The organism is Saccharopolyspora elongata, from assembly GCF_004348985.1.
Lineage (GTDB): Bacteria > Actinomycetota > Actinomycetes > Mycobacteriales > Pseudonocardiaceae > Saccharopolyspora > Saccharopolyspora elongata.
This window is the reverse complement of record NZ_SMKW01000047.1, coordinates 1-56,328: the sequence shown is the minus strand read 5'-3', so window position 1 is coordinate 56,328 and position 56,328 is coordinate 1. Positions and strand designations below refer to the sequence as shown.

The following is a 56,328-nucleotide window of genomic DNA, read 5'->3' as shown; positions in this document are numbered from 1 at the left end:
CCGCCCGAGCCCTCGCCTTCGACACACTCATTCCCGCGCTGCGGAACGGATTCGTGCGAGGCGCGCACACCCCGGACCGCCACCATCACACCATTGATGCCACAACCGACTCCACCCTGCTGCTGATGCCGTCGTGGAGTGACGGAGAGTACCTCGGCGTCAAACTCGTGAACGTCTTTCCCGCCAACAGCACCTTCGGCCTGCCGGCCCTGTCCTCGGCGTTCGTCCTGGCCAGCGCCGCCACCGGCAAGCACCTCGCGGTGATCGACGGCAACGAGCTCACGCGCCGACGTACCGTGGCCACTTCGGCGCTGGCCGCGTCCTACCTCGCCCGCAAGGACAGCAGCGTCCAGCTGATCGTCGGCGCAGGCCACGTCGGTAGCCTCGCCGCCGCGGCCTACTCGGCCGTGCTCGACATTCAAACGGTCCTGGTGTACGACCAGAATCCCGCGGCAGTGGAGCGGTTAATCAACCAGCTGGCCAACGACGGGATCGACGCGCGCCCGGTCACCGACGTGCCCACCGCCGTCGCTCATGCCGACATCATCACGTGTGCCACCCTCGCCACGAGCCCGGTCATCCACGGCGATTGGCTCCGCCCCGGCACCCATCTGGACCTCATCGGGAGCTTCCGCCCCACCATGCGCGAAGCCGACGACGAGTGCGTCCGCCGCGGAACCGTCTACCTCGATTCCCTAGTCGCACTCGAGGAGTCCGGCGACCTCACCCAGCCCATCGCCGCAGGTGTCCTCGATCCTGCCTCGGTGGCCGGCACCCTGCCCGAGCTCTGTCGCGGCGAGCTGCCCGCCCGCGCTGACAACGAGCAAGTCACCGTGTTCAAAACCGTAGGCACAGCCTTGGCTGACCTCACCGCCGCAGCACTCGTCTACCGCGCTGCGGGCCAGCCCGTGCAGAGAATCCACCAGGAGTCGTGATGAGTGATACCGCTCCCACCTCACGCAGCAGCAAATCCGGATTGCTGGCCAGGATCGCCACCCACAGCGCCGCCTGGTCTGAACGATGGTTCCCCAACACCCTGGTATTCGCACTGCTCACGGTCGCGGTCGTGGCCATCGCGGCACTGTGCATTGGCGCGTCGCCCGCCACGGTCTCGTCTGTTTTCGGCAACGGGTTCTGGGACCTGATCCCATTCACGATGCAAATGGCCATGGTCGCCATCGGCGGGTACGTAGTGGCTACCTCGCGCCCGATCAGCCGCGTCATCACCAAATTCGCCCAGCTGCCGAAGACACCCCGCGGCGCCGTGGCCATGGTGGCCACCGTCAGCTTGCTCACGGCCCTGCTCAACTGGGGCTTCAGCCTGATCTTCAGTGCCCTGCTGGTGCGGCGGCTGGCCGAACGTGACTCGCTGCGCATGGACTACCGAGCCGCCTCCGCGGCGGCCTACCTCGGTCTCGGGGGCAGTTGGGCACTCGGTCTGAGCTCCTCGGCAGCCCAGCTCCAGGCCAACCCGGCGAGCATCCCCAAGTCACTACTGCCGATCACAGGCGTGATTCCCTTCCGGGAGACCATCTTCACCTGGCAGTCACTGCTGGTCGCCGCAGCGATCGTGGTCGTCTGTGTGATCATCGCGTTCTTCTCCGCACCGCGGGGCGAGCTTGCGCGCACCGCCACTGATCTCAGCATCGACCCGCATGACCCGATCGAGGACGACCCGCCACGGTCGCGGCCCGGCGAATGGCTCGAGTACAGCCCGATCCTCACCGTGGTCGTCGTCGCGCTCGTCGGCGGGTGGGCGGTGCAGCAATTCGCCGGCCAGGACCCGATCGTCGCGATCTCCGGCCTCAACACCTACAACCTGCTGTTCCTCGCCCTCGGCCTGCTGCTGCACTGGCGGCCCCGCCGGTTCCTCGCCGCGGTCACCAAAGCAGTACCCGCCACTGGCGGCGTCCTCATCCAGTTCCCCTTCTACGCCGGAATCGCCGCAATCATGACCAAGGCCGACGACGGCAGCGGTCACACGCTGTCCCACTACCTCGCGTCGGCCTTCACCAGCGTCGGCTCACCCGGCTTGTTCCCGCTCCTGATCGGCGGCTACTCGGTGATCCTCGGCTTCCTCATCCCATCCGGGGGTGGCAAGTGGATCATCGAAGCTCCCTACGTCATGCAGTCGGCCTCCGACGTGGGTGTGAACCTCGGCTGGACCGTGCAGATCTACAACGCCGCAGAAGCACTGCCCAACCTGATCAACCCGTTCTGGATGCTGCCGCTGCTCGGCGTGCTCTCACTCAAGGCCCGCGACATCGTCGGCTACACCTTCCTCTACCTGGTGGTCCTGCTCCCCGTCGTGCTCGGCCTGCTCACCCTGCTCTCACCCACCCTCGCGTACCACCCGCCCGTCCAGCCCTGAGTAGTCGTAGGCGCTGGCGCCAGCGGTACCTCGCGGGTTTTCGCGCTCGCTGGACTTCCGGTAGCGGATGCGTCCGCCGCAGGTGTGGACCGGGTGGAAGCTGGCGGAGCGATCGCGGGTCGCCCGGTGCAGTGTGCAGGGGAGGGTGACCAGCCCGAACTTTAATCAGTCGGCGCTCCGGCGCAGGCCACGCGCGTTCGTGCGGCGCGGAAGGGCGTCGTGGCTCACCCTGGAGGCGGTCTGCGGGCAGCGGTGAGCACGGCGACGCTTCGGCCGGTCCCACCAGTATCCGCCGGACGTAGGAGGTTCTCCGCGGAATGGGGCAGCACATGATCACGGCGCTCGCCGAGCAGGACGAGTTGGCGCTCGCGCCCGGCTTCCTCGAAGCCATCGGTCGCGGTGTCGGTGCGATCCTGCTCTACGCGCTCGTCGGCCTGGCCCTGATGATCATCGGCTTCTACGCCATAGACGTGACCACACCGGGTCGGTTGGGCCACTTGGTGCGGGAAGGAGCGCCGAACGCGGTCGTGGTGACCGCGCTGGGTCTGGTGAGCATGGCGCTGATCGTCGTGGTGGCGATCTACTCCACTTCCGACCGTCTGCTCGAAGGACTGCTCACGTCGGTGATCTTCGGCCTGGTGGGAATCGCAGTGCAGGTCCTGGCGGTCCGGCTGCTCGAGCGGATCATTGGCATCGACATCGGGCTTGTGCTGCAGGCCGATCGGTTCTCCCCGGTCAGCCTGATCGTCGGGGCCGGGCACTTCGCCCTGGGACTCGTGGTCGCCGTCGCGGTGAGCTGAACAAGCCAGCCGACTGCCTGACTCCACAACCAGCGAGCGCATCCTCAACACGCCGCCAGGCCCGCCAACGACCCGTTCTGGTTGCTGACCACCCATGCACAATGGACGGTGATCGCGTTGCCGACGACACGTAGCAGCGCGAGCCGTTCACGCTGTGCCGACTGAACCAAGAGCATAGTTTTCGCAGCTCAGAGGCGCTTTCTGCTATGTTCCCGACATGGTTGATCAACGCGGGCTCAGGCGTGATCTTGCATCGCTTGTGCTTGTGGGGCTCGGATATTGGATTTGGGTCGATAGGTTGCGGGCGGCTTGTACGGTCCATGCGCCGGTCGGGTTCGCGATTACTCCGGCGACGTGCACCCGGCGGGAGCGGTGCTCGATGACGTTCAGTACGTAGAGCCTCTTCAGGAACACGGTGTCCACATACATAAAGTCCACTGCGAGGATGCCCTTGGCCTGCGCCGTGAGGAACTGCTTCCACGTCGGACCGGACCGTCGTGGTGCGGGACTGACGCCGGCAGCGTTGAGGATTTGCCATACGGTGGAGGCGGCGATGCGATGCCCGAGCCGGACGAGCTCACCCTGGATTCGGCGGTGCCCCCATTGAGGATTGTCGGTTGCTATGCGGATCACGAGTTTCTTGATCGCCGTGGTGATCGGTGGCCGTCCGGGCCTGCTCCGTGCCGTGTAGTCCCATTTCCGCGAGACCAGTTTGCGGTCCCTGTGTTGGGCAAGGCCCAATGGGCGATCGGGAACATCAACGGTCAGCGGACAAGATTTGAGACCTCCATCCCGTTGCGCGATGCGGCATTTCATGGCCTGTGCGGGTGGAGTTGGCCCACTGTCGGCGCTGTGACCTGCGGTGGGCCACCTTCGGTGGTAGAACGAGTGCGCGACTTCGTCGGTGAAGGTGGCCCGTTCGGCCTCCCTGTTGCGCGAACCGGGATTTCGTGTCCTCTGTGGCAGGTCGATAGCTTCGGATTCATGGAGTGGAGCTTTCAGACGGCCGAAGAGCTCGTTGCCGCGTTGTGCGCCGGTGCGGTGACATCGGTGGAACTGACCGACGAGGCGATCGCCCGTATCGAGCGCGACGACAAGGTGATCAACGCGATCTGCGTGCCGGACTTCGACCGCGCGCGGGCCGCCGCACACCGTGCCGACCAGGCACGCGCGCGTGGTGAGGACCGGCCGCTGCTCGGCATTCCGGTGACGGTCAAGGAGTCCTACAACATCGCCGGGCTGCCCACGACCTGGGGCATGCCGCCGCACCGGAACTACATGCCGGCCGAGGACGCGGTACAGGTGTCGCGACTCAAGGCCGCGGGCGCGGTGGTGCTCGGCAAGACCAACGTGCCGTTGGGGCTGCAAGATATCCAGAGCTTCAACGAGATCTACGGCACCACCAACAACCCGTGGGATCACGGTCGCACGCCGGGCGGATCCTCCGGCGGATCAGCGGCGGCCCTGGCGTCCGGATTCGGCGCGCTGTCCATCGGCTCCGACCTCGCCGGCTCGCTGCGCACCCCCGCGCATTTCTGCGGCGTCTACGCGCACAAGCCGACGCTCGGACTGGCGGCTAACCGCGGTATGGTCCCGCCGTCCGAGCCGGCATTGCCGGCCGACCTCGACCTCGCCGTCGTCGGTCCGATGGCGCGCACCGCCCGCGACCTCACGCTCCTGCTCGACGTCATGGCCGGACCGGACCCGCTGACGCTCGGCGTGGCGCACCGTTTGGCACTGCCGCCCGCCCGCCACGAGCGGCTCTGCGATTTCCGGGTCTTGGTCCTCGACGAGCATCCGCTCATTCCGACCGGGTCCGCCGTGCGGGCGGGCGTGAACCGGGTGGCCGCCGCGCTCGTCGACGGCGGAGCCCGAGTCGAACGGCACAGTCCGCTGCTGCCCGACCTGGCCGAAGCCGCGACGCTCTACATGCAGTTGCTGATTTCGGGCTCCGTTGCGCGTTTTCCCATCGAATCGCACGAGCAGCTGCGGACCCGCGCCGCCGGACTGAGCGCGGACGACCAGAGTCTTGACGCCGTTCGGCTGCGCGCCATGGTGTTCAGCCACCGCGACTGGATTGAGGCGAACAACCGCCGCGAGGTCCACCGCCACGGCTGGCGGCAGCTGTTCGCCGAGTTCGACGCCGTGGTGTGCCCGATCACGCCGACGCCCGCGTTCCCGCACGACCACAACCCCAATCCGTTGGAACGGCGCATCGACATCGACGGCGTCGAGTACCCGTACTTCGACCAGCTCGTCTGGGCCGGCCTGGCCACCATGCCCGGCCTGCCCGCCACCGCCATACCCGCGGGCCGGTCCCCCGAGGGCCTGCCGGTCGGAGTGCAGCTCATCGGTCCGATGTTCGAGGACCGCACCCCGCTGCGGCTGGCCGAACTGCTCGAGCAGAAGACCGGCGGCTTCCAGGCACCGAAGTAGTGCGTACTGGCCAGCTGGCCGGGATACGGCAGGGACAGGCGTTGTCGAGAACTCCCATCCCTGCCAACGCGCGCTCGTCGGCAATAGCGGATGTTCTGAAGCGCCGTCGCTGCGCGCCCGCTGATAGACAGCGGGCGCGTCGAGTTCACCTACGAGAAGAGGCCCAGCGGGACAGCTTCCACTTCGGCCCAAGCCGCGTGCGCAGACTTTGACACCCGGTCCAAGATCAAGTTCGACAAGTGCGGAGAAACTTCGAGAAGCGCAAGGTGTCCATTGGCACCTGCGGCCGAACCTTCTCAACTCCTTGTGTTCATGAGCATGCATGTGTCAGGTGTTCGCTCCTGCGGCCGGACTCGGCCCAACGCGGCCGACTGGAGGATTGCATCAAACGCCCTTCAGAACACGATCAAGTGCCGCCCGGCCAGCAGGTCCCCAGTTCGGCTTACCGCCGGGGAGGCCCCGATCTCCGTTCTGCCCCATGAGCATCAGGAAGAGGCTCTTCATAGCGGCCAGCCCGCGGGCGCGCCGGATCGCCGCCTCATCTGCTTGCGCGTACACGTCGAAGAACCGTGAGGCCGTGCCCGCGGGTAGCACCACCCATGCGGCAGCGAGATCCCACGCCGGATCGCCGGCGAACATGTCACCGAAGTCGACGATGCCCGAGAGCGTTCCGTCCGAGACGACGACGTTCGCGGGATGGAGGTCGCCGTGCACCCACACCGGCGGGCCCTCCCACGCGTGGGCCGCAACGGCGTCGTCCCAGACGGTCCGGACGTCGGCAGCGATGTCGTCGGGAGCAACGGCCTGGAAGAAATTCTCGAAGCCGTCTGTGCAGTTCCTGGGATGGGCTCCGCGGTCTGTAGCGATCGGTGCCTCGGCGGGTGCCTCCACATGGAGCGCCTGGAGGAAGCCCGCCAGCGTGTCGGCCGCATGGGCGTCGCGGCTGATCGTGCCGTGGTCCAGCGGCTCGCCGGGAACCCACGTCATCACGGTCCAGTGCTTGGGGAAGCGCTCGGACGGTTCGCCGAACCGCACCGGGGTCGGCACCGGGAGCGGCAGGCGCGGGGCCAACACGGGTAGCCACCGCCGCTCCTTGAGCTGGAGCTCCGGGGTTGGGTCCATGCGCTGCATGCGCACGGCCAACTCGTCACCAAGGCGCCACATCTGGTTGCCCCAGCCGCCCGCCACCTCGCGGATGGTCAGCCCTGCAAGGTCTGGATGTTGCTCCTGCAGCAGGTCGCGGACCAGGTCGGCGGTGATCTCGATCTCGGTGTCGGTCATGCGAAGTCAGTGTACTGAGGCAGCAGACGGAGTGGCAGATCAGAGGCTTTGCGACGGAACGGCCCCAAAGTTCGCTGCGTTCCCGGCGCGGCAGCTCGGCCACATCGGGAAACAGCAACGCCCACAACGTGTTCCCGCCGACGACAGTGAGGTTCCGGTCGCTGACAAAAGCAGAAGCCAGATCCATCGACTCCAGCACCTGTCGCAGCGCCGGTCGTAGCTGTGACGAGTGCTCGGCCCGGTCCTTGCGCCCGGCTGTGGTGCCCGCGAGGGCGAACAGATGCCGCCGCTCGATGTCATCGAACCGCAGCGCGTCGCAGAGGGCATGCAGTACCTGTTCGGACGGCTGCCGGGCGCGGCCTTGTTCCAGACGGGTGTAGTACTCGGTACTCACCCCGGCCAGCTGCGCGACCTCACCGCGCCGCAGACCGGCGACCCGGCGACCGGCGCCGAACTCGACCGGCAGACCGATCTCATCCGGTGTGAGTCCAGCACGGCGGGCCCGCAGGAAGTCGCCCAAGTCGTTATTGCCCATGCCCTGAGTCTGCTTGTCACCCAGCCGATCACCAAGGGCATAGCTGGCCCTGCCAGTACTACACACACCAGGTCGTGCGAGACCGCGAGACTCGGCAAGGTCCGCCGAGAACGTGCATGGGTTGGCCAAGCCTATTGCAAAGTTGTTTGCAGCTCATTGCACGCCCCAGGTGCAAAGAAGACTGCAACATCGCAGAGATCGCTGCAATGTCACAAAGACTGCCTTGGCGGGTCGTCGCCAGTGGAAGAACCGTCAAGGTGAACCTGACGATCTTTGACCGAATTGACGATGACGAGGACAATACCGTCTATGACTGTGGTGACGAGGAACCCGATAATCGACCAGTGGTTCAGAGATGAACTCGGCGAAAAGAGCAGCATGTTCCTGTCAGTCGAACAATTGTCGGGGTTAACCCTGGCGTGCACCCAAGCGGAGCCGCCCCAGATTCCTGACCCGGTTCTCGCTGCCTGGCGTCGGGAACTGGTCCGACACCGCCGCGTAGTCAACCAGTCCGAGGTCGCCTACGTCGAGCGTGCCCTCGCACAGGGGTATTCCTGGCAGCGCATCGCCGAGGAACTCGGTCAACCGTCATCCGAAGCCGCACAACGCCATCACCAGTTCCTTGAAGAGGAGCTCGAACGCACCCATCCCAGCAACAACGAGAAGCCCTACCTTCCCTGACTATCGACGTCTCGCCGGCTCGCCAGAAGTTCCGATCAGCTGTTTCCACGGCCTGTCTCTTCGATACGGTGGCCGCAGATCACGATGCGGAGGCGCGGATGCCGGGTACGGGCAGCACGACGAGCCGGGAACGAGTGCGAGCAGCCAAGGCGGCATAGCAAGACCTTCACGAGCGGCGTCTCGATCACGCACGCCAGGTCGCCGACAAGTACTCGGCGCCGGGAGTGAAGCGATGACGTCGAGCAGGTCCTGCTGGAGCGCCGCGAATTGCAGGCTCGGCATGCGGTGATCGGAACAGGGAGGTGTCCTCCGGTGGTGACGCCCGAGCCGGAACAGCCCGATGACTCCGAGTTCGAGTCCACCGGTGGACGCGGCCCCGGTGTGCGACCATTTTGTCGGGCTGACTCAGTGGGACCGCCGTTCGGCGATCTCGGCAAGCCCGGCATCGTTGGTGTCGGCGTGGACTACCCTGGTCAGTTCTTCGGTGGACGCCACCTTTTGGGGCCGTACGACCTCGATCACAGGTAGCTCGGCGATCGTGGCCGACAAGTGCTCGGGGTCGCCGCGCATCCCGATGACGTCTATGGCGCTTCGGCATAGAAGGGCAGATCTCTCAGATCACTGACCGGGATCCTCGGCGTGCCGATGCTGCTGCGCTCGGCGGTGGGGATAGTGCTGGACAGCACGGGGAGCCATTGCGGCTATGCGGCCAGAGGCGCGAACTGCTCGTCGAGGTCCTTCTTCACGTGGCCGCCTTGGACAACGGCGCGAATTGAGTCCGGAACGGCGAGGTCGTGAATGTTGCGGAAGGGGTGCTTCGTCGTGACGACCAGATCGGCGAGCTTGCCCTGCTCGAGGGTGCCGAGGTCGGCGCTGAGCCGCATGAGTTCAGCAGCATTGGCTGTGCCGGCCTGCAGTGCCTGCCAGGGGCGGAGCCCCAGGTCGACCAGATGACCGAGCTCAGTGAGATTCTGGCCATGAGGGCAGACGCCCGCGTCCGTGCCTAGCGCGACCTTTACTCCCGCGGACAACGCCACCTCGAGATGATCCCTCGCGATCTGCGACCAGAGGGTCTTCTTCTGATACAGGTACGGTGGGACCTTCTCCGGAGAGGGGACGCGCAGGGCCGAGCTCAGCGTCGGGACGAGGAAGGTGCCGTGTTCCTTCATCAGAACGATGGTCTCGTCGTCGATCTCGTAACCGTGCTCAACGCTGGCTGCACCGCCGCGGACCGCTTCGAGGATGCCCTGGGTACCTTGGGCGTGCGCGGCGACCGGCTGCCCCGGCTCGTCGGGCGGTCTCTTCAAGGATGATCCGAACCTGGTGTTCAGATACACCAAGGTCGTGCGGTGTATCGGATGGGCTCGAGACCCCACCGGTGGTGCAGATCTTGATGACGTCTGCCTCGGAACGGATGAGCTCCCGCACTGCTCGCCGGATTTCATCGTCGGTGTCGGCGATCTTGGCGATGCTCGCGTCCTCCCTGCCCACTCTCGCCCCGTTCGGTAGATGCATGTCGACGTGACCTCCGGTCGGGGAGATCACACTCACGGCGAGGTGGAGGCGCGGGCCGTCGATGGTGCCTTCGGCGATGGCATTGCGATATCCGGCATCGAGCCCGCCGAGGTCGCGAGCGGTCGTGATACCCGCATTCAAAGTGTCCTTGATGGTCGTCGCAGCGCGGAGACTCATGTGAGAAGCGAACCGTGCGAGCAACGCCTGCGGCGCTTCTTCGTGAGGAATGCGGAGATGCACGTGCGTGTCGATGAACCCGGGCAGCACGTACGCACCATCGAGGTCGATCGTGGGGGCGGTATGCCACTCGAGATCGGCTCGTCGCGAACCGGCGTATTCGATTCTGCCGTCGTCGACAATGAGTTCGGCGTCGTCGAGGATGCCCTCCCCGGTGCCGTCCCAGAGCGAGCAGCCGATGATGCGGTAGCGGCCGTGGTGCGTGGGCACCTGTGGGAGCCGCGCTGCGCGTGACATCGGGTTCTCCTTCTTGTGGGGCATGGATTCGGTCGCGAGGTCAGGCGTCGACGGCTGAGATCTCGGTCGTGGTGGGGCGGTGCCGGCGCAGCACGGGCATGACGAGCAGGCCGACGATGAACATGGTCGCGCAGAACGAGCATGATGACGGGAAGCAGCAAGACAACGGTAAGGTTGGAGATGTGTCCGGCTTGACCTGCGGCGAGCGAACCGACGACGGCACCGAGCGTTAGGCACGCGACAAGCATGCCGATCGCCCGGCGGGAGGTGTCACCGACGAGGCGGCTGTGCGCGATGCCGATCTCCAGCGGCAACCAGACCGCGAGCGGGCCGCAGAGCACACGGCCGACAAGCGCGATCTCGAAGCTCGGCGATAGCGCCACAAGCGCGGCGCCGATGGCCACGGCGATGACGCTGATTCGCAGAATGCGGCGGTGCCCGTAGATGTCGCCGAGCTTCGCCAGCACGGGCACGCTGACGCCGGCGGCGAGAGTTTGCACTGTCACGAACCACGTGATGTTGGCGTCCGTGATGCCCCAGTGCGGGATCATCTCACCGAACAGAGGACCGTAGTAGCCCTGTAGGAATCCGCTGCTGAACTCGACGAACAGAAGGAAGCCGACCACGGTGGCGACCTTTGTCTTGAGCGGGGCGGCAGACGTCGCGCTGGTATCCGCCATTGGATGCTGCGACATAGATGAGTTCTCTTTCTCAGGAATCACGCCCAGCCAACGTCGGCTCTGGGCGCATTTCAGCCGGGGATGGCGTTTGGGCAGCACGATGGGGCCCATACGGGTGAATGTGTGACGAGCGAAAAGTGCGACTACTGGTGCACGCGCAAGGGCGGAGAGGCGGCGACCGATTCAGCGATCTGCCGCATGTCCGTCTCCGTGAGCTCCTGGTCTCGGATCGCTGACCGGTAGAACGAGAACCCGGCGATCATGTCGAGGATCATGTCGGCATCGGTCTCGGGTGGGATTTCGCCTCGTTGCACGGCGCGCGCGACGATGGTGCGGCCTTGCTCGCGGCGGTCCGAGAGGAATGCCGAGTCAACGATCCTGCGCACATCAGGCTCGACGAGCAAGGCCCAGAGATTCCGCGGACCGTCGACGGGGGTCTCGAAACGACGGTAGGTGCCACTCTGTCGCATGTGGATGGCGAGGTCGCCGGCGAGCGTTCCGGTGTCTGGAAGCGTGCCGAGATCCGCATCTTTGAGGAGTACTGCTGCTGCGAGTTCTTCCTTCGTGGCCCAGCGCCGGTAGATCGCAGTTTTGCTGCATCCGACGCTTGCAGCGACGTGCTCCACCTTCAATCCGGTGAACCCGTCGAATCGCAATGCGCGCTCCGCTGCGGCGAGGATCCGGTCCGTCAGCTCAGGGCTACGAGCGCGGCTCGCGTGACGCGTGGCGGCATCGGTCATGCGCACATACAACCATGCTCAAGGTCGATACGCAACGTTCCGTACCGTTTGGGGTCATGAGCCGCGCTAAACCATGCTCCTTGATGCGATACGCACCGTACCGTTCAAAGGCGCTCGGCCAGTCGTCGAGGCGGCACCACCTCGGTGTCGACCTCGGCGAACCTCAGTCCCGGGATCTCCGAAGCGGGCTGGAGTGCGTCGACCATCGCCGGACCCGACACCCGCGTCGGCGGCCGACGCAGCTGGTCCAGCTGCGAATTCCGGTTCCCCTCCGGGACTTCTAGCAGCTCGCCCAAGGCGGCGCCCTGGTCGTCGTCGAGCAGCCGGTGCAGCGTCCCCACAACCGCTGCCTCCTGGCACGAACCGACCAGCCGTGCCAGCCTGGTCACGCCTGGCAGCAGCACCTTCCGCTAGCGCAGCCCTCGCTGCGGTCGGAACCAGCCGCCAAAGCATCGATTGGCTCTGAAGAACGAGGATCGCTACGAGACGCTTTCTGCGACGTACCTGCCGAGGTTGTGCTCGTGCACTTGTGACGCTCCTTCGTAGATGCGGAGCGCGCGTACGTCGCGCCACATCCGGGGAATCGCGTGGTCGCCGACGATGCCCTCGCCGCCGAGGACCTGGACAGCGCGGTCGGCGATGCGGCCGGCCATCTCCGTGCAGAAGTACTTCGCCGCGGCGATCTGGTGGCGCGGGATGGGGCCGGTGTCAAAGGCGCGGGCGGTGTCGAGGACCAGGGCGCGGCCGGCCTGAAGTTCGGCGTAGCTGGTGCCGAGCATGGCTTCGACGGTGCCGATGTCGGCCAAGGGGCGGCCGAACTGGTGGCGGCGGGAGGCGTGGACCGCGGCGTCGTTCAGCAGCCGTGTGGCTTGGCCGACCGCGGTGGCGGCGACGTGGGTTCGGGCGTGGTTGATCCCTCGCAGCGCGAGGCGCAGACCGTTGCCGGGTTTCCCTCCGATGAGGTTCGCGACCGGCACCCGCACCTCGGCGAGGGTGATCTCGGCGACCGGTCCGGTCTCGTGGCCGTTCATCCGGGGCGGCACTCGGATGTCCACGCCGGGCGCGGACGGATCGACGAGGAACGCCGACAGCCCGGCTCCGCCGGGGGAGTCGGGGTCGGTTCGCGCGAAGACCATGAGGAGGTCGGCCCATGCGGCATTGGTGATGTACCGCTTCTCCCCGTCGAGCACGTAGTGTTCGCCGTCGCGGATCGCGCGGGTACCGACGGCGGCGGCGTCGGAACCGGCGTCGGGCTCGGTGAGCGCGAACGCGGTGACGCATTCGCCGGCGGCCATCGCCGCCAGGTAGCGATCGCGTTGTTCGGTGGTGCCGTGGTCGAGGATGATCTGGCTGGCCAGTCCGATGGTCGTGGAGAACCGCGATCGGTAGACGCAGGATGCGCGGGTGAATTCCAGGGTCAGCCGGACCTGCTGTTCGACGTTCCAGCCGAGCCCGCCGTGCTCGCGGGGCAGCGTGATACCGAACAGGCCGAGCTCGGCCATGCGTCCGACCACGTCGGGTGGTACCTCGCCGCGCGTGACCATCTCCTGCTCCCGCGGGATCAGCTCCTCGTCGGTGAAGCGCGCGATGAGATTCAAGTATCCGTTGAAGTCCAGTGCGCGGACCTCGGATGCGATCATGTTCTTCGTCCTTGTGTCGATGGAGATGTCGAGCTCGGCCAGGGGCGGCCTGCTCTCATTCGGGAAGGTCTCTGACGGCGGTCGCAGCGGGTCCGCGACGTGAAACGTAAGTAGAGGATCAGCTGTAGATCGATCACCGATCGGTGAAATGTGATCAACACGGCAAGAGGAACGTGGTCTTAGGATACTAAGTAAACGACGGATAAGGTAGATGTATGACTTCTGATCTTGATGCTGCGGCGCCGTTCACCAAGCTGATCGAGCTGGAACGGGTTGAGGAGAACCTGTACCGGGGCACTTGTCACCCGGGCGCCCCGTTGACGGCGTTCGGTGGACACGTGGCGGCGCAGTCGCTGATCGCAGCGGGGTCGACGGTGCCGGTCGAGCGCGCAGTGCATTCCCTGCACGGGTATTTCATCCGTCCTGGAAGGACTGATCGGCCGATCGTCTACCAAGTGGATCGCACTCGTGAAGGCGCTTCCTTCACCACCCGCCGGGTCGTCGCCGTGCAGGACGGCGAGACGATCTTCAGCCTGTCCGCTTCGTTCCAGCGGTCCGAGGACAGCGAGGAGCACCAGGTCGACATGCCCGAGGTGCCGCAGCCGGGCAGTCCGGCCGCCGGAAGGAGCGCCGAGGACGAGGCGGAGCGGCAGATCTTCCAGGGAGCGTTGGAGACCCGGCGGATTGCCGACTCGCGCCAGGACTTCGATACCGGGCAGGGGCCGCAGCAGAAGATGTGGGTGCGCGTGGTCGGTGAACTTCCCGACGACCCGCTGGTGCACGCCTGCGCGCTGACCTACACCTCGGACGTGCGATTGGCGTCCACCGCGTACCTGCCCTTCCGCGACGCGCCTGTCGCGCCCAGGATGGCGTCGTTGGACCATGCCGTGTGGTTTCACCGTCCCTTCCGAGCCGATACCTGGTTGTTGTTCACAATGGACAGTCCGAGCTACGCGTCTTCCCGCGGTCTGACACGCGGTCAGTTCTTCACCCAGAACGGCGAGCTGGTCGCATCGGTCGTCCAGGAGGTGCTGATCCGCAAGCGGAAGAGCTGACCGGCAGCCTCGAACCTGTCCCGGCGGGGGCCATCTCACGGCGCGTTGCAAGCCGTCTCGCGCGCCGAGCAGAGCCGGCCCCCGCTCGGAGGGTGGACTGCAGGCCGAGGGATTTGGCGATCACGGTCTTCTGGACTTCGTTGGTGCCGCCGTAGATCCGCGAGACGCGGGTGTCCGCGTAGAGCCGGGCGATCGGGTAATCCCGCATGTAGCCGTAGTCGCCGTGCAGTTGGAGGCACTTGTCGATGACGCGGCCGGCCATCTCGGTGCCGAAGAGCTTCAGCTTGGCGGCGTCGGCGGCGGTCAGCTCGTCCTTGTCGTGGAGGTTCATGGCCCGGTCGACCATCGCTTGGGCTGCCTCGATCTCGCTGGCGCAGGCGCCGATGGCGATGATCAGGCGTTCTTGCACCAGGTTGTCGGACAGGTAGTAGAAGGCATTGCCTTCCTCGCCGAGGAGGTTCTCCACGGGCACCTCGACGTCGGTGAACGAGAGTTCGGCGGTGTCGGAGGCGAGCATGCCGATCTTGTCGAGCTTGCGCCCGACCGCGTGCCCGGATGGTCTCCCGGACCGCTTCGTGGTCCTCGGTGAACACGTCGCGTTGCATGTGCGCTGCTCTCCTCCCGCTGTGGAACTTTGGGTGAACGCCGGTTCAGGCTAGACCAGGAGACGCACCTTGGCGAGGCCCTGAAGTGAACGTGAAGTCAGTCTGATGGCGAACTAAAGTGTTGACTTGCCCATGGTTCCTGGGTAGAAGTAAATGTCAAGACATCAGAGCTCCCGGCGCGGAGGTCGAGCCCTGCACGTCGCTCCGCTGTTCCACTTGGCCGCGTTGGCCGCCTGGAACAACCAGTGCGTGATGGGCGGATCGCACGTCTTCCTGCGAAACGTCGCCGATGTGATCAATCTTTTATTTGAGATTTACAAAAATGGCAAGCGAGTTCATGTCTCGTCGTCGCTTGCGCGGATCAGCCGCTGACGTGCCCTTCCGGAGGTTGCCCACCTGGAACTGCGTGTCTGGTTAATTTACATTTACTTAGAGTGTAGAGTGGCTAAGGTGACGACGGCCGTCGTCACCTTAGTCATGCGCACGTGGAGGATTGACCTGTGGGGCAGGACGCGGTGGCTGTGGAGCGGGATGGCTCGCACGGTGGTGCTCGCCAGCGCCCGCGGGACCGGAAGCAGCAGATCTTGTGGACCGCCGGTCTGCTCTTCGCCGAGCACGGGTTCCACAACGTGACCATGAACCGGATCGCGAGCGAGGTGGGTATCACCGCCGGCGCTCTGTACCGGCACTTCAAGGGCAAGGACGAGCTGCTCAACGCGACCCTGCTGAACTTCTTCGACCGGCTCGACGCGGCGAGCGGCGACTCTGGTTCGCTGGACGGAATCCTGCAGGAGCGGGCGAGGACCGCGGCTGAAATGCCGACCATCGGTGTGCTGTGGTCCAGGGAAGCTCGGCACCTCTCCGAGTCGGACCGCAAGCAGCTGGCCGTTCGGTCGCGCCGGGTGAACCGGATCTACCGCGATGCTCTCCGGAAGGACAGGCCGGAACTCACCGAGGACGACGCGGTGCTGCTGGCCTGTGCGATGCAGTCGGTTCTGGCCAGCACCAGCGGTCACATCAGAGGCCTGTCGACCAAGGATTACGGCAATTGCCTGCTGGCCGGGTGCCGCGCCGCCGCCGGTGTGGAACTCCGACCCGGTTCGGCCGCGGAGAAGTCGCCCGCGCGCGGGTTCAAGCCGGCGTCCAAACGGGAGAAGCTGCTAGCGGCAGCCGTGCGGTTGTTCGGTGAGCGCGGGTTCCAGAACACCAGCCTGGCCGACATCGGGGCTGCGGCGGACGTCAGCGGTCCCAGCCTCTACACCCACTTCGCCAACAAGGCCGACATCCTCGTGGCGGTGCTGGCGCGAGCGAGCCACGCGCTCTGGCTGGATCTGCACGCCGCGTTGAGTTCGAGCGCGACCGAGGCCGCAGCGCTCGACCGCGTTGTGGAGTCCTACATCGCCCTCTGCAGGTCGCAGCCGTACCTGGTCTCGGTCCTGGTCACCGAGGTGGGCACGTTGCCGGAGAGCCGGCGCAACCAGCTCGAGTACGTGCAGGAATGGGTTTCGCTGCTGATGGCCAGCCGGCCGGAACTCTCCTCCGCCACCGCACGTGCACTGGTCAGAGCGGCGATCAACGTGATCAACCACCTGAACTCGAACCAGAGCCTCGTCCGCCGTCCGGGGTTCTACGCCAACCTCACGGCCGTCGCCAGCGCGATCTTGCGCGCGGAGATCTGAACTCCGGCGCCAGCGCTGTGCGCGCGGTTCAGCCGCGGGGCTCGACGCGCCCGGGGCGACCCCGGCGATTCGCATTCGGCTGCGGGAACCGGCCAGGTGATCTGGCGACCGGGACGGGTGCGCGAGCACGGTTCGCCGCACTCGCGCACCCCGCCGTCATGGTCGCGGGCCTCAAACCTCGGTCGCCACGCCGGTGTTGATCAGGTTTTCGATCTCGTGGTCGGGGAGTCCCGCATCGGCGAGCACCTTGCGGGTGTTCTGGCCGGGTTGCGGTGCCGGGCGAGGCACGGCGGATGGTGTGGTGCCGAAGCGAGGTGCGGGCATGGGCTGCACGATGCCGTCGGCGGTTCGGTAGGTGCTGCGGACGGCGTTGTGCGGATGTTCGGGGGCTTCGTGCAGGGACAGCACCGGTGTGGTGCAGGCGTCGGTCCCGGTGAACAGTTCCGCCCACTCGTCACGGGGCTTGGCGGTGAAGATCTCCTCCAACCGGCGATGCATGGTCGGCCAGGCTGCTTCGTCGTTCTGGGCGGCGAAGTCCGGGTCGTCGCTGAGTCCGAGGATCTGCAGGAACGCGGCGAAGAACTGGGGTTCGACGCAGCCGACGGCCATGTGCTTGCCATCGGCGCAGCGGTAGACGCGGTAGTACGGTGCGCCGCCGTCGAGCCGGTTCACGGCTCGGCGGTCTTGCCAGGCGCCGGCGCCGAGGAACCCGTAGGTCATGGCTAGCAGGGCGGCGGTGCCGTCCACCATGGCGGCGTCGACGACCTGACCGGTTCCGCTGATCTTCGCCCGCAGCATCGCGCAGGCCAGCCCGTAGGCCAACAGCATTCCGCCGCCGCCGAAGTCTCCGATGAGGTTCAGCGGCGGCACCGGGTCCTCGGGCCCGCCGATGGCGTGCAAGGCTCCGGCGATGGCGATGTAGTTGATGTCGTGCCCGGGCATCTGGGCCAGCGGCCCGTCCTGGCCCCAGCCGGTCATGCGCCCGTAGACCAGCGCCGGGTTGACCGCCAGCAGGTCGTCGGGGCCGAGTCCGAGGCGTTCGGCCACGCCGGGGCGGAAGCCTTCCAGCACGGCGTCGCAGGTCGCGGCCAGTTTTCGCACCGCCGCAGCACCCTGCGGGTCTTTGAGGTTGATCGCCAGCGAACGGCGGTTGCGCTGCAGCACGGGGTGGGCCGGGCTGCCGGGGCGGTCGATGCGGATGACGTCGGCGCCCATGTCGCCGAGCATCATGCCGCAGAACGGGCCCGGCCCGATCCCGCCGAGTTCCAGGACCCGGATACCCGCGAGCGGTCCTCGTGCTTCGGTCACGTCAGTTCACCTTCCAGTCCAGATCGGTGCCCGCTTCTCGGCGAAGGGACGGGCACCTTCCTTGGCGTCTTCGGATTCGAACACCGGTTTCGCGATTTCGGTCACGAGTCCGGCGGGGTCGCGGTGGACCCGGCGGCATTGGCCAGGTACGCCTCGCGCAGGCGGGATCGGCTGAGCTTGCCGGTGGGAGTGCGCGGCAGCGGGGCGAATTCGATGCGGCCGGGGTTCTTGAAGCCCGCCAGGTGCTTCCTGCAGTGATCAACCAACTCCGCCGCGAGCCGCGTTCGTCCCGCGTCGTCCTTGGGCTCGACGACCGCCACCACGCGATGCCCCCATTCGGGATCCGGGATGCCGATCACCCCGGCATCGGCGACCGCGGGGTGGCTGAGCAGGACGGCTTCGATCTCGGCGGGGTAGATGTTGACGCCGCCGGAGATGATCAGGTCGGTGCGCCGGTCGCACATGTACAGCCAACCGGCGTCGTCGAAATATCCCACGTCGCCGGGTGCGAAATGCTCGCCCCGCCATTGGTGCGCGGTCTCGGCCTCCTTGCCGCGGTAGGCGAACGAGGGACCGCCCTTGATGTAGATCTCGCCAGCGGCCCCGGGAGGTTGCTCTTCGCCGTGTTCGTCGAGGATCTTCACGTCGTACCCCGGAACCACACGTCCGACCGTCCCGGGGTGTTCGCGCCATTCTTGAGGTGTGCAGAGAACGGCTGCACCGGTCTCGGTGGCGCCGTAGTACTCGTAGAGGACCGGGCCGAGCCAGTCCAGCACGGCCTGTTTGACCTCGATCGGGCAGGACGCTCCGGAATGGGTGAGGACGCGCAGGGACGAAAGGTCGTACGAGCGCCGGACCTCCTCCGGAAGCGCGAGCATGCGGTGGAACATGGTCGGCACCACGAACCCGGTGGTGACCCCGTGCTTCTCGATGAGCTGCAGCGTCTTCTCGGCGTCGAACCGTTCGGCCAGCACGACCACGTGTCCCATGTGGAGCGAGGAGATCGCGGTCATGTTCGGGGCCGAGTGGTACAGCGGGGCGACGGCCAGGGAAACTTCGTCCCCGACGCGCAGTCCGAACTGCTCGCTCCGGTTGCGCACGATCTGCGCGTAGACGTTCTCCGGGGCTCCATCCGGCAGAGGCCGCTTGATCCCCTTGGGTTTGCCGGTGGTGCCCGAGCTGTAGAACTGGACAGCACCCGCGCTGCGTTCCTCGGGTGCGGTGGGCGGACTGGCCGAAGCCCGTGCGTCGAGGTCGATGAACCCCGTGGCGGGGCCGAAGCACAGACGAGTTTCCCCTGCCATTCCGGCGAGATCGGCCGCTTCTGCCGTTACCCCGGCGAACCTCGGGGCCGTGACCACGACGGCGGCGCCGGAGTCGCTCAGGACGTAGCCGACCTTCCCTGCCGTCAGGTGCCGGTTGACCGGTGTGAAGTAGAGGCCGAGCTGGTCGGCGGCCAATTGGAGTGCGAGGTAGTCGGGAACGTTGGGCAGCACGGCGGCCACGCCGTCGCCACGCCGCAGGCCCTCCTGCCGGAGGACGCGAGAGATCCGGTGCACCCGATCGAGCAGTGCGCCATAGCTGATCTCGGTGTCATCGGAGAGGATCAAGGCTGTGCGGTGGCGGTGTGAGTCGGCATGGCGGAAGAACCCGGTCGAATCGGGTTTTGGGGTCATCGCGCTACCTTTCGGGACGGCTGTCCGCCAGAGGCGTGGCGGACTTCGTGGTCTGCCGAAGCAACGACGTGCTTCCGGTGTGACTTGCCGGAGGCGGGATGCTCGTAGCGTCCAACGGGAAATCGGCGTCAGACGCCGTATGTTCCGGACCTCTCGGTGATCGGAGGGGTGATCAGTCCCAGCCGTCACCCGCAATCGCCACTCTCTCCATGACCCTGCGGCTCGGGTAGTAGTCGTTGATCGCGTAGTGCTGGACGGCCCAGTTGTCCCAGATCGCAACCGAACCAGGTGCCCACCGGAACCTCACCTGGTACTCGGGTACTCGCGCCTGGAGGCGCAGGTACTCCAGGAGGGCTTGCCCCTCGGCCTCGGGTATTCCCAGGATGCTGACGGTGAACGGCTCGTTCACGTAGAGGGTGCGGCGACCTGTTTCGGGATGGACCTTGACCACCGGGTGCACGACCGTCGGAAGCTCCTCGCGGAGCGCATCCCGCTTGTCGTCCGGGAGGATCCGGCCCCAGGTGGAGATCCAGTCGTGCTCTGCTTCCAGCCCGTGGATGAGGGTCCGCACGTCTTCCGGGAGGTTGTCGTACGCGGCCGCCATGTCGGCCCACATCGTGTCCCCCGCGTTGGCGGGCACTTCCGCTGCGCGCAAGACGGCGCCGCGGGCCGGCTTGGCCAGGAACGAGTGGTCTGAATGCCAGACGTTCTCCATTCCGAACATCTGGCCGTCCTTGGCCAGCCGGGAGATGTTGACCTCGTCGCCGGTGGGGAAGAACGGGTTCGCCTCCGGCTCGCCCCAGATGCGGGCGATCTCGAGTTGGCGCGTCGAGGTGATCTCCTGGTCGCGGAAGAAGATCACCTTGAACTCCAGCAAGGCTCGCCGCAGTTCGGCGCGTAGTTCGCCATCGAGCTCGGCAGCGAGATCAACTCCTCGGAGTTCTGCGCCGATCACCGGTGTGGAGGGACGCACCTCGAACCGCGTGTACGGCTTGCCGGTTCTTGTCCTGTTCAGTTCGCGGACGCCACCTCGGATGAGTTCGAGTTCCACGGCGGTTCTCCTCTTCTCGTCGGTGCTGTTGTCGATCTCCGACCGGGTCATCAGCTGCTAGCCGGTGAGCAGCTGATCCGCCGACCACTGCCGGTGGCGGCTGGGGTGCCGGCCCACATCGCCGATGCACGGGCGCGCCGGTAGTGCAGACGGCAGTTCTCTTCCCAGCAGTGCGACCACCAGCCCAGGCGCGGCGTTGCTGCCGCGCGCGGGTGCCTCCGGTGGTGGTGACATGCGGGTTGTGCTGAACGGCCAATGCCGGGTCCTCCTGAACGACACCGTGGAAACGGCGATCCTCGGGTTGGCTGATCTCGATGCCGCGCCCACGACGAGTTGGATCGACGCGAGGGTCGATCGGGCTCCGGTCCTGCCTGAAGTAAAGCAGCGTTCGACTAAGACGGCAACAGTCGTTTTGTTCTGGTTGACAACTAAGAACATTGGCGGATATGTAAATCCGAATTCGGAGCTAGGTGACGGGCGCCGGGATGGCTGTGACGCGTGGCAGCCTCAGCGCGCGGGTCCGCCGGTGCGCCGCGATCGGCGTTCTGGCAGCCCTCCGCAGCGGGCACGGAGTGGCGCCTCATCCAGGCCTCAACAACCGACCGGCCTGGTCGGCGTGGCGCTCGCCGCGATCGTGGCCTACCCGTTGAGCATGAACTTCGCCCGTGCGGCAAGCCTGTGGGTCATGCGGAAAGTCAGCCACGAAGCGCTGATCGGTGCCTTCGCCGGCCTGATCGTGGTGATCTCCTGGTATGAAGGCGGCGCCTTCGGCGTAGTGGCCACGCTGCTGATCGCGATGGTCGCCGGCGTTGCCAACCGCCTGTACGGAATGCACGCGGGCGTGCAGTTCATGGCCTACTACGTCGCGATCCTCTTCGTTCCCAAGGTGATCGGCTTGGCTTGACCGGATCAGCGCCGCGGGCGGGCATCTCGGGGCCTTCGCTGCGTCGACTGACGAAGACGCAGGGTGGGGGAGAGGACGGCGGCTTCGGCAGGTGTCTCGGCGCCGGCGAGCCTGGCGAGCATGAGCTCGACGGCGCGCTTCGCGAGTCCTTCGTGCTTGAGGTCCATCGCGGTGATCGGCGGAGCGGAGACCCGCGAATGCTCGGAGTCGGTCAGGGAGGCGATCATCAGGTCGTGCGGCACCCGGAGTTTCTGGGCCGCGGCGACCTCTGCGGCGATCGCGGCGAAGTCGCTGGTGGCGACTACCACCGCGTCGGGCCGTTCGGAACTCGCGAGGAGCGGGCGGAACACCGCCGCCGCGTCATCGGTGTTGAGACCTTCGCTGAGCAGGTCGGTGCGCGCTGCACGGCCGTTCCGTTGGCTCCAGGCGAGGTAGGTCTCCCGGGTGCGCCGGTTCCACGCGTTGTCCTCGGTTCCGGTGAGCAGCACGACATCGCGTGCGCCTTGATCGCGGAGGTGGTCCAGCAGGGCTGAGACCGCGGTGGTGTAGTCGAGCCGGACCGCCCAGGTGAACTCGGGCCGTTCCGGGTCCTCCTCGATGGTGACCACCGGGATTCCCCGGTGCAGCAGCTCGGTCAGCACCTCGTCGGAACCGTACGGGTGGGCGATGATGCAGCCGTCCATCGGCACGCTGGCTACCGACGGGTCGTGCAGATCGGGTACGTGGATCAGACCGGTACCACCGGTCGATCTCGGCGCCTTTGACGCTGGTGGCAGGTAGGCCGGTCGCAGCAGCACGGGTCGATCATCATGCCCCCAAGATCACCAGCCGCGCGGAAGCGTCGGCTCGACCGGCCGCGCTCGACATCCCATGCACCGGACCCCACCAAGCCGGATGAGGTATTCGGCAAGGGCAGCGTTCCGGCCTCCAACGGGGTAGCGAATGCGGAAGCGGGATCTGATTGCTGTACGCCTTCACTTGCCATCTCCGTGGAGAGCACCTCGGATACCCGGATGGTGCCACCGCACGGTGAGCAGATCGCCGACGGTGGGGTGGATGCCGGAGGGCGCAAGCACCAGGTCTCCATCGTGCAGGACGGTCGCCGCTGCGGTGGCACCTGTGAGGCGGTCTTGCACCAGCCTGCGCAGGCGTGCGCCGCACTGGCGGTAGAAGCGCAGCTGGGTGCGGCGGCCGAACAGCGACCAGCCCAGCCGGGTGATCGGGCCCAGGGCGGGCGAGCGTTGCGAGAAGCCGGTGATCACGAACTCGACCTTGCCGGACTCCAGGTCCTTGACGAGTTCGTAGCTCATCCTGCCGCGCTCGAGGTGGCCTTCGAGCGTCGCGTAAGCCCAGCCCCACACCTGCTGCGAGCCGCCACGCGTCTCGTCGACCACATGGGTCACACGCACGCCCATGTAGAAGCGCAACCCGTGGAAGCGCCCTTCGAGGAGCAGGTCCCGCCCCAGCAGGGGGTCGCGGCCGTCGTAGACGGCACGGACGATCGCAGGCACCGAGAACTCGTAGTCCCGGACGAGTCGGCAGGCGATCTCCCAGGCGCCGCCGGGCTCCGGCGGGCCTGGTCGTTCGCGCGCGAGGTATTGGCGGTAGGTGTCGAAGTGCCATTCCGGCGGTTGGACTTGCTCAGCGGTGAAATTCACCTGGCGGTGCCGCAAGTTCCCCAGAGCTGAGACGTAGTCAACGCCGCGGAGCAGTCGAGCGCGCATCGCGACTTCGTTCGAGTTCGTGCAGTGAAGCACCAATCAACCACAGCGTTGGTGGCCACAAACCGGTGAACAGGGCTCGGCGCTCGGCGTTGCCGCGCTGTTCCTCGTCGACGGTCTTGGCCCTGACCCACAGGCCCAAGCACAGCAGAACCGACCCCAGCGACAGCACCTGCAGATGGGTGCTGCGCAGCCCGACCTGGTGCAGTGTCCGAACGACCACTGGTCCTCCCCGTGTCATCGCTGGCGTTTCGGGGCATGACACGAGCATGCCCGGCCCGGGCAATCCACGCGAAAGGAGTGCCGTTGTGGCGTCCAAGGGTTCTTTCGTCCGCCGCGCGCTCGCGGTGGCGCGTTTGCTGCTTGGCATGGCCTTGATCTCGTGGCGCTACCTGTGGCAGATCACGCCGCTGCACCGGAGCGAGGAGTGCGGAGATGAGTCGGACCTGCCCCCTGCGTTGTCCGATGACCTCATCGACGAGCGCTGCCAGCTGGTCGGTGATGGGACCGGCCAGCTGTTCCACCGCACCTTCAGCGTGCGGATCGAGGCCGGCGACCTCGACGCCCCCACGTTGATGGCGGTGGTCATGACTGATCTCAACCGAGCCTTCCCGCGCGAGGTCGCGACGGTGCAACGAACCCGAGGTAGGGAAGGTGGCCTGCGGGTCGGTGACGAGCTCGTGGTCCGGATGCCGGGGCCGTGGAACGCGCCGGTCCGGGTTGTGGCCTGCGAGAACACTTCGTTTCGGATGGTGACGCTGCGGGGGCACCTCGAAGCCGGGCAGATCGAGTTCCGCGCCTGGCCGGAGGAAGAGGCGGTTCGATTCGAGATCGAAGCCTGGGCGCGCCCCAGCACCCGGCTGGTGAATCTGCTCTACGCACGAGCGCGGCTGGCCAAGGAAATGCAACTCAACATGTGGGTGCGCTGCTGTCTGCGCGCCGCCGACCTCGCCCACGGCCGAGCACGCGGAGGCGTCCATATCCACACGCGCCGCACGACCACATGCGCCCAGGAACCGAGAGCGGGTCCGGATTCAACGTCGACATGCCCCTGAGCCAGGGCTGCAGCACAAATAGGGGCGGTTCAGCCGCACCAACCCTGGATCCGCGGTGGCGAAACGGGCCGTGAGTCGTGTGGCAGCGATGGCGGCCCAGCCGACTCACGGTCGGCTACCGGCAGATTTCCGGTCGCTCGTTGCCCGGTGCCCGCGACGTTGCGGGTTTACCTTGGCGGCACGGCGTCACGAACCTCCAGGACATTTCAGGGGTGTGGGAGACATGTCCGAGGGTGCATCGGAAGAAGCCGGCGCGGACCGGTTCGAGGTCGAGCCGGAGGATGGCGACACCGACGAACAGCAGAGCTACGACGAACTCGAGCTGGGCGGCGAGGCGAACGAGCCGCCGGATGTTTTCCTGGACGTCCCTGTCCTGAAAGTGGACGAGATCAGCCTCGAGGTCGAGGATCTCCGCGCCCGGGTGTCCCTGCAAGCCGAGGTCCTGGACCTGCTCAAGCTCAATGTCGGGGTGGACGCGGCACTGGGGCGCGTAGCGCTCGAGATCAAGGGCGTCGAGGCGCAGGCGCTGTTGAAGGTTCGCCTCGACAACGTCGCCGCGATCCTGGACCGAGTGCTGAAGACGATCGACCGCAACCCGCAAATCCTCGAACACGTGACCCGGGGCGTGGAGTCGGCGGCCAAGGGTATCGGTGCGGGAGCTGGTGAGGCGGTCAAGCAGGTCGGGCGCGGTGCGGGTGAGGCGGTCGAAGAGGTCGGGGGAGGTACAGGTGAGGCCGTCAAGGACGTCGGGCGCGGTGCGGGTGAAGCGGTAGAAGACGTCGGCGAGACCGTCGAAGAGGTGGGTGAAACCACCAGAGGCGCCGTCGAACAGGTCGGACGAACTGTGGACCAAGCGGTCGAAGATGTCGGGGAAGCCGTCGGTGACGAGGACACGAGCCGTCCCACCAAGGGCGGTCAACGCCCACGGGAGCGAGCAGGGGGAAAAGCCAGACGTGGCGCCCAGGCCAGCACACCCACCGAACGCTGGGCGTCAGGCGGGCCACGGCGGGAGCCTCCCAAGCGGCCCAGGCCGACTGGACGGGATGTGAACCAGTGACAGTCGATGGAGCAGCGGAGGTGACGTTCACCAGCATGGTGTACGCGCGGGAGATGCGCTTTCACGAAGTGCCGGACACCCAGGTCGAGTTCACAGGCCATCCCGGCGAGGAGTCGGTGTCCGGCAGCGAGCGCACCCACCTCCCAGACCCCGTTCTCGCGGGCGTCACATACCGCGAGGTTCACGTCGACTACCGGATCGTGTCCAGGCTGCGGATGGAGCCTGGTTGCGGCAGCGACGGCTCATCCTGAACGCCCCTGCCTTGAGCTCGCGCCGGCACGTTTGTACCCATCTCTCCATAATCGAGTTCACCCGCCGCAGATGATCCGTCCGCGTCTTCGCCCGCCGCCCGTAGATCCGGGTCGACCTGCAGGTGCTCGGCCAGCCGTGCCACCGCCGCTCGCGGTGCCGACGCCACGTCATCGGGGACGAACCCGAGCCACGGCAACGTGCAAAGCGAACCTAGCGAGACTGGTGGGGCCGCCCGATTTTCGTCGAGACGGCGACCCCCAGTGCTCTTCCCGCAGTACGCGCGCTCACGTCGCTACTTCATGCGCGTCCTCAACAGGGCCGCGTAGGCGTTGACCGAGCCGTAGCCGACCTGATTCGGTCCGAAGGGCAGCGGCTCCGAGGTGTCCTCGAGCAGCTTCTTGATCATCCTGGGCAGAAGGGCCGGGTCCGCCTCGCTGATCAGAGCTGCGACTCCGGCCACGTGCGGGCTGGCCATCGACGTGCCGCTCAGGGGTGCGAACGTGCCATTCAGGATGGCGGACGTGATCGACACCCCGGGAGCGGCCAGGTCCGGTTTGGTAAGCCGGATCCCCGATCCAGGACTGAGCCGGCCGCTCGAGGGACCCGTACTCGAGAAGTCGGCCAGCATCTTGGCCTTGTCGATCGCGCCCACCGTGATGACGTTGCGCGCCGCCCCGGGGTGTCGAATGTTGGACTGCCCGTCCGAAGCAAAGCTGTCTTCGTTCCCGGCCGCGACCACCACCGTTACGCCCAGCCTCGACGCGTTGTCGGCGGCGCGGCACAGGATGCAATCGGCGTCGTCGCACACCCAGCTGTGAAAGGGCTCGCTCCATCCGAGGCTGAGGTTCGCGACGTGTGCCCCGCGCCGCACCGCCTGCTCGAGGCCATCGATGACGAACTGGGGTTCGCCGAAGCCCGTCGAGGTAAGCACCTTGATATTGATGATCTCGCTATGGAAGGCCACCCCGCGGAACACGGGGTCATTGCTCGCGATCGTCCCGGCGACGTGCGTCCCGTGTTCGCCGGGGATGTCGGTGCCCTCCCCGGCGGTGCTCACGTTGTCCACAACCTTGCCGGCGAGCGCCGGGTGGTTCGCGTCGACTCCCGAGTCGAGGACCGCGACCTTGATGCCCCGCCCCTGGGCGTCGAAGTCCTCCCAGGCTTGCGGCACCTCGATCGTGAGGGGACTCTCGTTCATGCAGGTGACCTGGTCGGGTGCCTCGAGGGTCAGGCGCTTTACTTCGTCTAACTCAGCGACCCTTTCCATCTGCTGTGGGGTTAGGCGCGCCGTCACCGCGTTGGCCAGGGTGTGGACCGTGCGCACCTCTACGCCTATTTCCCGCAGCAACGAGATCACCGGCTGTTCGCTCGCCTCGGCGCGCCGCTTGAGGTCCTCCAGTCCGCCCAAACGGTCGTTGGGTGCCTCGGTGGCGAGCACACTCTCTTGGTGCAACACGGTGACGGTGAACGCCTCGTGCTGGTTCACCCGCTCGGCCGACTGTCCCAACGCCACGGCGCGGGAACGGCTCTGCTCGATTGCCGCCTGCAGACGAGGCTCCAGTTTTGACATCGCATTATCCCTCCGTGATCTTTGGTCCGGTTACGGTGGCCGGACCAGGCATCCAGGTGGGGCGCCGCTAGTTCGATCAGTCGGCACCTTGCCAGGGATTCTGCTGCTCGCGCCGCGCGATTCGTTCTCGTCGCTCACCAGGTCGTTTCCTCGCCTGTGCGCCGAGAATGCCTAGTTGCCGAACACTCGGCCGATGAAGCTCAGAGCCGCGGGCTCGTTCTCTTCCCAGGTCGGCCGAATTTGGTCCGGCGGAAGGATAAACCCACCTTCCGCGTGTGTCTGCGGACGGAGCTCGACGGTCAGAGAGGGCACGTAGAATTCTCCGTAGGTCCAATCGGTCGTGTCTCCCGCGGTGGGATAGAGGCCGGACGATTGAGTGACGGTGTACTTTTCTCCGTGGACCCCGTTAATCGCGTTTTGCATGTCGCCGGCGACGTCCTCCATGAGCTGCCGGCTCGCCGTGTCGTTGATGGGGTCGGTGGTGTAGCCCCATGGGAAGAGGATCAGCTGTGAGTAGCTGTGGTAGGTAAGTACGCCGGAGAACAATTCGCGTCCGACCAGGTTACGGACCGCCCGCACCTCCGGCTCGGAAAACGCTCTCGTGCCGACGTAGGTCTCGTCTCCCGGTACATGACTGGAAGTGTCGATGTCTAGCGTGCCCCACATGTAGCCGTAGTTCCGGTTCGGGTCGACCCCGACGGTTCCGTCTCGATTCCGGGCGCGGTTCTTCCGCCACAACCGGTTGCTCGTACGCGTGTGCTCGTGGCCGTCCGGGTTCACCATCGGAACGACCCAGACTTCCCCCTTTCGGAGCCACGATTGCACGGCCGAGGAGGATGAGGCGTTCTCCAACAGGTGCTCGGCGAGCAGGTACGGGATCTCAACGGCGATCCACTCCCGAGCGTGGTGACAGCCGAGGAAAAGCATCTTCAGCGTGCTGTCGCTCCGCTCGCCGATCCGAAGCGCCAGGATCGGGCGGTTCTCCACGCTGCGGCCGATCTCGTGCACCTCCGCGATCTCAGGGTGACGTTCGGCGAGCTGGCGCATGTCCGTCTCGAGCGACTCCGCGGAGTGGTAGCCGGTAGTCAGCTGTGCACCGAACGACGACAGATAGCGCTCCGTTGTCTGCAGTTGCTCGACGACGTAACCCATCTGCTGGATCCGGTCCGCTTGTGCCTCAGTGGCCTGGACAACGAGGTGGTCCGGCTTCACTTCCCAGACGTCCAGGCCGGCCGAGCTGGCTAAAAGTCGGTGCAGCGACGCGATCCCGTCGCGCGCCCGGATACTCGCGATGATACTCATGTCGAGCCTTCTCCTTCCGCGCCCTCCGCTCGGTGTCGGGCACGCTCCTCGAACTCGGCTAGCGGGAGCAATCGCTCGACGTGACCGATCCCACGACGCTCCAACTCGGCCAGCACCAGCTCGTCAGCCGCCACGATCAGCATGTCGGCGCGCCGCTCCCACACGTCAAGCCCCCGGGCACGCGCGAGCAGTTCCCTCATTTCACCGTTCTCCGGGGGCGTGACCCGCGCGATCCACAATTCTCCGGTGACCATCCTCGCGTCACCTCCTGCGGCGCAGCGCGACGCGAACCGAGCCTTAGATGATCTCACGTCGAACACCCAGTTGCCTCGCGGCGAGTAGAGACTCCGCCAACAATTCTCGAAGGCTTCCTCGCTGACAGCAACCCGATCGAGTGGCCGTGCACCCCCGTGTCGGGCCGAGACGAGGTAAAGGCCCTCATGGCCGACAGTCATGACCGCACACTCGTGGGACACAGCCTCGACCTGTCCCTGTTCGACTCTCCCTTCAGCGTGGTAAGGGGCTTCTTCCGGAAAAGATATTCCTTCCTCCTTGAGTTCAGCGGTGCCGTCCTGGATCTCTGCATCGCCCGCCACAATGGCCGAGATAAGATCCATCGCCTTACTGGTTCCCGGCTTGTCGGTCATAACTGCCCCAGGTACATCGCGGTCGGCGCTCTGTCCGCAGTGCTGGCAATTACCAGCACGCCATTTTCCGGCGCGGTACGCAATAGATAGAGGGGTACGATGCCGATTCAAATTGGGTTCACCAACGATTCAGATCGAAGCGGAAGGTTCGGACCCCCGGAACCGACGTCTGGTCCAGCTCGCGGAGGACGACCACACCGAAGGACCCACATGCGGCGGCTGGCTGGGACGAGAACGCGGCCCGGTTGGTGGACCATCGGGTCCGGGCCAGCCTCGCCACCGCCACACCCAACCGGACGGAACCCGCACCCGTTGTGCCACTGGGCGAGCTCGGCCTCGTCGGCGATGGTGCGGATCTCGGGCATGACGGAAGACAAGGTGGTTCCTCGATAGTTCGCCCACCCTCTTCCGAGGCGAGCACGAAAGGGGGTGGGCGAGTAGTAGGTGCCGGGGCGGGGGCATCCGCCCCGGCACTACATGGTTCGCGGTCGCGGTGTCACAGTGCGGCGAGCAGGGTGCTGGCCGTGGCACGGCTGTCCTGAAGCGGCCTGAGAGCCAGGCGTATCAGGGCGAGCGCGTTGTCGTCACCGGCGATGCGGTTGGCACTGAGCTCGGCGCAGGACAGGCACTCGTGGATGATCATCCATTCGCCGTCCGCGCGGACGGTCAGGCTCAGGGCCTCCATGCGCCCGCGGCAGTCGGCCGCGCGATCGCCCGGAATGCGGTGGTCGACGTGCTGGCTGACCAGGCAGTGCGGGCAATGGTTGCGGTGCGCGGTACCGGGCGCGACGAGGGATACGTCGAGCCGGCAGCCCACGCACCGGAAGTCATGCGCCCGGTGACCGCCATTGCTGTGCAGCACGTCCTTGTGCCGCTGCGGACGGCTTCGCTGCCCGCGACCGCTCGGTTGTGTGCGGCGTGGCATGGCTGAACTCTCCTTTCCGTAGCGAGCGTTCAGAGCGTGCCGAACGCTTCGAGTGGGAACGGAGGCTGCGCCAGCGGGCGCACGGCCATGCGCATCAGGATGAGCTGGTTGTCGTCCGCGCACACCGGGTTCGAGGTGAGCTCGTCGCAGCGCACGCAGCGGTGGATGAGCATCCAGTCGCCGGTGCGCAGCACCGCGATGGAGATCGGGCTCATCCGCGAGCCGCAGTCGGACGGGCCGCCCTCGACCTGGTCGATGACGTGCCGTGAGTGCAGGCAGGCCGGACAGTGATTGCGCCGGCCGCCGTCAGGGACCAGGGCCGATACGGTCAGTCCGCACCGTACGCAGGTGAAGGTGTTGATGGTGCTCTGGTGGTGAGAGATGTCGTTGCCGGACACCCGGATGCTCCTTGCTGAGAGGTACGAGATGACAGCAAGAGCAGGCCGAGCGGCCTCGGAACACCCGCATTCCGTTGCGGAGCCTACGGGTTGGAGTAAGGCACCGGGATTCCGTCCCGGTAGGACGCCGTGGCGTCACTGCATCGGGGACGGCTACGCGGTGCGGCGAGGCGCGCTCGGCGCGGTCCGGGGCACAAAAACACCTCTTCCAGGGCAAGGCGGAACAAAGAGAATCAGCTGGACTTCCGCAACGTAACACGCGGCCACCGGTCGAGGTCCAGTTCTTTTAAGCAACGCTAAAAAACGGTACTGACCGCGACACCTGCGCACCCAGCGGTCTACGGACGGTGGTGCCCGTGGGGTACCGCCCGCAGGAGCGTTACTTGCACCGTCCCACCGTTGGGAACGCTGTACGTCCGTTGCTCGCCCTGTCTGGCCCCAGACAGGGCGGCCCCGAGGGGTGACTCGGGCGAGTAGACCGCAAGCCCGTCGAGGTCGGCTCCATCACGCGCACCGAGCAGGAACGTTTCGGTCTCGCCGTCGTCGAAGCGGACGGTGAGGACCATGCCGGGCTCGGCGATCCCGTCGTCCGGTGGTGCTTGACCGACCACCGCGTTGTACAGCAACCCCTGGATCTGGCGGATGCGGGCGCGCCGACGCCCCTCATCCACGAACTGGTCGGACTCGCTGTCGACCGTGCCATCGCCACGTTCAGAACCAGCGGAACGGTGGGCGAGCAGTTCTACGAGCTCGTCCCTCAGCCGGTCGTAAGCATCCTGGGTCAACCAGCGGCGTTGAGTAGCGGTCATGGTATTCCTCTGTGTCGATCGATTGGTTTGGTCGCGGATCTCTAACCGCCGAAATACGTTCGGCGGTTAGAGGGGTGGCGGTAGCTTGCCCGAGCGAGGCCGGTGTTGATCAGCGATGTCCCGGGTGCGTGGCGGCGCGTGCATCGCAGCCCGTGTCCGCTTCGTTGATCAACCTTCCGCGACGCGGATGAAGCCGAAAACTCTCGGTGCGGGAGCGCGTGCAGGCGCGCAGTGCCGGAGCCGGCGGTCCGTTCAGGGCTCGCTGATCTTGGTAATACGCAGACTGCGTATTACCGAAGAGCCGCAGTGCTGTATCGGCCGAGAGGGGCGGTCACCGCCGGTTGCGCGCCTGTTTGAACCAGGTGGTCGCATGGTTGGCCGGGCGTGCGCCGGTCACGAACGCGATCCGCGGACCGCGACGGGTGTTTTCGATATCGTCGACCATGACCAGCCCTCCCGGATTCGACGCAACCGCTCCATACCGAGGATGGCCGAGGCTTGGGCCGTGCCCATTGTCGTGAGCGAACAAATATCCAATCGATCTTGTCTGCTTTCTCCAGTCGTCAGAGCCGGGGGATGTGCTCTTCGTACGCCTTGCGCACCCCGCCACGCTGGAGAGGCCCAGGCATCAGCTCGAGCGCTGGGAACTTGGTCGAGCCGACACCTGCCGTCGCAGCCGGCATTCACGCCGAACTCAGGACCGGAGCGGACAGCGTCTCCGACGTCGCCCACCGTTGGGGATTCACCCACCTCGGACGGTTCGCTTCGTCTTACCGCAAGCGCTTTGGCGTCCACCCCTCCCAGACCCTCCGGAACGGCGGTGTTTGAAGGGGACCGCAGCGAGGTTCGGCGTGTGCGACGGGTGTCGTGCACAGCAGCGCTGGCACGGTTGCTTATGCGGTCCGACCTCGAGGAAGGGCTTCTGAACCTGTACGCCTCGTGGCAGCTCTACGACGTGAAGGCCGGAGACCGCCGTCTGGGTGATGTGCTCGCTCCGGGACAACAACATTTTCGATCTGGACGTTTGTGCGGGAGGGGCCCGGAACGGGCCGGGCACCAATCGGACGCGAGGGCAAATGCTGATGAGATTCACCCGACGGGTAGGGCGAGGCGGGGTCGCCGTCGCTGCGGCAGTGACGCTGGCGACCACCGGCGTCGTGGCCGCACCGCAGGCCTCGGCTGCTGAGGCCTGCCGACCGAATGGCTTGTGCCTGTACTACAACACCGGATTCAACGACATGAGGTTCGTGACCGAGCGAACCGGAGTCGGCTGTTGGACCCTCCTCGTCTACGGGCTGCGCGATCACGTCAACTCTTACCGCAACAACCTGCCCGTCTACGTGGATTTCTTCGACGCCAACGGAAATCTCGCTTGGAGAATCCGTCCTGGCGGCAGCAGCTCTGACAGCAGGCCGTTCGGGGGCGAGTACTCGGTCTGCACCTAGCGAGAAGCATCTTCAGTCGGCAATTGCTGGGGTGATGTTCGCCCGTTTTCCGGCGAGTACTACGAGGACCCCGGGTCACCGCGACCGCGGTTGAGCCAGGCCATGAGGGCGCGGTTCGTGCTGCTGGTCGATGTGGTGGTGGATCAGCAGCACGCCGTGCCCGCCGGCCGCAGCCGCTCGGACACAGCTTCGGCCACACTGACGCTGCGGTGCCGACCGTTCTTGCATGACACGTCTACCCGCACGTCGCAGCCAACGTCCACGAAACCCAGCGGGTGGTAGCGGACCTCATCGAGTGCCGATGGTCGTTTGCCTCGTCCGCCGCGGCCATGCTGACCCGCCTTCTCTCAAAAAGCGCCGCACTGGCCGGATCCTCGGCAACCCGATCGCCAGTTGAAGGAAGCACCACGAGAGTGCCCTGCCCTGGCGCGGATGACGAAGACGTGGTCCGCCTGGCGTCTCTCGTAGCTGTGGAACGCCAGACTATCCAATGCCCTCTAGGCGCTTCCCTGCCACTGCACTGCCTCATAGGGGAGTTCAGATCACAGCGCTTCGCCGCCGTGGAGGGCGCCGCCGGAGCCGCGCTTTCCGCGTCTCAAAATCCCCAACCCCGGGGTAACGGCCGAGCCTGCTTTCCGATATGCGGGTGGCCGGGATACACGGGAGGCGAACGATGGTCACTGTGCGGTGGCGACTCGACGACGACCTGCGCAAAGTTGAAGCGCTGATCGTTGAGGCGGGATGGGCGACCATGGCAGGGAGTTTCCGGCGTTCCAAGCGCCCGTGCCTCGTTGCGGAGGGGACCGACGGCGACATTGTCGGCTTCATTCAGGGGCTGGTTGACGGGTATCCGCCAGACGGGCGGATCTTTAATGAGTGCTTCGGGCCGTTCGAGCACGTCGACCCTCCACACTGCAAGATCGATTGGATCTGCGTGTCCAAGCGGGCTCGCCGAACGGGCGTCGGCCGTCGCCTACTGCACCATTTCGCGGTGGAAGCCTCCGAGCGTGGATGTTCGCATGTCGCGTTGAAAGCTGACGAGTCCTCAGATGCCGGTGGGCGCTTGGCGTTCTTCGAAAAGTTCGGTTTTTACCCCTTGGACCCACAGCAGCCGGAACACCTCCAAGGCGTCGACTTGGCGACACTGATCAAGCTCACCGCCTAGGCGGTAAACGGCGGGCGCAGGCGCGTTCGAGATCACCAGTGGCACAGGTGGCTGCGAAGCTGCTGGTAGCGGTGGGCTTCGCTCATTTGTGGTCCTGATCGGACCAAGGTGCATAGACGTTGCGCTAGGAAAGTGAGACTCCTAGTTCGTTTTCCATCGCGGAAGTGAGGATGCCTTCGACGCTTTGGCCTGGGAACTGGGCAGTGCGTACGGAGCGTTGGATGAGGGTTCCGTCCATGACGACCAGGATTCTCCACGCCGCGAGTTTCGGTTCGGGTGCGTTGAAGACGCCGGCGTGGTAGCCCCTTTGGATCAGGTCTGCGAGTTTGCTGACGCCGTCGGCCATGCGGATCTCGACCTCCCGCGCGAGCGGTTCGCGTCGCGGTGCGGTCACCCACGCACTGAGCCACAACGCCAGTGTTGGCGTTCGTTGGTTGGACATTGACCGCGCGAGGAAGTCCTTTGCGGCGTCTAGAGGTTCCATGTCGTCGAGTCCTGCGTGCAGCTCGTCGAGGTCGTGGCCGACCACGGTGGTGAAGACTTCTGCGATGAGGTCGTCGATCTGCGGGAAGTAGTGGTGCAGCAGTCCGGGAGTCACGCCGACGTCGGAGGCTACGTCGCGGACGGTCAGCCGGTCCAGCCCGTGGAGGTGCGCGAGTTGTGTCGCGGCGTTGATGATCTCCGCGCGCCGTTCCGCCGGCGTTTTGCGGATCCTCTTGGCTGTGGGCCTTGACGTCATGCGCCCCATCATATTAACTTCCTGTCCAATAGTCTACTGAACACTTGACCAATAGATGGGTCGGGCATGAGTTCATCAGGCAGAACACCGCCTCGCGGCACGTGGAGATCAGCCGGCGTCAGGCTGGAGCGCATCCCGTCGCCGCCGTGGACACCAGGAACGGAACACGGCCGTGCAGCCGTGTGGCATGCGGCCAGGAGGGCGCGATGAGGACATCGGGTGGGTCTCGTCAGCACCGCAGGGCTGGGCTCGCGGCCTTCGTCGGCACGACGGTCGAGTGGTACGACTTCTACGTCTTCTCGACAGCGGCCGCCCTTGTGTTCGGTCCCGTGTTCTTTCCGTCGAGCAATGCGATCACAGGACTTGCGGCCTCGTTCGCCACCTACGCCGTCGGGTTCATCGCCCGCCCTCTGGGGGCGATCATCTTCGGTCATGTCGGCGACCGGATCGGGCGGCGCCCTGCGCTGGTCGCGACGCTGATCCTGATGGGCGCGGCGACGTTCCTCACTGGACTGTTGCCCACGTACGCGACCGTCGGTCCTTGGGCGCCCGTCCTGCTGGTCGCGCTCCGCATCGTGCAGGGAGTCGCGGTGGGTGGCGAGTGGGGCGGGGCCGTGCTCCTCGCCGTTGAGCACGCCCCCGAGAAGTCCAAGACCTTCTACGGAGGCTTTCCCCAGCTGGGCAATCCCGCCGGGGGACTGCTGGCCACCGGTGTCTTCAGCATCTTCTCCAGTCTCGGCCAGGACAGTCTTGAGGAGTGGGGATGGCGCGGCCCATTCCTCATCTCCGCCGCACTGATCGCGGTGGGGATCTACGTCCGGGCGAAAGTGGAGGAGTCTCCCGTCTTCGACGACGCCAAGGCACAGAGCCAGGCAGCGACGGTCCTTCCGCTCAAGTTCGCTGTGGTCCACAACTGGAAACCCATTCTGCTGGCCATCGGCATGGTCGCCGTGCCGTCTGGGGGTTACTACATCGTCACGACCTATGCCACCGCCTACGCCACCGGCGATGCGGTTGGCCTGTCAGCAACGTTCATTCTGAACGTCCTCACCGTCGGCTCGTTCTTCGAACTGCTCGCGACCCTGCCCAGCGCGTGGCTCGGTGACCGCCTCGGCAGGGTGCGCGTCTTCATCGCCGGGGTTGTCGCGATGGGGCTGCTGGGACTCGCGGAGTTCGTCGTGCTCTCGGGCTCTTCCCACATCCTGATCTTCGTCGTCTTCTCGGCGATGCGGTTCGCCAGCAGCGGCGCTTACGCCGCCCTCGCCACCCTATTGGCGCAGATGTTTCCGACCGAGTCCCGCTACACGAGCATGTCGCTTGCATACCAAGGCTCCGCGGCGATCTTCGGTGGGCTGTCCCCTCTCGCGGCCACGCTGCTCTACAGTGCCACCGGATCCGTCTGGTCGGTCATTGGGTTGCTGCTCGCGCTATGCGTTCTGGCAGTCTGCTGCGCGCTGTTCGCGCCTCAGCTGCGTGACGCGCCGATCGCCAACCCGGCAAACGCCCAACCGATGCCAGGCGCGAATGCAACGGAGTAAACCCATGACGTTGGATGTGGCACCCGCGTGGTTCGTCCAGACCAAATACCGGGCCGGGATCACACGAATCACAGAGCCGTACGTGCATCCCTTGTTGCGGGCCAGTATCTGGCACCTTCAGGGATCTGACCGCGATGTGTTCATCGACGCCGGCCTCGGTATCGCATCGCTGCGCAACAGCTTTCCGCACCTCTTCGCGCGGTCGCCGCTCCTGCTGCTCACACACGCGCACCTCGACCACGCAGGAGGAGCCTACGAGTTCGACGACATAGGCGTTCATGAGTCCGAGGCCGACGAGGTGCGCCAGCCGCGCGCGGCGAGCCTCTACGCCGATGCGCTGTGCAAGCATCTCGGGACGACTCTCAATGTCCTTGGCAGTCGGCTACCGCCAGTTCTGCTCGACGCCGTGCCCGAGGAACACTTCGACATCGACAGTTTCCACGTCCGTGCGGCAGCCGCAACGCAGACGCTCGTCGAAAACGACAGCATCGACCTCGGTTCGCGGCGGCTGACCGTCCTGGAGCTGCCGGGGCATTCTCCCGGCAGTCTCGGGTTTCTCGACAGCGAATCCGGGGCGCTGTTCACCGGCGACGCACTGTACGACGGCACGCTCCTGGACGATTTGGCCCACTCCAGTGCGACGGACTACCGCGCGACGATGACGCATCTTCTCTCGTTGGAGTTCGCCGTCGCGTATCCGGGCCACGGTCCTCCGCTCTCGCCTCGCAAAGCCCGCGCGATCTGCCGGAAATACCTAGCAAGAACCCAGGAAGAGCCCACAACCTCGGAGCACGCTTGACCATGAAATTTCTCGATATCCAAGACACGGTCCTGCTCGTCATCGACATGCAACCCGGCTTCTACCCTCCCGGGCGACGCGATGTCGACCGCAGCGCCCTCAACGTCGTATTTGAAAACGCCGCATGGGTCGTCGAAGTCGCACGAGGTCTCAGCATCCCGGTCGTCGTGGCGGAAGAGGACCCGGAGAAGAACGGGCCAACTCACCATGCCATCGTGGAATCTCTTCCCGCATCAAGCAAAATCTATCCGAAGACGTCCTTCGGTGTTGCCGGCGACCCGCGGATCATGGAGGCACTCGACTCCCTCGATCGGTCGACCACCGTTCTCGTTGGGACGGAGACCGACATCTGCGTCTGCCACTCGGCCTTGGGTCTGCAAGAGGCCGGTAAACGCGTCGCCGTCGTCCATGACTGCGTGTACTCACCGAAGGCCGCGCACGATTACGGCTTGCAACGGATGCAGGCGGCAGGAGTGGAATTGATGTCGGCCAAGCAGCTCCTCTACGACTGGCTGCCCACGCTCGGGCAGATCCGGGAGTTTCGGAAGGAGCGGCCCCAACTCTCGTACCCAACCCACTTCAGCCTCTAACGTCAGTCGGCGGTGGACTCGGCAGTGGTCGGGAGCGTCGGCCTGAACATGAAGAAGGCCTCCCGTTGCTCACCGTTTCCGCATGATCTGAGCCACACGGCGATTCTGTGGAGGCAGTTGAGCATTGTGGACGGTTCTGGGGCATGTGCGTGGAACGGGTGCTCATCCCGAGAAAAGCAAGCAGTGAGGGAAGATTGATGCGTCGCTGACTGTTACGGGTTCGGATCGCCGAGCTTGTAGGAGAACGAGTACGCGCACAGGCGGTCGGTCAGCTCGTCGAGGCGATCCGCTCCTGGATCAACGGATAACCGGATTCCGGCGTGAGCCCGGCCGCCGCGATCAGTCACCGTCACCTCTGCGGCGAGACCGGCACTCCGGAGTTCTTCGCGCACAACTCGACCGACCGCATCGTGAATCAACGCCACCTTGTTCACCTTGCCTACCACGGTGACCGGTAGCGCCTGGACCGTGTGCACGAACTTGGGGACGGCCGCACGTTCCGGTGCGTGTCGGCGCGCCCATTCCTCGAGCTCTCCGGGAGCAGGATTCGCCCCGTTGCGCAGGACGAGGTAGGCGGCGGGCACCTCACCGGCGTGCGGATCCGGCCGTGGCACCACGGCCGCCGCCGCAACATCAGGGTGCGCCAGCATCGCCTCCTCGACCAGGCGCGGGTCGATGTTGTGGCCGCCGCGGATGATGACGTCTTTGGCACGCCCGGTGAGATGGACGAAGCCGTCGCCATCCACGCGACCGAGATCGCCGGTGAGCAACCAGCCGTCGATGACCACGCCGGTCGGATCCGGCGCTGGTCCGTTCGGCCCCGGCCGGAGATAGCCCGGAAAAACGCTGGGCCCCTTGATGGCCAGTTCTCCGGTCTCACCGACGGCGCAGTCGGTGAACGAAAGACCGTCTGGCCCCCGTCGAATCGCCTTGACATCCTGATAGGGCAGCGGAAGACCGACGGTTCCTGGTGGTCCGCCAGTGAGCGGTGTGAAGGTATTCGCGCAGGTGCCCTCGGTCAGACCGTAGCCCTCGACCATCGGTACCCCGGTGTTGGATTCGAATTCGGTGCGGACGCGATTCGGCAGGGGCGCCGCGCCGACGATGCCCGCCCGCAAACTGGAGATGTCGACGCCGTCCGGGACCGGCGGCAATGCGGCGTACACCGTCGGCACGGCCGAGAACGTCGTGATCCGATACCGCTCTACGATCCGCCAGAAGTCCGTCATCGCCTCCCGGTCCCGGAACCCGAGTGCGCCCATCGAAACGGCAGCGCCGCCTTTCAACAGCGGGGCGAGCGTGGAGACCAGGATGGCATTGACGTGGAACAGCGGCAGACCGGAGAGCACCACGGCATCCCCATCGAACACTGCGTGCTCGCTCAGCGCCCAGGCGACATACACCTCATTCGCATGCGTATGTGGCGCGACCTTCGGCACACCGGTGGTGCCCCCGGTATGGAAGTAAGCGGCGATATCCGTTGCCGTCGAACGATATTCGTCGATGAGGTGTTCGCTGGGCTGAGCATCGGCGAAGAGATCGAAATCGCCCACCCAGGCTGGGGACGCGGCTCTTGTCGCCCCTCCCACGGAGATCAGTGCCCGCAGGCGTGGCAGGGCCTCGGCGACCGAGCACGCCTTGTACCAGCCGGCGGGATCGAGTTCGGGCGCCGGCGCGACCAGTATCCGGACGTCCGTTAGCCGCATGATCTCGATGATGTGTTCGGTGGCGAGCATCGGATTGACGGGATTGGCGATGCCGATGACCTGTGCGCCCAGGAGCGCCGCATAGGTGGTACCGGTATTCGGCAGCAGCAGCCCGACAACACCGCCGGGTTCGAGTCCCAGGGCCGAGTAGAGGTTCGCGGCCTGGTTGACCCGTGCCAGCAGATCGCCATACGTCCAGGTTTGCGGTTCGTCCCAGCGGTTGCCACCGGGCAGCAGGTGCAGGGCGGGCGCACCGGGGCGGCGCCGCGCGGATCGGGTGAGCAGTTCGTATGTGGTTGCGGGCAAACGTCTTTCGGCCAGCGGCACGGGAATTGCTGGCGGGGTCATGCCGCCACCACCCGATTGCTCAGCACACCGATGCGTTCCACATCGATCTCGATGACGTCGCCCGCGCGCAGGAACCGACCGGAGAAGGAGCCGGCGCCACTCGGGGTGCCGGTGCAGATCACATCACCGGGTTGCAACGTGTGGAACCGGGACAGGTGGGAGACGAGCTCGGGGATGGAGTGGATGAAGCTGCTCGTCCGATCGTCCTGGCGCAGTTCACCGTTCACGCGCGTCCGGATCGCCAGGTCGACGTCCGCGGCGAATTCGTCGGCGCTGACCAGACATGGTCCGAGTGGTTTGAAGGTGTCGAAGCTCTTGGCCACAGCGATCGATGCGACAGCGTCGCCGGTCATCGCGCGACGCTGAATATCGCGCGCGCCGACATCATTAGCGACCGTCAGGCCGGCCACGTGATCCCAGGCATCCGCGACGGGGACATTCGTCGCCGCACTGCCGATGATGACGGCGAGTTCACCTTCATAATCCACCTCGTCGGAGGCAACCGGAGGCAGCACGATCGGGCTTCCCGGGTCGGCGACCGCGGAGCCCGCGGTGATCTGCATATTGGGTTCTGTCGGCAGCTCGATGTCGGCGCGACCGATCGCCGCGAAGGCGGCGAGGGCTTCTTCGGCATGACTGGGGTAGTTGAGCCCGACGATGACCACCTTGCCGGGCCTGCGGACCGGGGCGTGCAGCGTTGCCTCCCCGAGCGGGAGCTCGCGAATGGTCGCCGCATCCCGTGCGGCGGCTAGCCCCGGTCCGTCGAGTAGCTGACCGATATCCCGATACGGCAGGTCGAGAACCGAAAGCAGGCCCGGCCGATCCTCTCGAGCGATGCCGACCGTGGTGCTGTAGAGACGCATTCCACTACCTCCGCGATCATCGGCGCGGCACCATCGCCGCTCTTGGCTCCGAGTTAAGAGCATTTCATGACTCACAGTCAAGAGGCCGTCGTCGAGGGGTAAGCTCGCGTTATGCCCAGGAACCGACAGCACATCCCGAAGGCCGAGCGCGAGGCTGCCGTGGTGGGGCAGGCGGTGGAGTTGTTCGTGACGAACGGATATCGCGGCACGAGCATCACCTCGGTCGGGCGCGCGGCGGGAATCGCCGCGGCTGCGGTGCACTGGTACTTCCCGACCAAGGACGATCTCTTCGCGGCGGCCTTGAGCTCGATCTTCGAGACCGCGCGCGACCAGGTCGAGGCTGATCCGGCCATCGGCGGCGACCCGCGTGACGAACTGGTCGCACTGCTGGCCGAGGTGCAGCCGTACCGGGCGCTGCACCGGGAGGCATACGAGCGGATGGCGGAGTCCGAATCGGTGTGCGCCGCGTATCAGCACGTTCACCAGTGGATGGAGCAGCGGCTTTTCGCCGCGATCGCGAGTCGGTTGCCCGAGGGGGCTGATATCGACTTGGTCGCCGACGTGGCACACGTGCTGTTCGAGGGCATCTTGGTCAGTACCCGTCGGCTCGATCGCCCGTTGGGTGATCTCATTGATCTCATCATCGATTCGCTGGTCGCTGCCGCGATCGCGAAGGTGCCACGTTGACCGGTCGCTGATCGACGTTGCCTGCCGCGGTTCCGGTTCGGAGCCGCAGTGCAGTCACCCGTGCTCGCCAGTGACGACCTTGGTCTTACCGGTGGACGGTGATGCGGAACGCCCCATCTCTTGACTCTCATTCATGAGCATGGCTACGGTCTCTTGTGTTGCATTCAAGAGAATTTGATCTCTCTACCGGAGGTGTCAACGATGGCGTCACCCGTCAAGCTCGCGCACATCGTGCTGCGGACGAATCGGCTTCAGCAGATGAAGGACTGGTACGTGCGGGTCCTCGAGGGACGTGTGGCGTTCGCCAACGACCAGCTCGCGTTCATGACCTACGACGACGAGCACCACCGGGTCGCCTTCATTGCAACCGGCGCGTCGCAGCGGCCCGAGGACATGCACACCGGCCTGCATCACGTGGCCTTCACTTACGATTCGCTCGGTGATCTGCTCGGCACCTATCGCAGGCTGAAGTCCGAAGGGGTGCAGCCGTTCTGGTGCGTCAACCACGGCCCGACCATGTCGATGTACTACCAGGACCCCGACGGCAACCAGATCGAGTTGCAGATCGACAGCTTCGACACCGAGGAGGAGACCCAGGCGTTCTTCGAATCCGATGCGTTCGTGACCAATCCGATTGGTGTCGACTTCGATCCGGAAGAGCTGATCGCGCGGTTCGAATCGGGGGAGCCGTTCGCGGAACTGGTGAGGCGTCCGTGAGCGCGGATGAACGAACTCCGGTGCTGATCGTCGGGGCAGGTCCGGTCGGGCTGGCCACCGCGTACGTGCTAGGCAGGCACGGGATTCGAAGCATCGTGTGTGATCAGTACGACGGGATCAACCCGCACCCGCGCGCCCATGTGGTCAACACCAGGTCGATGGAGCTGCTGCGCAGCTGGGGTATCTACGACGGCATCATCGAGGATGCCGTCGACCTCAACTGCGGGCTGAGTTTCGTCTGGAAGCACACGGTCGCGGGTGAGGAATTCGGCCGGATCGACCTCGCCGACTCGCCGCCCGAGCATGTGGCGCGACGCCTGGGGGCCTCGCCGGTCACCATCGGATCGTGCGCGCAAGATCGGGTGCAGCAACGGCTGCTGGATGCGGTGTACGAGCAGGGCATGGCCACAGTCCGATTCGGGACGCGAGTCGCCGGTGTCGAAGATCTCGGCGCGTCGGTGGCCGTTGCCGTCGAGATCTGCGGTGAGACCGAGCGGTTGAGCGCGGATTATGTCGTCGCGGCGGAGGGTGCCGCTGGGTCGATTCGGCACGGCCTCGGGATCGAAGTCGAGGGCATCCCGGAGTTCGGGCGCCAGATCAACGTCTACTTCCATGCCGATCTCAGCGAGTGGGCCGATAAGGACCCGGCCCTGCTGTTCTGGGTGCTCAACACCGCCTGTCCCGGTGTGATCATTCGGATGGGCGGGAACCGCTGGACTTTCAACTTCGGCTTCGACCCCGCGCGGGAAACGGTGGCGGACTACACTCCGGCGCGCTGCGTAGAACTGATCCGCAGCGCGGTTGGAGCACCGGACCTGGAGGTCGACGTCCGCACCATCGGCACCTGGATTCTGGGTGCGAGCACGGCACGGCAGTACCGGAAGGGCCGCATCTTCTTGGCGGGCGATGCGGCGCACCAGTTTCCGCCGACTGGCGGTCTCGGCATGAACACCGGCCTCGTCGATGCCGACAACCTCGGGTGGAAGCTGGCCGCGGTAATCCAAGAGTGGGCTGCGGAAGACCTGTTGGACACCTATGAATCCGAGCGACGCCCGGTCGCCGTGGCCAATGCGCAGAGCAGTATCGACAACGCCGTCAAGTTGGCCGGCAGCGGGATCGGGATCGGGTCCAACACCCTCGAAGTGGCGGCCCGGTTGGAGAGCTCGGATCCGGCGATTGCCGCCGCCGAGCGGATGCGACTGGGTGCCTCGGTACCCGAGCAACGCCCGCACTTCGACCATCTCGAGTTGGAAATCGGCTATGTGTACGGCGCTTCGGACGAGACGAAGCCGTCGGACGACCCCATCACCGTGGCGGTGCCCGGTGGCCGGCTACCGCACGGCTGGGTCACCAGGAACGGGGTGCGAATGTCGATCCTCGATCTGATCATCCCGGGGTTCACCCTCCTCGCCGGGCGCGACGGCGCGGCTTGGGCCGACGCCTGGGCCCGGGTGGCGGCTGGAGTGCCGTCCCAGGCGCTCGTCGTGGGCAGGGACTTCATGTTCGAGGGACCGGAATTGTGTGGAATTCCGGATACCGGCGCCGTGCTGGTTCGCCCCGACGGTCATATTGCCTGGCGCTCGGCGAAATTGTCTGCTACCGCTGCCGTCGAACTTGCAACGGCGCTGCGAACCGCCTGCGGGGCAGCAGAATTCGCTTCCTGACGTCAGCTCCGTAGCCTGGATCCACCCGCTACCGGTGGATCCAGGCTACGGACATCTCTGCTGTGGCGAGACAAACAGCAACCGTGGCCGCAGTTGAAATTGCCGACGTGCCGGGCACGGTGCGCGGGCCACGAGTCGATCAAGCTGGAGAACATCGCCTTCTACCGAGCCAGGATGGTGTTCTTCCACCGCGCTTCGCCGGTCGCGAACTCACTGAAGTGCAGCGGGAGCGGCAGAGTTTGCTGTGGAACACCGGATTTCATTACGTGATCGGCTCGCACCGAGCACCCTCCTCGTCCAATGCGGGTATGGCATCGCGCGAGTTCAGGCTGCGGATACCCGGTTGGACAGAGTGCCGATGCGTTCGACTTCGATCTCCACCACGTCGCCAGGACGCAGGAAGCGTTCAGTGAACTGCCCTGCTCCACGCGGGCTTCCGGTGGCGATGACATCGCCCGGTTCCAAGGTCTGGTAACGGGACACGTAGGCGATCAGATCCGGGATCGAGTACAGGAAGTTGCTCGTCCGATCGTACTGGCGCAGTTCACCATTGACCCATGTGCGAAGGCGAAGATCCATTGGCTCGGTGAATTCGTCGGCGGTCACCAGGCATGGCCCGAGAGGCTTGAACGTGTCGAAACTCTTGGCCACCCCGATCGAGGCAACCGGATCCCCGGCGTAGGCGCGGCGCTGTATGTCGCGAGCGGTGACATCGTTGATCACCGTCAGTCCGGCGACGCACTGCCACGCCTCGAGCGGATCGACATCCGCAGCCTTGCGGCCGATCACGATCGCGACCTCACCTTCGAAATCGACGTGGGTGGCCGCAACCGGAGGCAGCACGATCGGCATGCCATGCCCGGTTACCGCCGAGCCCGCGGCGATTTGGACGTTCGGTTCGGTCGGCAGTGCGACGTCATGTCGTCCGATCGACGCGTACTTCTCCAACGCTTCCTCGGCGTGGCTCGGGTAGTTGAGCCCGACCGCCAGGAACTTGCCGGGCCGGGAAAGCACGGGACGCAAGGTCACTGATTCCAGCCGTACATCGCGCACCGGCTGCGCGGTCCGGGCAGCCGTGATGCCGTCACCAGTGAGCAGCTCGCTCAGGTCGGAAGCCGGCAAGCCGAGGAGGGCAAGGATTCCGCTCGTATCCTCTCGCGCGATCCCCTGGTCGGTGGCGTAAAGACGCATTAGCTGGTTCTCCGGATCGGATCGTGGCAGGGGGTCAAAGCCTGCTCGCAATGTTCAAGCAACGGTGGCGGGAAAAGACGCGAGCATCCCGCGTCGGGGTGGCTGGTGCTCAGCCGCACGTACGGTAGAAGAGTCTTGATTAACAGTCAAGAGAGTGATGTCAACCTCTTGACTCGCAGTCATGAGATGGTCTTGAATGCAAGTCAAGACAGTCAGTAACGATGCCTCTTGAGCGAAGAAGGAAGTAGCCCCATGATCGCCGAGACAACCCGTGCGTTGCCGCGCCTCGACGAGACCGGTCGCGCGGCGCTGTTCACCCAAGCGCGCACCGCGAACAGCTTCGCCGACACCCCGGTCACCGAGGCCGAGCTCCGAGAAATCTGGGAACTCGCTCGCTGGGCACCAACGGGCGCGAACACCCAGCCCCTGCGGGTGTTGTACATCGGACGCGGCGAGGCGCGCATGCGGCTGGTCAAGCACATGGACGACGGCAACAAGGCGAAGACCGAGGCGGCACCAGCCGTCGCAGTGCTCGCATTGGACCCCCGATTCCACGAGCACATGTCAACACTGCTGCCCTTCAAACCCGAGCTGGGTGATGTCCTCGCGGCCAACGAGGAACTGCGCACCAGCACAGGGCAGTTCAACTCAGCGCTGCAAGCCGGGTACTTCATCCTCGCTGTGCGCGCCCTCGGTCTCGCGGCAGGGCCCATGGGCGGGTTCGACGCTGCCGGTGTTGATGCCGAGTTCTTCTCCGAGGAGCAGTGGCGATCGATCCTCGTGGTGAACATCGGCCATCCCGGCGAAAACCCGTGGTTCGATCGCCTGCCCCGCCTCGACTCCGCCGACATCGTCCGCTGGGCCTGAGATCCTTCTCGCCGCGCAGACGACGCTAGTCCCGCGGCATCGAAACCGGTACGAGGTGAAGATCAATGACCGACCTGCGGCATCACCGTGTCAGCGTCAACCGGATAAAGCTGCACTACGTCGAGGCAGGTGCAGGACCCGCAGTCGTTCTGTGCCACGGCTTTCCCGAACTCTGGTACAGCTGGCGCCATCAGCTCCACGCCTTGGCGCAGGCGGGCTATCGCGCCATTGCGCTCGACATGCGTGGCCACGGCGAATCCGACGCACCCATCAAGATCGAGGACTACGACGTATGCCAAACGGTCGGCGATGTCATCGGCTTGATGGACCTTCTGGGCATCGACCGGGCCGCGCTGGTCGGGCACGATGCCGGCACGTCGACGGTCTACCACGCCGCCCTGATGCGGCCGGACCGGGTGCGCGGCGTCATGGGGCTCTCCGTGCCCTATGTTCCGCGTGGACCGCTGAGCGTTCTCGATGCGTTCGACGACACGGTACCGGACGGCTTCTACATGCATTACTTTCAGAAGCCCGGCGTTGCCGAACAGGATCTGGAACGCGACATCACCGAAAGCCTGCGCCGCCTCATCTACGCCAACTCCGGCCAGAACCCACAAGCTCCGTTCACCATGACGGTGCCAGAGGGGAGCACTCTCGTCGACGAACTGCCCGCGCCGGACGGCCCCATGCACTTCCTCTCCGAGGCCGATCTCAGCGTCTATTCGACTGCGTACTCGCGCACCGGATTTCGCGGTGGACTGCACGGTTACCGGGTGTTCCAACGCAACTGGGAGCTCACCGCCGCGTGGCACGATATGGCGTTGCCCGTGCCGGCTGCCTACGTCGGTGGAGCCTTGGACACCGTACTGCAGTTTCCGGGATTCCGTACCGCAGCAGAAGCCATGGGTCGAGCCACCTTCCTCGATGGTGCGGGGCACTGGGTTCAGGCGGAACGCCCTGACGAGGTCAACGAAGCGTTGCTGTCGTTCCTGGATTCGTTGCCAAGCTAGTGCTTTCGCTGGTTCATCGACCCGTGCGGCGTCAACGGCGAAGCCGCTTACGACGTCGCTGTGCTCGCACTCAAGGCCAGCCGGGACGACCTCGACGACGCCCGCGACTTCGTCGACACCCTGGCACGCAGCAGCGGCAACGACCCTGACCGGGCAGCAGCCTGGACGCGCGCCATCGCCCGCAGCGATGAATCGGTGGTGCCAGCCGAGCAAGGTACCCGGGATGATCAGCGATGCCGAGTTTGCAGACCGGGCAGGGAATCGAACTAGATGCCGGTCCGTCGACTCTAGCGGACTGGGCGGGCAAAATGTTGGAACCGGCCTGCCTTTTCGTACCGTGGCAGGAGTAACTCCGCCTTTTCGCGGCATCGTCGCGGTCGTGCTGTCGATGGCCGGTGAGGAAAAACCCTGGCTTGGGGAATGGTCTGCCCAGGCAGTCGTTGCGGCTGGGCGCGGGTGTCCAGAATCGCGGTGGCATCTTCCGCCAACAATGTCGGCAGGCGTCCCGGCGGTTGGGGTGGCCTGGAGCCCGCTGCTGCAGGGGAACAGAGGCTCATGTCAATACCTGGTCCATCTTCGAAACGATGGGCGGCCGTTCCGCGCGATGCGGTTGAGAACACCGAGGGCGGCCGCCTGGTGTTCCGGTGGCGGGGATCGATCGGCCTAGTCGGTCAGCGCGGCGAGGCGGCCGACACGCGCGAAAGCGGCGTGCTCGACGCGTTGCCACAGGCCCCGGGCGTCGCTGCACTGGTGGTTTCCGGTGCTGCTGCCAGCGATCCGGGGCTGACGACGGCTTTGTGGCAGGCATGCGGGAAGCTCTTCGGCGGCCCCGTGCCGCATCGGATGCTGTGGTTGGTCATGCCGGGGGCGGGGCGTCCCGACGCGTTCGGGAACGTTTGCGCTCAGGTGCTGGCGGACTCCTTCGGCGTTGAGGTCATCGCGCCCGCCGGTCAGCTCGCTGTCATTCCACCCGGGCCCGCGTTCGCGGTCGGAGCCGCCGGTGCGGCGGGTTGGAACCGCTTCCGCCGAGGCGCGCGGAGCGCCCCCTTCGGGTATCGGCTGCCGCCGCCGAGCTGGGAGGCGATGCTCCCCGGTCTTCCTCTGGTCGAGAAGGACCTCGTATTCGAACACGTTCCCGCCGGGCTGCTGGTGCGGGACGTGCGTTCGCGGCCTTCCTGCCCGGGCGATCCCGCGTGGGACGTACCGGTGGACGCGCGCCGACCGCGCGTGGTGCTGGGACGGCCCGGGGCGGACGAAATCCCTCACGAGCAGCTCGTGGCCGGGTTGCGCCGGCTGCCACCTCAATTGCTTGACGTGGCTTGGTTCGTGCCGCTCACAGCAGGTACACAGGTTGCGGCTTGGTCGCAGGGGCTTGCCGAGTCGTTGGGGCGCGGCGTCGTCGTAACCCCCGGGGTCCCGATGGCCGATGGCTCGGTCGTCGTCCGAGAGGTGCCTGGCGGAAGAGCGTGGCCCACGATGCCCACCCTGCTCCGGTATTCACCCGGAGCGCCCGCTGAAGTCCTGGCTGCTGCACCACCTCCCCGCGGGTGGGTCGCGGATGGTGCGCTGGGCTATCGCCCGGCGGCGGGACAGCGGGTTGGACTTCGCGTGGTGCCGGCCGGCCTCGTCATGACGGGCCCCGGTGACACCGCAGGCCCCGTGGGAGGACCATTCGAGCCGCATCGGATGACGATCGCGGTGACTCCATCCGCTGCGGTTGAGGAGGTGGACCTGCTGCGGGATCTGCTCGGCTGGTTGGCGCAACGGTGCGGTGGCTGTGCTCGGCTCCTCGCGGTGGGTGTGCAGGAGGAGCGCTTGCGTGATCAACTCCGCGGCATAGCGAGAGAATCCGGAGTGGAGCTCGATGTGCGCGGTGGTCTGGTCGCCGTGGAATCGCCACGTGCGAAGGCCAAGTCCGGTGAAGAGTCCACTGTGGTGATCCCGACCGCGGCGAAGTCTCGGCCGGCCACGTTGAGTTCCGGACCATCGGCTTCGCCGTCTTCGGAGCGCGCCGAGCCGCCGACCGCGCGGTTGGACGCGCGATTCACCGGCGTCCGCTCAGCTCCGCATGCTCCTCCTCTGGTCCCCAGCGGACATAAGAGCAGCGAGGGTGAGCGGGCGGCATTCCTTGCATGGGCGGCCGACGAGTTCAACGACGCGGTGGGTGTTGTGAACGCAGCACTCGCGCTCACACCGGCGCTGCGGGGCGACGACGAGACCGCCGCGCGTGTTGACCTCGTCGCGGTGCGCCTCTACCTCGGTGCCGGTGCGCGTGGCGGTGCGGCGCTCAACGAGGCGCTCAGGGAGGAGCGGGTGCTGCCTTGCGCTGAATTCCTGGCGTGCCTGACCTCCGGGCTCCGGCGACTGCCGGTGCGGCGCGGGCCGGTCTTCCGCCAGGCAAGTTGGTCGTGGCAGCAGGACGTGCGGGATGCATACCCGCTTGGCGAGGTGCTGTCGGAGCCGGGATTGCTCAGCGCCGTGCCCGAGGGCGAGTGCGTCGCCGCGGACTTGGCCGTCGATTTCGGCATCTGGTCCAGGACCGCGCGCCGTGCGTCGGCCCTCGCTACCCCTGGGGAGATCGAGGAGCTGGTGTTCTGCCAGCGCAGTCGATTCAAGGTGCTGGCCGTTGACGACAGCGCAGACACTCGTCCGGCCGTGCTGCTGGGAGAACTCGCCGCAGACGAAAAGGGCGGTACCGGCGAGCTGACCGACCACGATCTTGCCGTAGCGGAGAAGCTTCGCGAAGCGTTGCGGCTTCGCCGTGCCGTTGAGCCGTCCGTGATGGGTGAGGTGCAGGCGTCTCGCTTCCAGAGCCCCGTGGGGCTCGTGGCAGGTGCCGTGGCGGGGCAGTCCATTTCCGCGACGGCCTCGTGAGCACCGCAGAATTCCGTCAACTCCTTCGGAGTGAACCGATGAACGCTTTCGCCAGCCGTTCCGCTCGCACCGCCGCCGCGTTGTGCTTGGCGTGCGCGATGTCGGGAGGTGCGGTGCAACCGGCGCTTGCGGCGCCGAATGCGGGACCGCCCGACAGGTCGTCGATCCAGGGCTGCGCCCCGCCGCCGACCGTCACCGACGGGGCCATCCCGTGGGCGCAGTTGCAACTCGCCCCGCAGCGGGTTTGGAAGGTCACGCGCGGGCAGGGGGTCGTCGTCGCCGTCGTCGACTCGGGTGTCGACCCCAACTCGCCCCAGCTGGCCGGTTCGGTGTTGCCGGGCAAGGCCGTTTCGGGGGCGGCCGACTCCGATTGTTCGGGGCAGGGCACGTTCGTCGCCGGGATCATCGCCGCCAAGCAGGTGCACGGCATCGGCTTCGCCGGGATCGCGCCGGAGGCGCGCATCCTGCCGGTGCGCGTCCTGGACGGCCAGGGGAACGGGGATCCCGGCATGCTGGCGAAGGGGATCCGCATCGCGGCGGATTCGGGAGCCCGCGTCATCAACGTCTCCACCACCACCTCGCAGCCCAGCGCCGACCTCGAATCCGCGGTCGCATACGCCCGGTCCCGCGACGCGCTGGTCGTCGCCGCCGCGGCGAAGGGCGGCGACGACGGCTCGGTCACCTACCCGGCGGCCTACCAGGGGGTGCTCGCGGTGGGAGCCGTCAACGAAACCGGGCAACCCGGCGCTTATGCGGAGACCGGTGCGTCGGTCGAACTCGTCGCGCCCGGCGAGGGCGTCGTCAGCATCGGCCCCGGCGGGCCGGGGCATTGGCAGGGCTCGGGTACGGCTTACGCGACTCCTTTCGTCTCCGCCACGGCGGCGCTCGTCCGCGCGTACCGCCCGGAGCTCAACGCCGACCAGGTCGCACAACGCCTGCTGGCGACCGCGAATCCGTCGGGAGGAACCGTTCCGGACCCGGACACCGGTTGGGGCATGGTGAATCCGTACGCGGCGGTGACCGCCGCCGTCGCCGCGGGCGGTGCCGATGCGCGGCCGGGTGGTGGGGCCGTCGAACGGGTCGAGCACCCGGTCGCGCCCGCGCCCGACCCGACGCCCGGGCGCATCGTCGTTGTCACCGCCGCCTCGGCGGTCGTGCTCGGCGTCGTCACGTGGCTGATTTCCGTGCTCGTCCCGGCCGGGCGTCGCCGGGGCTGGCGCCCCGCCCGCAAGGTCGTCGTCGCGGACGGGGCCACCGAACACCGCTGATCAGCTCCGCGCCGAGCCCGCCACCGGAGCGTTCCCGGATCGATCACCGTCGAGCAGCGGCGTCTGCACCAGCCGGACCACGCGTCGGCGGTTGACGAACTGGGCACGTCCGGGCGGAAGCTGCCGGGGCCGCAGGTTGCCCACGAAGCTGCCTTCGTCCTTGGGGCACGAGAACAGCAGCACCGGTGTGCCGAGCTCCCACAGCCGGCGCATCACAGGGTCCATCATCGCCCGGCCGCCGCCGGAGGTGCTGCGGGCGATGATCAGGTGCAACCCGATGTCGTGGCCCTGCGGGAGCAACGAAATCAGCGGCTGCAGCGGATTGGTCAGGCCGCTCTCCACCAGCTCGGCGTCGTCGACGACGATGAACAGCCGGCCACCGGACCACCAGTCGCGCTTCGGCAGCCGGTCCGGTCCGATCTCCGGGCCGGGCACCCGCGCGGCCAGCGCCTCCGCCGCCTCCGCGATCTGCTTCGCGAGGCTCTCGGCGGTCACCGAGTACCCGATCTGGTACTCGGCGGGCACCGCGTCGTGCATCTCCCGCCTGGGGTCGGCGAACAGCACTCGGGCCTGCTCCGGCGAGTACCGGCGGGTCACCGCCTCGGCGAGGTAGCGGAGCATGTTCGTCTTGCCGCTCTCGGTGTCGCCGAACACGACCAGGTGCGGGGTCTGGTCGAAGTCGTGCCACAGCGGCCCGAGCTCGACGTCGTCGAGGCCGAGCGGCACCTGGAACACCGCGTTCTCGTGCGCCACGCGGAGTTCGGGGAGCTGCCGCGTCGGGACCTCCGGCGGCAGCATTCGAACCGGGGGCGCGGGCACCGCGCCGGGGCCGCCGATGGCTTGCACCAGGTCGGCCACCGCATCGGCGAGGTCCTCGCTCGACGAGCGGCCGTCGATCCGCGGGAGGGCGGCGAGGAAGTGCCGCCTGCTCGTGGTGATGCCCCGGCCGGGCGTGGCCGGAACGGTGGCCGCCAGCCTGCCGTTGACCTCGGACTCGACCGGGTCGCCGAGGCGCAGCTCGAACCGCGTGCCCAGCACGTCCCGCAGCCACGGGCGCATGTCGGACCACCGCGCGGAGCACACCACCAGGTGGATGCCGAAGCCGAGCCCGCGCGCGGCGATGTCCTGCAACCGGGTCTCCAGGTCGTCGAACTCGCTGCGCAGCGTGTACCAGCCGTCGATGACCAGGAAGACGTCGCCGTAGGGGTCCTCGTCGAGGAACCGGCCCTGGGCGCGAGCCCGCCGGTACGCGGCCATCGAGTCGAGGTTGTGCGAGGCGAACAGCTGCTCTCGGCGTTGCAGCAGGTTGGTGATCTCCTGCACGGTGCGGGTGATGCGGTCCCGGTCCAGCCGGTTCGCGACGCTGCCGACGTGCGGCAGGCCGGACAGCGCGGCCAGCGACCCGCCGCCGAAGTCCAGGCAGTAGAACTGCACCTCGGTGGAGGTGTGGGTCAGTGCGAAGGCGCAGATCAGGGTGCGCAGCAGCGTGGATTTGCCGCTCTGCGGCGCACCGACGATCGCCACGTGCCCCTTCGCGCCGGACAGGTCGGCGGTGAGCAGCTCGCGGCGTTGCTGAGCGGGGAGGTCGACCAGGCCCACCGGGACGACCAGCGTGCGCGCCGGATCCCGGTCCACCGCGTGCAGACCCAGCTCGGGGTCCTCCTGCAGAGCGGGCAGCAGGTCGTCCAGCGCTGCGGGTTCCCGCAGCGGCGGTAGCCACACCCGGCGCGCCGCCGGGCCGTGGCCCGCCAGCCGGTCGAGGATCACGTCCATCGTGGACAGCCGTTCCTCGCCGGTCTGCGGTTGTGCCACGACGGGTTCTTCGACGTCGATCTGGCGCTGGGCCACGTGCTCGCCGGTGAATTCGGCCAGCTGCTCCGCGACGACCTTCTGGCCGGCCCGCCTGCGCGGGGCGCGGTAGGGGCCGGAGACGTAGGCCGCCTTGAAGCGGGTCAGGGTCTGGGTGTCCGAGCGGAGGTAGCCGTTGCCCGGCGCGGTGGGCAATTCGTAGGCGTCGGGTACGCCGATGACGCTGCGGCTTTCCATCGCGGAGAAGGTGCGCAGCCCGATGCGGTAGGACAGGTGCGTCTCGACCTTGCTGATGCGGCCCTCGTCCAGCCGTTGCGAGGCCAGGAGCAGGTGGACGCCGAGGCTGCGGCCGAGGCGGCCGATCATCGCGAACACGTCGATGAATTCCGGTTTGGTGACCAGCATTTCGCTGAACTCGTCGACGACGACGAACAGCGCGGGCATCGGCTCCAGCGGCGCGCCGGTTCGGCGAGCCTTCTCGTAGTCGCGCCGCGACGCGTAGTTCCCGGCCGAGCGCAGCAGTTCCTGCCGGCGGTTCATCTCCCCGGTCAGGGCGTCCTGCATGCGGTCGACGAGTTCGATCTCGTCGACCAGGTTGGTGATCACGGCGGAGGTGTGCGGCAGCCGGTCGAAACCCAGGAAGGCCGCGCCGCCCTTGAAATCCACGAGCACGAAGTTGAGTTCTTCGGAGGAATGCGTTACCGCCAACCCGAGCACGAGGGTGCGCAGGAGCTCGCTCTTGCCGGAGCCGGTGGCGCCGATGAGCATGCCGTGCGGGCCCATGCCGTCCTCGGCGGACTCCTTGATGTCCAGCTCGATCGGGACACCGGAGGTGTCGATGCCGATCCGCACCCGCAGCCGCTGCCGCGCGGGGCGGCCCTGTCGCAGCTCGTCGCGGTCGAACCCGTGCGCGTCACCGATGCCCAGCAACGTGGTCAGCTCGTAGTCGGTCGCCAGCGGTTCGCTGGTGTCGGTGGCCGTGCCGATGCGGAACGGGGAGAGCGCGCGCGCCAGCGCCGCCGCTGCCGCGCCCCCGAGCGCGTCGGGGGCGCCGAGCCAGGTGGCCGACTCCTTGCCCGCGCGGTTGAAGGTGACGGTGCTCAGCTCGTCCTCCGCGACGTCCAGGTGCAGGGTGTCGCGTTCGGGCCGCCAGGGAAGCCCGTCTCCGACGTCGATGACCACGGTGTTGCGGTAGCCCTCGTCGGCGAACCGATGTCCAGTGGGGACGGTGACGCCGTCGAGCACGACGACGACGAGCGGCTCGCGGGCGGTGATGGGACTGGCGCCCTCGAAGCGCGGCCGTTCGGTGAAGTCCCCGCCCAGCAGATCCTCGGCCTCGGTCACGTTGTCGGCCATCAGCCGGACCGGCCCGGCGCCGTCGCGGCGCTGCACGTCCTGGGCGTGCGGCAACCACTTGACCCAGTCCCAGGCCGGGCGCTCCCGGCCACCGGCGCAGACCGCGATCACCAGGTCGTCGGGCGAGTGGAAGGTGGCGAGCTGGGCGACCATCGCGCGGGTCATCGCGCGTGCCGCTTCGGCATGGCCGCGCAGCTGGATACGCGCCAACCCGCGCAGGTAGACCGGCACCGGCGCGGCGGGCAGGCTGCTGTAGGCGCGCAGGAACCGGCGGAGTACGTGCACCGACAGCGGTTCCAGGTCTTCGACCGGTTTGGTCTCCGGGGGCACCAGTTTCAGCGCGGAGTGCTGCGGTCCGACGCCGATGCGCACCTCGCCGAAGTCCTCGTGGGTGCCGCGCCGTTCCCAGAGCCGGTAGCTCAGCGCCAGCGACCACAGCGACCCCGGGTGCGGGTGCGTCCAGGCCGCCGCGGCCTGCTGCTCGGCCAGCGACCGGCGCACCTTCTGGCGCTGCTGCGAGAGGTAGCGCAGGTAGTCCCGGCGGTCGCCGCCCATCTTGTGCTTGCGCTCGCTGGCCGCGCGGATGAGCTGGCTGACGACCATGCCCACCATGGCGATCACCATGACACCGCCCGCGACGTAGGTCATCGGGCCGGGGCGTTGCAGGAACGTCATCGTCATGCTGCCCGACATGAGCACCATGGGCAGGTAGGTGAGCACCGTGCTCAGGCTGTTGCTCTTCGACTCCGGTACCGGCGGCGGCTCCTGGAGAGCGAGTTCGCCCTCCGGCATCTTCGGTCCCACGCGGCGCGCGGGCCGGTTGAACAACGTCGTGGTCAACGTGATCGCCCTTCTGGTGAAGCGTTCCCCTACGGATTCCCCGCGCGCCCGGACAACGGGTTCGCGAGCGGTTCGACGCGGCTACTTTTCGCCGTGTCGCGGTTGCGGCCAGCCAGCCAGAGAGGAACCGGACACCGAAATGAAAGGCACTGCCAAGGATGTCACAAGCCGACTCGTCCGGCTACGGCTGACGATCGGATCCCGATCGGTCGAACTCGCGGTCCCCACCGAGGTTCCGCTGGCGGACCTGCTGCCGGCGATCCTGCGGCACGCGGGCCAGGACCTGGCCGACCAGGGGGTGGAGCACGAGGGGTGGGTGCTGCAACGCCTCGGACAGCCCCCGCTGGACGAGAACCGGACGACCGCCGAACTCGGGCTCGCCGACGGCGAGACCATCCACCTCAGACCGAGGTCGGCGGCCTTGCCGGAGATGGATTTCGACGACCTCGTGGACGGGATCGCAGCGGAGATGCGTGCCCGCCGCGACCGCTGGAACGACCGGTTGACGCGATGGATGTTGTTGGCGTTCGCGGGGTTCGCACTGGTGCTGGGCTGGATAACGCTCGCCGTCGCGGAGTACCCGCTGTTGTCCGCTGTGCTCGCCGGAGCGGGTGCCGTCGGCCTGCTGGCGGCGGGGGGAGCGCTTGCCCGGGCGAAGTCCGCAACCGTCACGGGTTCTGTCCTCGGCGTCCTGGCCGTGGCCTACGCCGCGCAGTCCGGGTGGTTCCTGCCGGTCGCGATCTACCCCGCGGCGCCACCGGCAATGGGTTTGGTGTGCGCGGCGGTCCTCGGCATGCTGCTGGCGGTCCTCGCGCTGCTCGCCATCTCCGACGCCGCGCTGCTGTTCGTGGGGATCCTGTTGCCTGGTGCGCTGATCACCGTGGTGCTGCTGATGAGCGCCGCCTTGTCGTGGCGAGCCGACCAAGCCGCGGCGTTCGGGCTTTTGCTCTGCGTGGTCGTCATGAGCTTCGTGCCGACCATGTCGTTCCGGTTCGCGGGGCTAACGCTCCCCGCGTTGCCCAACAGCGCCGACGAACTGGACGAGGACGTCGAACCGGTTCCGCACGAAACCGTGGTCGAGCGTTCGGCGGTGGCGGCGCAGTACCTGGTAGCCCTCGGCATCGCCCTCACCGCGACCGAGGTGGTCCTGTTCACCGTGGTCATCTCCACGTGGCAGCTGTGGCAAGCGGTGCTGGCCATCGTCACCGCCGGGGTGTTGCTGCTGCGGGCCCGTTCGCTGGAAGGCGCCTGGTCGCGGTGGCCGGTGCTGATCGCCGGTGGTTACGGGGTCGCGGTCTTCTGGGCGTGGCTGCTGGTCGGCGCGGACCCGGTGTTGCGGCTGGCGGTGCTGTTCCCCGCGTCGCTGGTGCTGGCGCTCGTGCTCCTGCTGAGCGTGCGGGCTATGCCCGGGCGGCGTCCCAAGCCGTACTGGGGCCGCGCGATCGACATCCTGGAAGGCGTGGCGGCGGTGGGGCTGATCCCGCTGCTGCTGGCGGTCCTCGACGTCTACGTCCTCGTGCGAGGGCTCGCCGGTTAGCAGCCGCGGGCGGCGCACCCCACTCCATTCGAAACCGTTCTGAGGCGAGCGTTCATGCGATCCCGACGTGACCAGGTCCAGGCCTACTTCTTCGTCGTGGGCAGACTGATCTCCGCACTGTTGTCCGGACGCCCGGACGACCCGAACC

The 56,328-nt window shown here is 66.6% G+C and carries 56 protein-coding genes and 1 pseudogene (1 of these 57 only partly in view); 27 read left to right on the top strand and 30 right to left on the bottom strand.

Annotated features, from left to right (window positions below; genetic code table 11):
* The 4 genes from lhpI to E1288_RS29540 form a co-directional block, all read left to right on the top strand.
* Positions 1–935 carry the 3' portion of a bifunctional Delta(1)-pyrroline-2-carboxylate/Delta(1)-piperideine-2-carboxylate reductase gene (gene lhpI, locus E1288_RS29555; protein ID WP_132490763.1) on the top strand. 25 nt of this gene lie to the left of the window's left edge, so the window shows 935 of its 960 coding nt (coding positions 26–960); the start codon falls outside the window, past its left edge; it ends in the stop codon at positions 933–935.
* On the top strand, positions 935–2,371 hold the full coding sequence (locus E1288_RS29550; protein ID WP_132490760.1) for a short-chain fatty acid transporter: 1,437 nt from the start codon (positions 935–937) through the stop codon (positions 2,369–2,371). The genes lhpI and E1288_RS29550 overlap by 1 nt, the downstream gene beginning before the upstream one ends.
* 317 nt (positions 2,372–2,688) lie before the next feature.
* On the top strand, positions 2,689–3,171 hold the full coding sequence (locus E1288_RS29545; RefSeq protein ID WP_235883875.1) for a DUF350 domain-containing protein: 483 nt from the start codon (positions 2,689–2,691) through the stop codon (positions 3,169–3,171).
* A 984-nt stretch (positions 3,172–4,155) separates the two neighbouring features.
* A complete protein-coding gene (locus tag E1288_RS29540; protein ID WP_132490796.1) occupies positions 4,156–5,607 on the top strand; it encodes an amidase in 1,452 nt (483 codons plus the stop codon).
* A gap of 384 nt (positions 5,608–5,991) precedes the next feature.
* On the opposite strand, the gene E1288_RS29530 is transcribed toward E1288_RS29540, so the two are convergent.
* Together E1288_RS29530 and E1288_RS29525 are read right to left on the bottom strand one after the other, a co-directional pair.
* Entirely contained in the window at positions 5,992–6,795 is an 804-nt protein-coding gene (locus E1288_RS29530; RefSeq protein ID WP_235883877.1) for an aminoglycoside phosphotransferase family protein, read from the bottom strand.
* Positions 6,755–7,423 (bottom strand): helix-turn-helix domain-containing protein, encoded by a 669-nt coding sequence (locus E1288_RS29525; protein WP_235883874.1) that lies wholly within the window; start codon positions 7,421–7,423, stop codon positions 6,755–6,757. The genes E1288_RS29530 and E1288_RS29525 overlap by 41 nt, the downstream gene beginning before the upstream one ends.
* 309 nt (positions 7,424–7,732) lie before the next feature.
* Between E1288_RS29525 and E1288_RS29520 the strand changes: the two genes are divergently transcribed.
* A complete protein-coding gene (locus tag E1288_RS29520) occupies positions 7,733–8,104 on the top strand; it encodes a hypothetical protein (protein ID WP_132490751.1) in 372 nt (123 codons plus the stop codon).
* Between the two features lie 405 nt (positions 8,105–8,509).
* Here the strand turns inward: E1288_RS29520 and E1288_RS47225 are convergent, their stop codons facing one another.
* The 7 genes and pseudogenes from E1288_RS47225 to E1288_RS29495 all read right to left on the bottom strand — a co-directional run bounded on the left by E1288_RS47225 (position 8,510) and on the right by E1288_RS29495 (position 13,153).
* On the bottom strand, positions 8,510–8,674 hold the full coding sequence (locus E1288_RS47225) for a hypothetical protein (protein WP_165968308.1): 165 nt from the start codon (positions 8,672–8,674) through the stop codon (positions 8,510–8,512).
* 131 nt (positions 8,675–8,805) lie between these two features.
* Entirely contained in the window at positions 8,806–9,441 is a 636-nt protein-coding gene (locus E1288_RS49905; RefSeq protein WP_268951888.1) for an amidohydrolase family protein, read from the bottom strand.
* A 10-nt stretch (positions 9,442–9,451) separates the two neighbouring features.
* Positions 9,452–9,859: pseudogene (locus E1288_RS50475) on the bottom strand (amidohydrolase family protein); the annotation flags it as partial.
* Entirely contained in the window at positions 9,793–10,884 is a 1,092-nt protein-coding gene (locus E1288_RS48190) for an MFS transporter (RefSeq protein ID WP_132490748.1), read from the bottom strand. The pseudogene E1288_RS50475 and the gene E1288_RS48190, both read right to left, overlap by 67 nt.
* Positions 10,885–10,916: 32 nt before the next feature.
* The gene (locus tag E1288_RS29505; protein WP_132490745.1) at positions 10,917–11,513 is read right to left on the bottom strand and encodes a TetR/AcrR family transcriptional regulator; all 597 of its coding nucleotides are present in this window, start codon (positions 11,511–11,513) and stop codon (positions 10,917–10,919) included.
* 104 nt (positions 11,514–11,617) lie between these two features.
* On the bottom strand, positions 11,618–11,902 hold the full coding sequence (locus E1288_RS29500; protein ID WP_132490742.1) for a hypothetical protein: 285 nt from the start codon (positions 11,900–11,902) through the stop codon (positions 11,618–11,620).
* Positions 11,903–11,992: 90 nt separating this feature from the next.
* Complete coding sequence (locus E1288_RS29495) at positions 11,993–13,153, bottom strand: acyl-CoA dehydrogenase family protein (protein ID WP_132490739.1); 1,161 nt, start codon at positions 13,151–13,153, stop codon at positions 11,993–11,995.
* A gap of 215 nt (positions 13,154–13,368) precedes the next feature.
* Here E1288_RS29495 and E1288_RS29490 point away from each other — a divergent pair, with 215 nt between their 5' ends.
* Positions 13,369–14,208 carry an acyl-CoA thioesterase gene (locus E1288_RS29490; protein WP_132490736.1) on the top strand — a complete coding sequence of 280 codons (840 nt, stop codon included), beginning with the start codon at positions 13,369–13,371 and terminating at the stop codon, positions 14,206–14,208.
* Here the strand turns inward: E1288_RS29490 and E1288_RS29485 are convergent.
* Entirely contained in the window at positions 14,141–14,725 is a 585-nt protein-coding gene (locus E1288_RS29485) for an acyl-CoA dehydrogenase family protein (protein WP_207954617.1), read from the bottom strand. The two genes, E1288_RS29490 and E1288_RS29485, sit on opposite strands and share 68 nt — an antisense overlap.
* Before the next feature lie 304 nt (positions 14,726–15,029).
* Between E1288_RS29485 and E1288_RS29480 the strand changes: the two genes are divergently transcribed.
* Complete coding sequence (locus E1288_RS29480) at positions 15,030–15,185, top strand: hypothetical protein (RefSeq protein ID WP_165968300.1); 156 nt, start codon at positions 15,030–15,032, stop codon at positions 15,183–15,185.
* 128 nt (positions 15,186–15,313) lie between these two features.
* A complete protein-coding gene (locus E1288_RS29475; RefSeq protein ID WP_132490731.1) occupies positions 15,314–16,492 on the top strand; it encodes a TetR/AcrR family transcriptional regulator in 1,179 nt (392 codons plus the stop codon).
* Positions 16,493–16,663: 171 nt separating this feature from the next.
* On the opposite strand, the gene E1288_RS29470 is transcribed toward E1288_RS29475, so the two are convergent.
* From E1288_RS29470 to E1288_RS47220, 4 genes are all read right to left on the bottom strand, one after another.
* Positions 16,664–17,800, bottom strand: a complete 1,137-nt coding sequence (locus tag E1288_RS29470; RefSeq protein ID WP_132490729.1) for a CaiB/BaiF CoA transferase family protein — start codon at positions 17,798–17,800, stop codon at positions 16,664–16,666.
* A gap of 101 nt (positions 17,801–17,901) precedes the next feature.
* Positions 17,902–19,476, bottom strand: coding sequence for an AMP-binding protein (locus E1288_RS29460; RefSeq protein WP_132490727.1), 1,575 nt, complete (start codon positions 19,474–19,476; stop codon positions 17,902–17,904).
* A gap of 172 nt (positions 19,477–19,648) precedes the next feature.
* Positions 19,649–20,578: a TauD/TfdA dioxygenase family protein gene (locus tag E1288_RS29455; RefSeq protein WP_132490725.1), complete on the bottom strand. Its 930-nt coding sequence runs from the start codon at positions 20,576–20,578 to the stop codon at positions 19,649–19,651.
* A 6-nt stretch (positions 20,579–20,584) separates the two neighbouring features.
* Positions 20,585–20,761, bottom strand: coding sequence for a hypothetical protein (locus E1288_RS47220; protein ID WP_165968307.1), 177 nt, complete (start codon positions 20,759–20,761; stop codon positions 20,585–20,587).
* On the opposite strand from E1288_RS47220, the gene E1288_RS29450 reads away from it, so the two are divergent.
* Positions 20,760–21,431: a hypothetical protein gene (locus E1288_RS29450; RefSeq protein ID WP_132490723.1), complete on the top strand. Its 672-nt coding sequence runs from the start codon at positions 20,760–20,762 to the stop codon at positions 21,429–21,431. The genes E1288_RS47220 and E1288_RS29450 overlap by 2 nt on opposite strands.
* A 5-nt stretch (positions 21,432–21,436) precedes the next feature.
* Here E1288_RS29450 and E1288_RS29445 read toward each other — a convergent pair whose 3' ends face one another.
* The 3 genes from E1288_RS29445 to E1288_RS29435 all read right to left on the bottom strand — a co-directional run bounded on the left by E1288_RS29445 (position 21,437) and on the right by E1288_RS29435 (position 23,375).
* Entirely contained in the window at positions 21,437–22,228 is a 792-nt protein-coding gene (locus tag E1288_RS29445) for a LacI family DNA-binding transcriptional regulator (protein WP_235883873.1), read from the bottom strand.
* A 177-nt stretch (positions 22,229–22,405) separates the two neighbouring features.
* Complete coding sequence (locus E1288_RS29440; RefSeq protein WP_328592501.1) at positions 22,406–23,089, bottom strand: DUF1990 family protein; 684 nt, start codon at positions 23,087–23,089, stop codon at positions 22,406–22,408.
* A 37-nt stretch (positions 23,090–23,126) separates the two neighbouring features.
* A complete protein-coding gene (locus E1288_RS29435; RefSeq protein ID WP_132490720.1) occupies positions 23,127–23,375 on the bottom strand; it encodes a hypothetical protein in 249 nt (82 codons plus the stop codon).
* A gap of 85 nt (positions 23,376–23,460) precedes the next feature.
* On the opposite strand from E1288_RS29435, the gene E1288_RS29430 reads away from it, so the two are divergent.
* From E1288_RS29430 to E1288_RS29420, 3 genes are all read left to right on the top strand, one after another.
* A complete protein-coding gene (locus E1288_RS29430; protein ID WP_235883872.1) occupies positions 23,461–24,207 on the top strand; it encodes a DUF1990 family protein in 747 nt (248 codons plus the stop codon).
* 172 nt (positions 24,208–24,379) lie between these two features.
* Complete coding sequence (locus E1288_RS48185) at positions 24,380–25,264, top strand: hypothetical protein (RefSeq protein ID WP_207954615.1); 885 nt, start codon at positions 24,380–24,382, stop codon at positions 25,262–25,264.
* Between the two features lie 20 nt (positions 25,265–25,284).
* Positions 25,285–25,515: a hypothetical protein gene (locus E1288_RS29420; protein ID WP_235883871.1), complete on the top strand. Its 231-nt coding sequence runs from the start codon at positions 25,285–25,287 to the stop codon at positions 25,513–25,515.
* 293 nt (positions 25,516–25,808) lie between these two features.
* On the opposite strand, the gene E1288_RS29410 is transcribed toward E1288_RS29420, so the two are convergent.
* From E1288_RS29410 to E1288_RS29385, 6 genes are all read right to left on the bottom strand, one after another.
* Entirely contained in the window at positions 25,809–27,086 is a 1,278-nt protein-coding gene (locus tag E1288_RS29410) for a S8 family peptidase (RefSeq protein ID WP_132490716.1), read from the bottom strand.
* A gap of 171 nt (positions 27,087–27,257) precedes the next feature.
* The gene (locus tag E1288_RS29405; protein WP_132490714.1) at positions 27,258–28,388 is read right to left on the bottom strand and encodes a M14 family metallopeptidase; all 1,131 of its coding nucleotides are present in this window, start codon (positions 28,386–28,388) and stop codon (positions 27,258–27,260) included.
* Positions 28,385–29,035, bottom strand: coding sequence for a hypothetical protein (locus E1288_RS29400; RefSeq protein WP_132490711.1), 651 nt, complete (start codon positions 29,033–29,035; stop codon positions 28,385–28,387). Before E1288_RS29400 ends, E1288_RS29405 begins: the two co-directional genes overlap by 4 nt.
* A 496-nt stretch (positions 29,036–29,531) precedes the next feature.
* A complete protein-coding gene (locus tag E1288_RS29395) occupies positions 29,532–29,960 on the bottom strand; it encodes an RNHCP domain-containing protein (protein WP_132490708.1) in 429 nt (142 codons plus the stop codon).
* Between the two features lie 29 nt (positions 29,961–29,989).
* Positions 29,990–30,358, bottom strand: a complete 369-nt coding sequence (locus E1288_RS29390) for an RNHCP domain-containing protein (RefSeq protein ID WP_132490705.1) — start codon at positions 30,356–30,358, stop codon at positions 29,990–29,992.
* Between the two features lie 338 nt (positions 30,359–30,696).
* Positions 30,697–31,167 (bottom strand): GreA/GreB family elongation factor, encoded by a 471-nt coding sequence (locus tag E1288_RS29385; protein ID WP_132490702.1) that lies wholly within the window; start codon positions 31,165–31,167, stop codon positions 30,697–30,699.
* Between the two features lie 576 nt (positions 31,168–31,743).
* On the opposite strand from E1288_RS29385, the gene E1288_RS48180 reads away from it, so the two are divergent.
* The 3 genes from E1288_RS48180 (at position 31,744) to E1288_RS29370 (ending at position 33,777) form a co-directional block, all read left to right on the top strand.
* Positions 31,744–31,995, top strand: coding sequence for a helix-turn-helix domain-containing protein (locus E1288_RS48180; RefSeq protein WP_207954623.1), 252 nt, complete (start codon positions 31,744–31,746; stop codon positions 31,993–31,995).
* Positions 31,996–32,300: 305 nt separating this feature from the next.
* Complete coding sequence (locus tag E1288_RS29375) at positions 32,301–32,612, top strand: peptidase inhibitor family I36 protein (RefSeq protein ID WP_165968306.1); 312 nt, start codon at positions 32,301–32,303, stop codon at positions 32,610–32,612.
* Between the two features lie 673 nt (positions 32,613–33,285).
* Positions 33,286–33,777, top strand: coding sequence for a GNAT family N-acetyltransferase (locus E1288_RS29370; protein ID WP_165968305.1), 492 nt, complete (start codon positions 33,286–33,288; stop codon positions 33,775–33,777).
* Between the two features lie 124 nt (positions 33,778–33,901).
* Here the strand turns inward: E1288_RS29370 and E1288_RS29365 are convergent, their stop codons facing one another.
* Positions 33,902–34,528: a TetR/AcrR family transcriptional regulator gene (locus E1288_RS29365; protein WP_132490693.1), complete on the bottom strand. Its 627-nt coding sequence runs from the start codon at positions 34,526–34,528 to the stop codon at positions 33,902–33,904.
* A gap of 194 nt (positions 34,529–34,722) precedes the next feature.
* Between E1288_RS29365 and E1288_RS29360 the strand changes: the two genes are divergently transcribed.
* The 3 genes from E1288_RS29360 to E1288_RS29350 are packed head-to-tail and all read left to right on the top strand — an operon-like array spanning position 34,723 to position 37,443.
* Entirely contained in the window at positions 34,723–36,054 is a 1,332-nt protein-coding gene (locus E1288_RS29360; protein WP_132490690.1) for an MFS transporter, read from the top strand.
* A 4-nt stretch (positions 36,055–36,058) separates the two neighbouring features.
* Positions 36,059–36,853: an MBL fold metallo-hydrolase gene (locus tag E1288_RS29355; RefSeq protein WP_165968304.1), complete on the top strand. Its 795-nt coding sequence runs from the start codon at positions 36,059–36,061 to the stop codon at positions 36,851–36,853.
* A 2-nt stretch (positions 36,854–36,855) separates the two neighbouring features.
* A complete protein-coding gene (locus tag E1288_RS29350) occupies positions 36,856–37,443 on the top strand; it encodes an isochorismatase family protein (protein ID WP_132490684.1) in 588 nt (195 codons plus the stop codon).
* 212 nt (positions 37,444–37,655) lie between these two features.
* On the opposite strand, the gene E1288_RS29345 is transcribed toward E1288_RS29350, so the two are convergent.
* Entirely contained in the window at positions 37,656–39,497 is a 1,842-nt protein-coding gene (locus E1288_RS29345; protein WP_132490681.1) for an acyl-CoA synthetase, read from the bottom strand.
* A complete protein-coding gene (locus E1288_RS29340; RefSeq protein WP_132490678.1) occupies positions 39,494–40,360 on the bottom strand; it encodes a fumarylacetoacetate hydrolase family protein in 867 nt (288 codons plus the stop codon). Before E1288_RS29340 ends, E1288_RS29345 begins: the two co-directional genes overlap by 4 nt.
* Positions 40,361–40,471: 111 nt before the next feature.
* Here E1288_RS29340 and E1288_RS29335 point away from each other — a divergent pair, with 111 nt between their 5' ends.
* The 3 genes from E1288_RS29335 to E1288_RS29325 all read left to right on the top strand — a co-directional run bounded on the left by E1288_RS29335 (position 40,472) and on the right by E1288_RS29325 (position 43,428).
* Positions 40,472–41,047, top strand: a complete 576-nt coding sequence (locus E1288_RS29335; protein WP_132490675.1) for a TetR/AcrR family transcriptional regulator — start codon at positions 40,472–40,474, stop codon at positions 41,045–41,047.
* 120 nt (positions 41,048–41,167) lie between these two features.
* Complete coding sequence (locus E1288_RS29330) at positions 41,168–41,764, top strand: VOC family protein (protein WP_207954614.1); 597 nt, start codon at positions 41,168–41,170, stop codon at positions 41,762–41,764.
* A 20-nt stretch (positions 41,765–41,784) separates the two neighbouring features.
* Positions 41,785–43,428, top strand: a complete 1,644-nt coding sequence (locus E1288_RS29325) for an FAD-dependent monooxygenase (protein WP_207954613.1) — start codon at positions 41,785–41,787, stop codon at positions 43,426–43,428.
* Positions 43,429–43,752: 324 nt separating this feature from the next.
* Here the strand turns inward: E1288_RS29325 and E1288_RS29320 are convergent, their stop codons facing one another.
* Positions 43,753–44,619: a fumarylacetoacetate hydrolase family protein gene (locus E1288_RS29320; protein ID WP_132490669.1), complete on the bottom strand. Its 867-nt coding sequence runs from the start codon at positions 44,617–44,619 to the stop codon at positions 43,753–43,755.
* Between the two features lie 252 nt (positions 44,620–44,871).
* On the opposite strand from E1288_RS29320, the gene E1288_RS29315 reads away from it, so the two are divergent.
* The 3 genes from E1288_RS29315 (at position 44,872) to E1288_RS29305 (ending at position 46,766) form a co-directional block, all read left to right on the top strand.
* Positions 44,872–45,486 carry a malonic semialdehyde reductase gene (locus tag E1288_RS29315; protein ID WP_132490666.1) on the top strand — a complete coding sequence of 205 codons (615 nt, stop codon included), beginning with the start codon at positions 44,872–44,874 and terminating at the stop codon, positions 45,484–45,486.
* A gap of 65 nt (positions 45,487–45,551) precedes the next feature.
* Positions 45,552–46,496 carry an alpha/beta fold hydrolase gene (locus E1288_RS29310; RefSeq protein WP_132490663.1) on the top strand — a complete coding sequence of 315 codons (945 nt, stop codon included), beginning with the start codon at positions 45,552–45,554 and terminating at the stop codon, positions 46,494–46,496.
* A gap of 60 nt (positions 46,497–46,556) precedes the next feature.
* Complete coding sequence (locus E1288_RS29305; RefSeq protein WP_165968302.1) at positions 46,557–46,766, top strand: hypothetical protein; 210 nt, start codon at positions 46,557–46,559, stop codon at positions 46,764–46,766.
* Positions 46,767–47,159: 393 nt separating this feature from the next.
* Here E1288_RS29305 and E1288_RS29300 read toward each other — a convergent pair whose 3' ends face one another.
* Both E1288_RS29300 and E1288_RS29295 read right to left on the bottom strand, forming a co-directional pair.
* Complete coding sequence (locus E1288_RS29300; protein WP_132490657.1) at positions 47,160–47,627, bottom strand: hypothetical protein; 468 nt, start codon at positions 47,625–47,627, stop codon at positions 47,160–47,162.
* 366 nt (positions 47,628–47,993) lie between these two features.
* Positions 47,994–48,323, bottom strand: a complete 330-nt coding sequence (locus E1288_RS29295) for a hypothetical protein (RefSeq protein WP_132490654.1) — start codon at positions 48,321–48,323, stop codon at positions 47,994–47,996.
* Positions 48,324–48,350: 27 nt separating this feature from the next.
* Between E1288_RS29295 and E1288_RS29290 the strand changes: the two genes are divergently transcribed.
* Together E1288_RS29290 and mycP are read left to right on the top strand one after the other, a co-directional pair.
* Entirely contained in the window at positions 48,351–49,370 is a 1,020-nt protein-coding gene (locus E1288_RS29290; RefSeq protein ID WP_132490651.1) for a hypothetical protein, read from the top strand.
* Between the two features lie 38 nt (positions 49,371–49,408).
* On the top strand, positions 49,409–50,638 hold the full coding sequence (gene mycP / locus E1288_RS29285; RefSeq protein ID WP_235883870.1) for a type VII secretion-associated serine protease mycosin: 1,230 nt from the start codon (positions 49,409–49,411) through the stop codon (positions 50,636–50,638).
* Here the strand turns inward: mycP and eccCa are convergent, their stop codons facing one another.
* On the bottom strand, positions 50,639–54,643 hold the full coding sequence (gene eccCa / locus E1288_RS29280; protein WP_165968301.1) for a type VII secretion protein EccCa: 4,005 nt from the start codon (positions 54,641–54,643) through the stop codon (positions 50,639–50,641).
* A 139-nt stretch (positions 54,644–54,782) separates the two neighbouring features.
* Here eccCa and eccD point away from each other — a divergent pair, with 139 nt between their 5' ends.
* A complete protein-coding gene (eccD, locus tag E1288_RS29275; RefSeq protein WP_132490648.1) occupies positions 54,783–56,180 on the top strand; it encodes a type VII secretion integral membrane protein EccD in 1,398 nt (465 codons plus the stop codon).
* Positions 56,181–56,328 lie beyond the last annotated feature (148 nt).

Excerpts from the sequence above, each read along its gene's own strand:
- E1288_RS29550 (WP_132490760.1), top strand. The coding sequence starts at position 935 with ATGAGTGATACCGCTCCCACCTCACGCAGCAGCAAATCCGGATTGCTG.
- E1288_RS29545 (WP_235883875.1), top strand. The coding sequence starts at position 2,689 with ATGGGGCAGCACATGATCACGGCGCTCGCCGAGCAGGACGAGTTGGCG.
- E1288_RS29540 (WP_132490796.1), top strand. The coding sequence starts at position 4,156 with ATGGAGTGGAGCTTTCAGACGGCCGAAGAGCTCGTTGCCGCGTTGTGC.
- E1288_RS29525 (WP_235883874.1), bottom strand. The coding sequence starts at position 7,423 with ATGGGCAATAACGACTTGGGCGACTTCCTGCGGGCCCGCCGTGCTGGA.
- E1288_RS29520 (WP_132490751.1), top strand. The coding sequence starts at position 7,733 with ATGACTGTGGTGACGAGGAACCCGATAATCGACCAGTGGTTCAGAGAT.
- E1288_RS47225 (WP_165968308.1), bottom strand. The coding sequence starts at position 8,674 with ATGCGCGGCGACCCCGAGCACTTGTCGGCCACGATCGCCGAGCTACCT.
- E1288_RS48190 (WP_132490748.1), bottom strand. The coding sequence starts at position 10,884 with ATGGGCCCCATCGTGCTGCCCAAACGCCATCCCCGGCTGAAATGCGCC.
- E1288_RS29505 (WP_132490745.1), bottom strand. The coding sequence starts at position 11,513 with ATGACCGATGCCGCCACGCGTCACGCGAGCCGCGCTCGTAGCCCTGAG.
- E1288_RS29495 (WP_132490739.1), bottom strand. The coding sequence starts at position 13,153 with ATGATCGCATCCGAGGTCCGCGCACTGGACTTCAACGGATACTTGAAT.
- E1288_RS29490 (WP_132490736.1), top strand. The coding sequence starts at position 13,369 with ATGACTTCTGATCTTGATGCTGCGGCGCCGTTCACCAAGCTGATCGAG.
- E1288_RS29485 (WP_207954617.1), bottom strand. The coding sequence starts at position 14,725 with ATGCTCGCCTCCGACACCGCCGAACTCTCGTTCACCGACGTCGAGGTG.
- E1288_RS29460 (WP_132490727.1), bottom strand. The coding sequence starts at position 19,476 with ATGACCCCAAAACCCGATTCGACCGGGTTCTTCCGCCATGCCGACTCA.
- E1288_RS29455 (WP_132490725.1), bottom strand. The coding sequence starts at position 20,578 with ATGACCCGGTCGGAGATCGACAACAGCACCGACGAGAAGAGGAGAACC.
- E1288_RS29450 (WP_132490723.1), top strand. The coding sequence starts at position 20,760 with ATGCGGGTTGTGCTGAACGGCCAATGCCGGGTCCTCCTGAACGACACC.
- E1288_RS47220 (WP_165968307.1), bottom strand. The coding sequence starts at position 20,761 with ATGTCACCACCACCGGAGGCACCCGCGCGCGGCAGCAACGCCGCGCCT.
- E1288_RS29410 (WP_132490716.1), bottom strand. The coding sequence starts at position 27,086 with ATGTCAAAACTGGAGCCTCGTCTGCAGGCGGCAATCGAGCAGAGCCGT.
- E1288_RS29405 (WP_132490714.1), bottom strand. The coding sequence starts at position 28,388 with ATGAGTATCATCGCGAGTATCCGGGCGCGCGACGGGATCGCGTCGCTG.
- E1288_RS29400 (WP_132490711.1), bottom strand. The coding sequence starts at position 29,035 with ATGACCGACAAGCCGGGAACCAGTAAGGCGATGGATCTTATCTCGGCC.
- E1288_RS29395 (WP_132490708.1), bottom strand. The coding sequence starts at position 29,960 with ATGCCACGCCGCACACAACCGAGCGGTCGCGGGCAGCGAAGCCGTCCG.
- E1288_RS29385 (WP_132490702.1), bottom strand. The coding sequence starts at position 31,167 with ATGACCGCTACTCAACGCCGCTGGTTGACCCAGGATGCTTACGACCGG.
- E1288_RS48180 (WP_207954623.1), top strand. The coding sequence starts at position 31,744 with ATGTGCTCTTCGTACGCCTTGCGCACCCCGCCACGCTGGAGAGGCCCA.
- E1288_RS29370 (WP_165968305.1), top strand. The coding sequence starts at position 33,286 with ATGGTCACTGTGCGGTGGCGACTCGACGACGACCTGCGCAAAGTTGAA.
- E1288_RS29365 (WP_132490693.1), bottom strand. The coding sequence starts at position 34,528 with ATGATGGGGCGCATGACGTCAAGGCCCACAGCCAAGAGGATCCGCAAA.
- E1288_RS29360 (WP_132490690.1), top strand. The coding sequence starts at position 34,723 with ATGAGGACATCGGGTGGGTCTCGTCAGCACCGCAGGGCTGGGCTCGCG.
- E1288_RS29355 (WP_165968304.1), top strand. The coding sequence starts at position 36,059 with ATGACGTTGGATGTGGCACCCGCGTGGTTCGTCCAGACCAAATACCGG.
- E1288_RS29350 (WP_132490684.1), top strand. The coding sequence starts at position 36,856 with ATGAAATTTCTCGATATCCAAGACACGGTCCTGCTCGTCATCGACATG.
- E1288_RS29345 (WP_132490681.1), bottom strand. The coding sequence starts at position 39,497 with ATGACCCCGCCAGCAATTCCCGTGCCGCTGGCCGAAAGACGTTTGCCC.
- E1288_RS29340 (WP_132490678.1), bottom strand. The coding sequence starts at position 40,360 with ATGCGTCTCTACAGCACCACGGTCGGCATCGCTCGAGAGGATCGGCCG.
- E1288_RS29335 (WP_132490675.1), top strand. The coding sequence starts at position 40,472 with ATGCCCAGGAACCGACAGCACATCCCGAAGGCCGAGCGCGAGGCTGCC.
- E1288_RS29320 (WP_132490669.1), bottom strand. The coding sequence starts at position 44,619 with ATGCGTCTTTACGCCACCGACCAGGGGATCGCGCGAGAGGATACGAGC.
- E1288_RS29315 (WP_132490666.1), top strand. The coding sequence starts at position 44,872 with ATGATCGCCGAGACAACCCGTGCGTTGCCGCGCCTCGACGAGACCGGT.
- E1288_RS29310 (WP_132490663.1), top strand. The coding sequence starts at position 45,552 with ATGACCGACCTGCGGCATCACCGTGTCAGCGTCAACCGGATAAAGCTG.
- mycP (WP_235883870.1), top strand. The coding sequence starts at position 49,409 with ATGAACGCTTTCGCCAGCCGTTCCGCTCGCACCGCCGCCGCGTTGTGC.
- eccD (WP_132490648.1), top strand. The coding sequence starts at position 54,783 with ATGAAAGGCACTGCCAAGGATGTCACAAGCCGACTCGTCCGGCTACGG.